Genomic DNA, 57,057 nt, shown 5'->3' with positions numbered 1-57,057 from the left:
TCCCTTAACAAGGACGCGCCTGCCCCGGCTCACACAAGCCGGGGCAGGCGCGTCCTTACCCTCAGAAAAACTAGTGCTCCTGCACCCGGTCGATCTCTGCCAGGGTCAGCTTTCCGGTCAGCCCAGGCAGGCAGCTAACCCACCCGACCCTCAACATAGCTGGCGCATTCTCTAACAATTTGTTGGGCAACTTCAAAGGCTTCCGCAACATCCTGAGCATCAGCAGTAGGGCGGCTCTCAGAGGGGTATTCAGTGCTGTTACGCACCTGTCTCATCCACTCAAAATCACCGAGTGCAGGAGAGTCTAAAAAACACTGAGCCGCGATGCCCGTATTCCGATGTGCTCCTCTCACAGCCCTAATTCTTAAACCTTCAATCGTTAATACCGCTACAAGAGCTTTACGCGCAGCATCATACGTAGCAGTAAAGGCCATTCCTGTATCCCCAGTAGTGGCTAGAAGCTGTGCGGTCTTAATGTGTGTTTGAGCAGTAGCAATCACCGTCAGGGCGTGATTGGGGTTAGGCCCAATTTCTTCTAGCTGACGCATAGCCAGCATTTCTTGAATCCGCTGCGGGAACTGATTCATAGAATCCACCTATACGATTTGCCGCAGGGGGCGTGACTTTACAGTTGACACAAAAACAGACGGGGAAGGGCTCTCCCATTCTTCTTGTGAGATACGAGAAATGTTGAGAGGGATAGCTAAGTTTCTCCCAAACTTTTCATTGATTATAGCTAGCTGCCGTCGGCTGATATCTCCCACAATTAGAACATCAAGATCCTGTGGGAAGTTACCAGGTTCTCCCTCTCTACGAGATGCCCATGACCCGTATATATAAGCATGGTGAACTCCCTGAGTATCTGTGAGTAAATCACGTAGGGTAGGTTCTGGACCATAAGTGGAACGGATAATTTCTGCCATTGGCAGGTAGAGAGGGTGCTCAGGGTTAGCTTTTACCAGGCGGTTGCGACCCTCAGTACGTTCTTGAAGAATCGTATTTTCTACGAGTTTTGATACTTCTCGGTGGACTGTTGGGGCGCTACCCCCGGTGCGGCGGGATAACTCTGCAAGAGTGAATTCTTGATCAGGGGTGAGCATGGTTTCAGCCAAAATTGCCCCCACTGTATCAGAGCGGACGAAGGGGGTAAGAGCAGAAGGAAGAGTCTTCATATAAATGAATTATATATCTCATTTATAGGAATACCAGAGTGCCCGCCCCGGCTCACACAAGCCGGGGCGGGCGCGTCCTTACCCTCAGAAAAACTAGTGCTCCTGCACCCGGTCGACCTCTGCCAGGGTCAGCTTTCCGGTCTCACGAGCAGTCAGCGCACACAGGCAAGCCAGAAGGGCACGCGCCAGCCCCAGCTGAGCAGGTCTTCTTCGGGTAGGGCCGCAAAGGGCAGGAAGACCGCTGTTGCGAGCAGGGAACCGAACTGGGTGCCGTGCAGGGTCCAGGAGGTGGTGAAGGCGCGCTGGTGGTCGTGGGCGTGCTCCAGCGACATTGAGATAGCGGACGCCTGCTCACCCGACGCTGATAACCCCTGGAAGACCCGGCACAGTACCAGCAGGGCGGGAGCAAGCAGCACCATCATGGATTTAAGGATGCCCGGCTCGGCTACACCTGCCCGGCGTGTGTGCGTACGGTAGTACCCTGAGCGTATGCGCGGGTGCCCCGGCTGGTCAAAGCCGGGGCTGAGATGTTTCCCATTGTGGTTTCCGGCCTGTGACGATATTGGAGTCCCCCTACTAACGGGCTGGATTCCACCCTTGTGCTAGGAGCTGGTCTTCAACAAGTGAGGTGGTGGTAACCGCAAATTGTTTAGTGATGTGGTTATTGTCAAGGTAGACCTTGACGTTTCCAATTACAGCCTGGCAGAGCCCTTCAGGACAGTAAGCGTTGGTAAGGTCAACCTGATAAACATTGGTGAGTTCTTTTAACTCGGCCAATGCTGGGTTCGTATCGGCTAGGTGTTCTTTTGAGGGGGAGACGCAGTCGGGACGAGCAGCTTCAGCACAGGTGAACATATCGTTGAGGAAGCGAGGATTGTCGCGTAGAGCGATAACTTCGGTCCCTTGGTTCTCGAACCGGTGCGCTAGAGCATTGAGACCTTCAACAGGAACCTCGCTGCTACTGTTAGCCCAGGTACGGGTTGATATGAGGGCTACATACTCTGGCTCAATAATCTCCATGGCATCAAGTACACGAGAGTTGAATTCTTTACACGATGGAGTTTGGGCAGGGTCGCCTGTTGACCAGCTCTGATTAGGTACAGATAGCCTGCACCCGGGCCGAAAGATAGCCATGAGGTTCATGCCATAGGAGGTAGCTAACTCTTGATAGATGGGTGTTGAGAAGTTTGCGTGAGAGTCACCTGCAACAACGAGGATAGGAGCATCATAGGATCCAGCAGTAAGGGAGTAGGAGCAGTAACTATCTTCATCCATGGTCTCAATCTGGCTGTATTCTAGCCCGGGATAGGTGTTGCAGCTATGCTCTAAAATTTCCCAATGATTTTCGTCGAGGTACATAGGGATAGCAGGGTCTGAGTATGTCTGAGTTGTCCCCGCTGCCAAGGCTCCAGGAAAGCGCGCAGTCCCAGCGAGAGCGGAATCTGCCTGCCACTGTTGGATTTTTAAGTTAAGCCATACTTGGGTGCTGGCGACAGTTCCCCCTGCTAATAGCAGCACAGTACCTATCACGATTGCGGGTCGGGCCCAAGAGCTTTGGAGTTTCTTGTGGTTACCAGACCAGGGTGTTTTGCTGTACCTTGCGTGGCACAGGGCACGGCAGCTGGGTTTCTTTTCCCAGGCTCGTAGAGGCTTTTCAACAAGGTTGTGCAGGAGCCACGCTACCGCGATAGATGAGAGAATAACCAGGGCTCCGTCAAGCCAACCCGCTTTAGGCTCTCCGATAGCGGTGGTGTAGAGGATGAGAATGGGCCAGTGCACCAGATAGAGGCAGTAAGAGATTGCCCCCATCTTCTGTAGAGGTTTAGCTGAAAGAAGACGGTCTACACCTAGACGGGAGCCGGTCTGCCCCGCGGCAATAACGAAGGCGCCCGATAGCAGGGGCCAGAGGGCCAGATAACCGGGGAAGGCACGCTCAACAGGCAGGAGCCAGCCACAGGTCATTAGGCCGATAACGCCAACCCAACCCATGGGTACCTTCAACCAGGACGGCACTCGCCAGGCCAGCACGAGCATAGCGAGCAGGGTACCCGCAGCAAACTCCCAAAGGCGGGTGCGGGTGTCGAAGTAGGCAAAGGACTGGTTGGTGGAGGTCTCGATGATAGAGAAGGTAAGAGAGGTGACAAAAACCGTGCCGAAGACGAGCAGAGCCGTGGGCAGCACCTTTAGGCGCAGGTAGCCCACAAGAAAAGCCACGAAGGCAAACAGCAGGGGCCAGAGAATAAAGATTTGGCCCTGCATGGAGAGAGACCAGAAATGCTGGAAGGGGGTTTTAAGGGTGGCATCTTGGGCGTAGTAGTCCACTGAGGTGAAGGCCAGGCGCCAGTTGAGGAAGTAAAAGAGGGCTGCTTTAGCATCGGCCAGCAGGGACGCCCAGCGGGAGGGGGCAATGATGAAGTAGGCGGCTATCAGGGTAGCCAGAATGACGGTTGCAGCCGCCGGCAGTAGGCGCTGGAAGACGTGGAGCCAGTAGCTGACGACCTTGAGGGGCTTGCCCTCCTGAATCTTACGTAAGGACGACAGCGAGAGCAGGAAGGCTGAGATGAAGAGGAAGACATCGACACCGCCAGAGACTTTACCGAACCAGACGTGATACATGACCACGAGAAGGACTGCCAGGGAACGGAGCCCCTGCACTTCTGGCCTGAATTTGGGTTGCTCAATGAAGCTGCCCAAGGGCTTGTGTCTGTGGCGAGTTCGGTTCATCTATGCTGCTTCTCTGTGGTGCGGTTGCTACCCGGTGGCTGGGCAACTTGGGCAGTCTACCACAGGCACCGGTTAGGTCTCCGAGAGCTTACGAGGCGGGGCAGGTAAGGTCTGCTTTCACAAGATGACTAGCGGGAAGGCAGTAATCGGCAGGCTCGGGAACAACTACTACCCGGCTAACGTCGTCGACTCCGTACCAGGTACTGATTGCATTGATGACCCACTCGATTTGAGGGGACCCTGCGGGGTGGAGGTCTACGGCCTCACTGACAAGTGCGATACGCACCGGGACAAACTCGATAGGCTCATCGGCGCCCTTCTCAGCACGCTGTTGGGCGATTAATTCGCTGCGAAGCTGCAAATGCTCTGCGCGCAGGTTGAGGGCCGTGGCGGTGGTGGCAGTGTAGGAAATAGCAGGCAAAAGCATAAGAAGCGCGAGGACGCCAGCTCCCAGCAGGGCAGGAACTTTAGCTTTGTGAGGGCTTACGAGGCGCACTAGGGCAAGCAAACCTAGCAGGCTAGTGATAGCCATAGCGAACGCAGGGTTGGTGAAGGTGCGCAGGGCGATGGTGGGGCTACCTGTTTTTGCAATAACGGTGTGGGCAAGGAAGTAGATGGCAAAGACTGCTAAAGCCAGCCCCATGAGTTGTAGGGGGTGCAGGGACACCCTCCAGGTAGGGGCGCTCAGGGCGTAGAGGGAAAGTGCCGAGATAGCAATGAGCAGATATCCCCAGTCAGAGGAGTGCCCGAAGAAGAGGGAGAGGTCGGAGGGTAGATTTTTGAGGATCCCAGTGAGAGATATTTCTGTCCCATAATATTCCCTGCGGGCCATAGTTCCAGGTGAGAAATAGATGAGGGCAAAGCCCAGAAGGGATCCCAGCCAGAGAGCCCCTCCTACGAGACGTAAAGTTGCTTTGCGCCTAAGAAGGCCAGCGACCAGCAGAAGGAAACCAGCGATACCGGTGCAAATAGTCAGCGGCTCCGTGAACATACCTGCCCAGGTTGCAGCTAGGGCCAGGGCAAGAGCCCCTCGGGTGGTGATTTTTCGTTCTGCAAGAAAGAAAGCTAGACAAAAGGTTAGAGCGGTAAAGGTAAGCCCACCCAGGTAGACAGTACTCGATGTTAGCCACAGGTAGGAGTCAAACATACTGGGTGAAAGCACAAGTCCACCAGCAACAATAAGGGTAGCTAAGCTGTGCGAAACAACTATGGGCGACTGCTCAAAACTTACCAAACGCCTCATCATGTATGCCACTGCCGCTACGAGGGTAAGGAACATGAGAGCAGGGACGAGTTGTATAGCGCTTTGACCTAGAAGAGCGTAGGTGAAGGCGAAGAGGGAGGCCTGCCCGATACGCCCATTATGAGTGAGGTAGTGGTCTACGACGTAGGTAAAAGGGTTCCCCTGGTGAGCGTAGACGTTGAAGTAGCTAAAATCGTCCGCAATGATGCTGGCACGGGCCGCGAAATAAAGGAAAGTACCGGCAACCAGGGTAGCGAGAACGGCGAGAGCCACGATGGGTAGAAAGTTTCGACGCATAGGCTCGGTCTGCTGAGAAATGAGAGTTTTATGCATTGCCAGTTTTCCTAAAGATAATGAACTTGTAGGCAAAGAAGTTCCACCCGGTAGTAATGACAAGAGCCACCATACGTGCTAGGTAGACGCCCAAGAAGGCCGCCGTGAAGTGCACGAAGACAAGAGTAAAAATGTAATTGACAGCGAGAAGTGCAGCAAAGGAGACCGTCTGATACCCCACGGACTTGACCCGGACGTCCTTATTTTCAAAAGCGAAGAACTTTTGAAGCAGGAAAGAGAAAGCCACACCCAGCCAGTAGCTGGCAGTAACGGCAGCGGCGTCGCTGGCAGAAAAAACCCTAACTGCCACAAAGATCACGGCAAGTTCAAACAGCACACCGGTTCCGCCCACAAGGATATAGCGGACCAGGGTTTTATTGCGTTGTATGAAATCTAGCATGGACTAGCCAATAAGGTTTCGTGATGAGGTGCGGTCAATAACGTAGAGGGGGCGCCCCTGGGCTTGGACATAGATGTGAGACAGGTAGATAGCCAATATTCCTTGCGCTACCAAAAGTACGCCAACGAGGAAGGCTACGAGTATTCCGACCATGGCGGAACCGGTGATGTCCCAGCCAAGAGGATCCCCCATCAGGAACTGTTGCACAATAATCGTCAGCCCCGCGACAAGAGCTAGCAGGGTGATAAAGAGCCCCAGATAACCGAAAGCAAAAAGAGGCTTAATACTCATCGTGGTGAAACTGTTGAGGGCCAGACCCACGAGCTTACGCATGCTGTAGGTAGCTTCGCCTGCCAGACGGTCAGGAGCTTCAAACTCTATGTAATCGCGTTTAAAGCCCAGCCAGTCTATGAGGCCTCGAGTTATGCGATTTCGTTCGCTAAAGCGCAGAAACTCGTCTACAACAACTCGATCTAGCAGTCTGAAGTCTGTAGACCGGGGCACCGTCTGACTCTCCGAAATCGAGTTGAGGATTCGGTAAAAGAACCTTGATCCTTGGGTCTTGAAGAAGCCACCAGCATCGTTCGAGCGCACACCTACCACAACCTGGGCGCCAGCTTCCCAACGGGATAGGAAATCACTGATATAGGCAGGTGGGTGTTGGCCGTCCGCGTCCATAATAAGCACAGCCTGCCCGAGGGCAACTTCAATACCTGCCGTTGTAGCGATTTCTTTACCAAAGTTCCGCGACAGATTAACTACTCGTGTCGTAGCACTCCCCTGGGCAAGCTCCTGGAGCTTCTCAAGGGTGTTATCTGTGCTGCCATCGTTCACATAGATAATCTCGTAGGGGTCAGCCCCCATGGAGCGCTCAGCAAGACGCTCCGTAACAGCAGCTAATGCTGGAAGTAGAAGTGTCTCGTGAAACGTTTGAATTCCCGCGCTTTCGTTATACGCGGGCACGACGATTGAGAGCACAGGGGCAGCGGGTGAACGATGTGAGGAGTGTGGCACAAAACCATCATACGGCATACCTTAGAACGCCTTCTGGAGTGGCAAGACGGATAAGCTAGAGATACTTTCCTTATCGTCATAGAAGATAGAGATTCCGTGAGCGAAGAACCTACCGAAGCTGTGATTAGTCGCGGCCAGTCGCTTTTTATTACGGCTTCATCCATTATTAGCGCGGGTACTACTTTCTTGGTGACCTGGCTAGCTGCCCGGTCTTTAACGGTCGAAGACAACAAAGATTTTTTGGTTTTCTGGTCTCTTACTTCTTTGGTCTTCGCCACCCTCCTTGGAGTGCAGCAAGAGTCTGCACGTCTGATTGGTTCTGACCAGCTCAGTCAGCAGAAGAAGGCTACCCGTGCCCCCGGGGAAAGCACCTATAACCCTCTTGTGGTAGCGACCTGGGTGGGGGTTACCTGCGCTATTATCTTTGCTGCTCTTACACCGGTGTGGCTCGGCACAGTTTTGCCAGCAGGAGACTGGAGAACCGTACTTCTCATTACGCTAGTAACGGCCGTCTATGCCTGCCATGTCTACTGCATTGGGGCGATGGCTGGCACCCGGGCCTGGACGGAGTACGCCCTGCTAATTTCAACCGGTGGTATTTTCTGTTTCTTGTGCACCCTGCTCGCATCTGCGCTGGGGGCAGGTCTACTGGCCTTCCAGCTTTCCTTTCTGGCAACCGCTTTTCTCTGGCTGGTCTTCGTAGTTTTCTCCCCCAGGGTGCGGGGTGCCACCCGCTTACGATTGGTAGGACGCCCTGGGGCGGCTTATCGTGGCATGATGCTGGCGGTGGGCACCGCTGTCGCTATAGCTGCTATGTCTACGGGCTTCCCTATCTTCTTGGAGGCGACAAGCTCCACTGCTACGCCTGAGTCTGCCGCGCTTCTAGCTGCAATTATTTTGGGTATCTCGATTACCCGTGCTCCTATCATGCTTCCCTTGCAGGCTTTTCAGGGTGTTGCTGTCTCTTATTTCCTGGCCCACTCTCAGCGTCCTACCGCTGCCCTGCTTAAACCGGTGGGAGCTTTACTGGCCCTTGGCCTGGCAGGTGCGGGGGCCGCTTATCTTCTCGGGCCCTGGCTGTTCGATGAAATTTATGAGAAGTATACTGGGCAGCTCGACGGGGCTTTCCTGGCCGCTCTTACCTTTGCTGCAGCCCTACTGGCGGTCACAACGCTGTCAGGAACAGCTACCCTCGCGATGGGGGCCCACCGTATTTATCTTGCTGGCTGGGTGCTCACTGTTCTGGTGGCTTTTGGCTGTCTTTTGCTGCCGCTGGGGCTTGAGGCCAGGACTATCGTGGCACTGGTGGTTAGCCCAATAATTGGTGCGGCTGTGCATCTGATCGGTATGGAGGCACGAACCCGGTCAGGGGCGTCCACACCGGCTGTATAGGGTAGACCGCAGAGGGGCAGCTAGCGCTGCCCCTCTGGGTTTAAGTCCTTGGTTTAGGAACGTTTGAAGTAGGTGAAGTACTCGTGCACGGGGCGGATCAGGCCGGACGCCCGCGCAAACTGGACACCTCGCCACAGGAGGTGGGGCGGTAGCGCTAGAACGGCAGGAACCCCGAGTGCTTTCGCCAGCTGACGGCGGCCACTGGTAACTGCTGTGATATGGTCACCGCGGGCCCCAGCCCCCTTACTGATATTGGTGGTATGCACCCGGTACTGGATTTCATTCCCCTGCAACATCGCTACAGGCCCTAGCGCTGCCAAACGCAGAAAGAGGTCATAGTCTTCGAACTGAGTGAGATCCTGACGGTACTCTTTTGCCTGGTGGTAGGCTGCAGCCCGGAACACCACCGATGAATGCGGGATAGGGTTGAACAGCAACATGCTACGCCGAACATCGTCACCGGTTGGAGCTTTGAGTTCACCCGTAACTCGGCCATTTTCGTCAATGAGGTCTCCCCCAGTACCCACAAGAACACATTCAGGGTGGGCAGCTAGGTAGTCTAACTGACGGCGGAACTTTGTAGGAGTGATGAGGTCATCCCCGTCAACATTGGCGATAAGAGCTGCTTGGGCGGCATCGCAGCCTGCCCGCATCGCGTTACTGACACCAATATACCGATCAAAGCGCAGGACGGTCAGGCGCGGGTCTGCGAGCCAGGGGTAGGATTTTTCGTCAGCGGCGCGGCCTTCGGAGTCAAGAGTAATCGTAGGGCCGTTAAGCACCAGAATTACTTCGAGATCAACGTCGTAGCTAGCCAGCACCGAATGTACCGTGCTTTCAAGCCACTTATTCAAAGCCCCACTTCGTATAACAACAGATAGCTCAGGCAAAGATGTCATTTCTAAGCTCCTGACCCGTTAGTGAATGTACGCAAAACCTGCTCATAGGCCTTACCCTGGCTAGCCCAGCCCCACTGCTGGAGGTCTTCTACGGGGTATGCCTGCGGGCCCTGGGCGAGCTCAGCACGTACGGCTACTGCCAGCTGGGCTACACCCTGCTGCTCAACAATGTGAACCCGAACCCCGGCGTCCTTAAGAACCCGGGCGCTCGATACATCGTAGGTGACGATTGCTGCCTGTGAAACGTAAGCATCGATGATGGTGGTTTGGAACCCTTCGGCCGCCACGGTGGGGTTGACCAGGGTAGCTCCGCGAAGCTCACGAGCTACGGTTGTATGATCAACAAAACCCTTGAAATCTACTGCGTTAGAAATACCCAGCTCAGCGGCATAGGCTTTAGCCTTCTCTAAGTCGGCCCCAGCCCCCAGTACTACACCGGTAATCTCAGCATCTTCTGCATGGAGTTGCTGGACAGTTTCGAGAAAGGCCCGCCAGCCCTTCACCTCAACTACACGGGCTAAAAAGACAAGCTTTTTCCGCTGGAAGACAACATCTTCAGGGGCAGCCATAGGCAGGGGGGAAACGTTATAAAAAACCTCAGCATCTACACCTGAAAGCTTTTTAACAAAATCACAGGAGGGCTGAGAAACACCCAAAACCTTAGAAGCTGCACGGAGTGTCAGCACACCTAATGTACGGTCTACCAGATGACTTGCTAGGCGAATAACAGCCTTCTCCGAGACCACAAAGCCCGAACCGTGCTCGGTATGGACTACGGGAATCTTCATCATTCGGCCTAAAGCAACCCCAAACCAGCTCATGCTAAAGAAGCGGGTATGAACCGAGATGACATCGATATTCTCGCGCTTCAGCACCTTAGCGAGGCGGGTAAGACCCACTAGAGATGGGAAACCGAGGATGCCGTCGACGGTGAGGTATTCCTTGAGCCGATAAACCTTGATACCGTTTTCAACGCTTACACCGGGTGTATCTGAGAGGGTCACAATAGTGACCTTATGCCCTAGCCTGTGCAGCTCAGCTGACAGGGCAGAAACATGCTGTTCAAGGCCACCCACCTTAGGGGGGTAGTTATTGATAACGAAGGCGATATTCATAGTTTCTATTTGCCCTCTTCTTCTGGGCGGCTTTCAGTAGGCATGGGGTGACGGGGGCGTTCAGCGCTGCCTTGCTCTAACTGGGCTCTGAGCATCGCCACTTCTTCAGCCAAGGTTCTGGTATCTTCCCCCAGCCGTGAAAGGTCTAGAGTCAGGTGCAGGCAAATACCAATCAGCATGATAATTGCCAGCATGAAAAGCAGGTTGACAGGCACGATGACGCCTGTCAGGTCAGCAAGTGTGCTCAGCAGGTGAGGGAAGAGCGCCAGCACAATAATTGCCGCAGATACGAGCAGCCACAGGGCAGCGTACTTTTCCTTCATCTTCTGGTTACGCACCTGGGCGAAGACCATGACGAAGATGAGAACCGACAGGATTAGAAAGAAGACATTTGACGGCATGCTTAGCCCTCCCCGGCTGTTTTCTTACGCGTCATGGAGATACCGAAGGCGAAAAAGGATCGCACCAGGTAAATGGCTGATTTTAGGGGCCCTGATGAGGGAGTGCCGCCCTGTCGTTCTCGCATTTCTACCGGTACCTGAATAACCTTGCAGCCAGAACGAATGGCCATCACGGTTGAGTCGATGGTATCGCCTAGGTACTCAGCAGGGAAAAATTCACAGTACTGCTGGATGCCCCGGCGGTTTACCGCACGGAAGCCACTGGTGACATCGGTAAATTTCTCGCCCGAAATGCGGGTGAAGAGGAAGGAGAGCAGACCCATAGCCCATTTGCGGGGGCCTCGCACCTTGTAGGTATCGGAGGCAGCAAAGCGGGAACCAATGACGATATCGGCCCGGTTCAGGCCTTCAATGAGGGTGTCGATAAACTCAGGTGGGTGCTGGCCGTCCGAATCCATCTGCAGAGCAATGTCGTAGTCCATACGGCGGGCATACCGGTACCCGGTTCGCATGGCAGCACCAACCCCCATGTTGTAGGGCAGGTCAATGACGAAAGCACCGGCCTGGCGGGCCACTTGGGCCGTGCTATCTGTGGAGCCGTCATTGATGACGACCAGGTCAACCCAGGGAGCCTTAGCCCGAAGGTCAGCAATCGTCGCTCCGATAGCCTCTTCCTCGTTCCAGGCGGGCATAATCACCAGGACGCGCGGGCGCTCCTGCGGTGCAGAATCACTGTTCATCTGGGGGTTGGCTTTCCTGTCTCGTGCAGCTATCGGCCGATAGGTAACATGCGTATGGCCCAGTCTATCAGTTTGGGATAGCCCGCTTTAGGGCGCCGAGCAGGCCGTAATCTCGTAGAGAACGGCGTTGCCTTCACGGTGAACTTCGGTCAGCACACCAGATTCAGTTAGCCCCTCAAAGCCCGCGTACCAGCTACTGTGGTCATGCCCGCTGACTTCTGCGCGACCGAAGTCAAGATAGTAATCCGCATTGAGGTTATCCAGGGCGCGGCAGACCTGGGGGTCCGCGAGAGCCTGATTCAGGTGATCCTGCACGTACTTCACATCATCATCTGCTGAATAGATAGTGTGGTAGGCGGTCACAGGGCGGTCTGATATTGCATAGGCCAGAGCAGCGCCGGTGAAAGGCTGCACTACAACGGTCTCGCCTTCAGGCACATATTCATCGAGCACCTCAAGCATGTCGAACTCATCGGTGTTCAAGAGGTCAGATTCAGAGTCAGGGGCATACTCGTAGTAGTTGGCCTCAACCTGGTTCTGCAAAGCGGTGCTGGTTTGGCCAAACCCAACTACAGCAAACATGGCTACAGCACCGACTACTAGCATGCGGCGGGCGCTCTCCCACTGGGTTCGCTGCCACCACTGGCTAGCAACCAGTTTTTCCGCTACCCAGTGCACAGCCAGGGCCAGCATAGGAATACTCATGACGGGCAAGAGCGCGGCCAAACGGAAAGAGTCGTGGTACCAGAGACCTACGACTTCATAGCGTCCGTCCTCCCACGCCAGGGAGCGGGCAGCTACATAGAAGTACACCACCACAGCCCAAGCACCAAGCACCCAGAGGGAGTAAACATTGGCACGGCGGGTGAACGTATACAGGCCAATGACAAAAACAATGGCCAGGAACCACTGAGGCTTAAAGCCCATCGCGGCAAAGGCAAAGGGTTCCCCTAGAGCCTGCCCCTGGGTGAGGACGGGGCCCCACACTTCACCTGCTGCCTGGGGCGGACGGACCGCGCCCCACAGAATATTCATCACGATGAAAATCAGCGCAACGCCTAGGGCTGTGGCTCCCGCTGCACCCCAGTAGGCACGGTGCTTAAAGCTAGTAACAAAGTTAAGAATGACGCGGCCGAGCAGCAGGGGAATAATCATTACCAGAAGCGACATAATCGCGTTGGGGTGGGCAATCGCAATAGCCAAAGCCACCCAGACCCCTAGGACCACCGACTGCAGGGTTGAGATACGGCGAACCGCGACCATGCGGAATAGCTGCGCTACCAGACCGATACCGGCAGGCATCAGGGCAATACCTAGCAGGTTCGGGTACAGCACACCGAAATCAAGCAACAGAATAGGGTAGGAAGTAAAGGCACCTGCAAAAGCTCCCACCACCACGACGCCTGCGGTGTTCAGCTTAAAAATTTGGCGCACCATAAACACTGTGCTGAGAGGCCAGATGATCGCCGAAGCCACTACAGCCATAGTGTTAGTTGCCACCGGTATATCAGCGCCGGAGCCCATCGTAATGAGCGAAACGATAGCGTGCCAAGCTCCGGGGTAAAAGGTAGACTCCCCTTCAACCGTTGTCATTGCACCCAGGGTGAGGGGCGAGGCGCTACCTGTATCTTCAATGAAACGCACTGCGTTGAGATGGAAGCTGTTATCCCAGGTCTGAGAAATCCATTCAGGCTGACCAATAGCATTCGTAACGTTGCGCCACAGCAGGAGGGCACCCACAAGGAAGCTGCCCCAGTACACCATCTGATCTTTCGACCACCAGGCGCTAGCCACTACAGAACGTTGAGGAGGAAGCCACCTCCCCTGATGTGAACGAGCTGGAGCAGACCCAAGCCCAGCCCAGCGTCCTACTAGAACCACAAGCAGAATAACGGCAGCAAGCACTACAGCCGAGGCAAACGGAACCCATAAAGCCCAGCGAATACCGAGCATAGGGGTCACGGTTGCACCCAGCATAATAGCTGCCACAGAAAGCGCCGGAGCTAAACCACAAGCCTCAAACCCACGCAAGCGGGCAACCGCCGCAATGAGCAGGCCCGGAACAAAAAGATAGATCAGCCCAACCAGTAGAGGCATTGCAATCTCGAACCAGCTCATCGTTCTCCTTGTTTGTGGCCACAGCGGGGATAAAGCGTCCTCCCCAAGTCTAGTAGTAAAGCCCGGCAAGGAAGTGCTGAAACCTTTAAACAAAGGTCACAGGCGCTAGATACAGTGATTCTGCACGCCAGGCTAAGACTCAGGCGCTCGGCGCCCAGTGGCGGGCCGGGCGAAACCCACTACACTGGAAGGTAAATGGTACAGGTCACACAGGCCTGGTTTTACATAGTACAAGGAGTCAACGATGACCTATACCGTGGGTAACTATATTCTCGACCGTCTGGCTGAGCTGGGCGTAGACAAGGTTTTCGGTGTGCCCGGGGACTTTAACCTCTTCTTCCTCGACGACGTTTTGGCGCACGAGAAGCTGGATTGGGTGGGCAACGCTAATGAGCTCAACGCCGGCTATGCGGCGGACGGCTATGCCCGCGTTAAGGGGCTAGGCGCCCTGGTAACTACCTATGGGGTGGGCGAGCTGTCAGCCATTAACGCGACCGCTGGTTCCTATGCCGAGAACGTACCCGTGATTCACATTGTGGGTGCCCCCAGCCTCTCAGCTCAGAATTCCCATCTGCGCATGCATCACACCCTGGGCGATGGCGATTTCAAGCACTTTATGCGTATGGCGTCCGAGGTGTCTGCTGCGGTTGCGGCCCTGCACCCGGCGACCGCTGCCACCGACATTGACCGCGTGATTCGCACCGCCGTCATCCACCGCAAGCCCGGCTACCTGATGCTGCCGGTTGATGTGTCCACCATGCCGGCCACTCCCCCGTCACGTCCGCTCGATGTGGATAGCCACGTCTCCTCACCCGATATTGAGGCCCTCTTCAAGGATGCCATCACTGACTTCATGCGCGGCAAGAGCGTGACGGTGCTGGCAGATATCATGGCTGAGCGTCTGGGGGCGGTGCAGGACGTCCGCGCCCTGGTGACCGAGACCAAGTTCCCTTTTGCATCCCTCATGTGGGGCAAGGCCGTACTGAACGAAACCAAGCCCAACTTTGCAGGTATCTACGTGGGTGGCCTGTCGGCTGAACATACCCGTGCGGTAGTGGAAGATGCCGAGGTTTTGGTCTGCGCTGGCGTGGAATTTACAGATACCACAACCGGCATATACTCACATCAGATAGACTTTGGGCGGGTTATTAACATCGGTACAGAGAGCACCAGCGTCGCCGGTCGCCACTATGCCCCGCTCACCATGGCCAGCGCCCTGAACATCGTTAAAGAGGTGTCCCTAGAGCTTGGTCTGAAGGGCACTCCCTTTGAGGCTCCCACCAGCGAGGAACCTCTGCCCGATATCACCGATGAGGCTCTCACGCAGGATGTGCTGTGGCGGGTGCTCTCATCAAACCTGGACGAGAAGAACACCGTTGTGGTCGATATGGGTACCTCTTTCTTCGGCATGGCAACCCGTAAGTTCCCGCGCGATTCCCGGTTTATCGGCATGCCTCTGTGGGGTTCTATCGGCTACTCCATTCCGGCCCTGCTGGGTGCGGCTATGGCCGATACCGATTCCCGCGGTGTGCTGATGGTGGGTGACGGCTCAGCCCAGCTAACGATTCAGGAGATTGGCACCATTATCCGCGAGGGCGTGAACCCGGTGGTCTTCTTGATTAACAATGACGGCTACACCATCGAGCGCTCGATTCACGGTGTGGAGGCTGAGTACAACGACATCACCGCCTACGACTGGTCGAAGATTCCAGCGGCCTTCGGTGGCACAGACTCTAACACCGTCACGCTACGCGCTGCTACGGTTCGTGAGTTTGACGAGGCCTGCCGGGTGGCTAAGGAGAACCGTGACAAGCTGGTTTTCGTTGAGGTAGTCACCGCACCTATGGATATGCCTGAGCTGCTTGAGAAGTTCGGCGCCCAGGCGGCCCAGCTCAATAAGAAGAAGTAGTACAAGAGCCCGCAAGGACGCGCCCGCCCCGCCTTCACCGACGAAGGCGGGGCGGGCGCGTCCGGCTTTAACTCACGCCTAGTTACAGCAGGCTTGCCACGCTGAACACAACGGCAGCACCGGCGAAGCCCACAACGCCAATGAGGGTTTCCATCACCGTCCAGGTTTTAAGGGTGGTCTTTTCGTCCATATTGAAGAAGCGGCTAACTAACCAGAAACCTGAGTCGTTGAAGTGAGAGAGCACCACAGAGCCTGCGGCGACCGAAACCACAAGGGCCGCAAGCTGAATAGAGTTGAAGTCTGCGGCCAGTACACCGGGGGTGATGAGACCTGCGGCGGTGGTCAGGGCTACGGTCGCTGACCCCTGGGCAACGCGCAGAATTGCGGCAATGAGGAAGCCCGCAACAATGAGGGGAACACCCAGGTCACCCAGCACATCGGCGAGAGCATCGCCGATTCCTGAGGATCGTAGCACGCCACCGAACATACCACCGGCACCGGTAATCAGGATGACGGAGCAGACCGCGGGAAGTGCGCCGTCCATAGTCTGCTGGATGCCCAGGGCATGATCCTTGCGCTTGAAGCCGAGCAGGTACATGGCAACCAGGGAAGTGATGAGTAGAGCGACAGGTGTTTCACCGAGCAGACGCAGGGTCTGGAACCAGGTTTCATCTGCTGCACGTTCGGGAAGCACTCCACCCTTAGCCAGGGTGTTAAGACCGGTGTTGAGGAAGATGAGGGCCATGGGGAGCAGCAGTACGAAGAGCACGGTGCCGAAGGAGGGCGGGTTGAGGGGTGCGTCCTGGGTTTCTTCGTGACCCATGAGAGAGGGAACCGGCAGGTCAATGCGCTTACCGATGAACTTTGAGAAGAGGTAAACGGCAAGGTACCAGGTGGGCACCGCGATGATGAGGGAGACGAGCAGTAGAGTACCGACGTTAGCTTCGAAGAAAGATGCGGCTGAGACGGGGCCGGGGTGGGGCGGAACGAAGACGTGCATAACGGAGAATGCACCTACAGCGGGAATACCGTAGAGCAGGAGGGAGCCGCCAACCCAGCGGGCGACGGAGAAAACGATGGGGAGCATCACGACCAGGCCGGCATCAAAGAAGATGGGGAAGCCAAAGAGCATAGATGCCACACCGAGGGCGATGGGGGCGCGGTCTTCACCGAAGACCGAGATGAGTTTGTGGGCAAGTACCTGGGCACCGCCGGAGTACTGGATGAGGGCACCGAGCATGGCGCCCAGACCAACGAGCAGGGCTACAGACGCCAGGGTTGAGCCGAAGCCGCTGAGCATGACGGGCACAACGCTGGCGATGGGGATTCCGGCGGTGACCGCGGTGAGCAGGCTAACGATAATGAGGGCAGGGAAAGCGTGGAGTTTGAACTTAATGATGAGCAGGAGCAGGAGCAGGATCGCGCCGGCGGCGATGGCAAGGAGTGGCCCAGCGGTGAGGGTCTGGACCCAGTCTTCGGGAAGGGGCATAGTGGTGTGCTTTCGTGTGGGGCTTATAGGGTAGGACGCAGGGCGGCCAGTGCCGCGGTTGCAACCTGTTCCGGGGTGCCAGAAATATCAACGAGCACCCCGGCTTCGTCCGATTCGAGGGGTTCGAGGGTGGCGAATTGGGAGTCGAGTAGGGAGGTTGGCATGAAGTGGCCTTTGCGGTGCTTCATGCGCTCTGCGATAGTTTCACGCACCCCTGTCAGGTGTACAAAGAGGACGCCGGGGGCGGCTTCGCGCAGCACGTCACGGTAGGTGCGTTTGAGGGCGGAGCAGGTGACGACAGTGTGCTCGCCGCGGGCGTCCGCGTCCTTGATCCAGGTGGCGATGCGGGCAAGCCAGGGGGCACGATCCTCGTCGGTAAGGGGAATCCCGGCGCTCATTTTCTGGATGTTTTCAGCAGGGTGCAGGTCGTCGCCTTCGACGAAGGCCCAGCCGAGTTGATCGCGCAGGGCGTGGGCGATGCTGGTTTTGCCGGTACCGCTCACACCCATCACGACAATGTGATGTGTGTTTTCCTTTGTCATGTCTATTATTGTGCACCCATTTAGTCCGTATGCCGAATAGACGGGGCACTCAAGGCATACGACTTCTACCCTTTGTTACAACCTGCGCGCGTAACACTGTCACAGTTCTACTCATAGGGGCAATATGTGAGAAAGGCTAGGGTTTGGTGCACCGGAAGTCCTAGGCTGAAGACCAAGCGCTCCCGGCGCTGTAGTCCCCAAGCAGCCGCACAAAGGAAAACCGACCATGACCACCCAGGTAAATATCAGCGAAAAGACCGCCACCGAACTGTTCTGCGAGGCTTTCGGCGCCCAGGCAGCCGGCGTTGCCATCATCACCGCTGAGGGCTCCGACGGGCTGCCGGGTGGCCTGACTATCTCGTCCCTGTCATCGGTTTCCGCTGAGCCTCCCATCGTCTCTTTCTCTTTCAAGGACCGCACCGGTTCGGCTGCCCGCATCATCGATGCTGACTCCTTCCTGATTCACCTGATTGGTGCCGATAACATCGAGATCGCCAAGCTCTTTTCGGTCAGCAAGGCCGATAAGTTTGGTGATACCTCCACCTGGGACCGTCTGCCTACCGGTGAGCCCCTGCTGCATGGGGTGAGCCGGGTGCTGCGCGTCCGTCCGCTGGGAACCCTCGATGCGGGCCCCGCCGTGGTCTTTACCGCTGAGGTCAGCGACTTCATCCGCCACGATGCCAACGCAGCCCCCACCGTTTACCACGCCCGCCGCTTCCACGGCCTGGGCGACCACTCGGCCCTGTAATCTAGTGCCCCGGCAGACCCGGGGTTTTAGACTGGTGCTATGACACTCCCTGCATCTCTTCCCTGGATTGAAAAGCTTATTGCCGCGCAGTCCATCAGCCAGACCAGCAACCGCCCCGTACTTGATCTGCTGGCGGCTGAGTTTGGGGCTCACGGCCTGACCCCGCACTACACCTACAGCGAGGACGGCGAGCGCGCCAACCTCTTCGTGACCGTGCCCGCCGCAGGCGGTGGTACGGACGGTGGCGTGGTGCTGTCGGGGCACACGGACGTGGTGCCGGTTGAGGGGCAGGCGTGGACTGTCACCGACCCCTTCACCCCCCTGGTGAAGGACGGCAAGCTCTATGGGCGCGGGGCCTCGGATATGAAGTCTTTTATTGGCTCTGCCATGTGGTTACTGCCCCAGCTGCTTGAGGCTAAGCTGGCGAAGCCCGTTCATTTTGCTTTTTCCTATGATGAGGAAATTGGCTGCGTGGGTGCACCTGCCATGATTGAGGACTTCCGGGCGCGCGGTATTGCCCCTGATTTTGCGGTCATTGGTGAACCGTCCATGATGCAGGTGATTTCTGCCCATAAGGGTGCTCACCGCGGGCGGGTGACCTTCAAGGGTATCGCTAAGCATGCCTCCTTGGGCCCACACGGGGTCAACGCTCTGGCGCCGGCGGCGGAGTTTATTACTTTCTTTGAGCAGCTGGCCGGTACCTGGCGGGCTGAGGGTCCCTTCGATGAGGGCTTTGTGGTGCCCTATTCCACCGGCGGGGTGAATTTTGCCCGCGGTGGTATTCAGTACAACATTGTGGGTGAGCACGTGGTACTGGAGTATGACTTCCGCACGGTTCCCCAGATGACGACCAGCGAGGTGATTGCCCAGATTGAGGCGAAGATTGCCGGTGATCTTCTTCCTGCCCTGAAGGCGCGGGCGGCGGACGCTGAGGCCCTGGCTGGCGCTACCCCCGGCGAGTTTGTGAACGCCGTGGGTATTACCCATGAGCTACTGGCTGCCGTCCCTGCCCTGGGTACTGCTGACGGTGCTGAGATTATTGCCCTGGCTAACGAGTGGGCGGGGCGCCCCGGTTCTGTGGAGGCCCAGAAGGTCACCTACGGTACTGAGGCTGGCCAGTTCGCCCGCTACGGCGGGGTGCAGGCGGTAGTGTGCGGCCCCGGCGATATCGCCCAGGCCCACACCCCCAATGAGTGGATTGAACTGGCCCAGATTGAGGCCTGCGACCGCTTCATGCTCAAGGTGCTGGAGTGGGCTAGCCAGGAACAGGAGAATACGATGACACCCCAGGACGCAGGTGCGCGACCCCGTCGACGTATTCGGGTTTTTCCGGAATGGGGAGTGGATTTCCCCCTGTGGGGTGCTCCCAGTGAGCTAGAGCAAGCCGGAGAGTACCCCTACCCTTATGACCCGGACGATTTACCCCAGGTTCCGTCTGACCTGGTGGAAGAGCTTGCAGCCTGGTCACAGGCGTGGGCGACCCGGGCAGCTGAAGAGATGGGTGAGATTCCGCCCCGTTCCCTCACCCAGCAGGAGCGCCACCAGGAAGAGCTGGAGTGGAAGAACCATGGTAAGGCCCTGGCAGAGAGCCTGCGGGCAGTTTTAGGGGATGGCTTCGAGATTATCTACGAGGGCTAGCCAGGAATAGGGCCGGGTATCTAGACTAGGCCCTATGAGCGCCCCATATCACTTTATTCCCTACCCGGCGGCGCCGGGCCTACACCCGGCCCTGGCCGGTATTCTGACGGTTCCCGTCAGCCTTGAGCGGGCGGGTGAGCCGTCCCTGCTGGTCTATCTTCAGGGAGAGGTGGAGCACCTGCCCCAGCCGCCCGGCCGGGGGAAGATTACCGTCACCTACCGCCCCGACACCGTGGCGGGGGGTACGGATAAGAGCCCTCTATCACGCCGGGCGCGGAGAGCATGCGGACGTCGGCACCTGGCAGATCACCGCCTCGTCGGCTCCCCTACTCGGCGGGGAAGGGATCCCCGTCCTCATCGAAACCAGCCCGGGCACCTTTCAGCCTGCCATTACGGGTGACGAACTCACCGAGGAGCTGGAGCTCCTCACTGGCTTTTGCCGGGGCGTCCGCTCCCTGATTGACCGGGAACTGGGTAACCAACCCTACCCGGCGACCTGGCCCCGACTCACGCCCGGGGTGGTAACCCGCTGCAGCAACCTGCCCTATCTCATCTCTGCCACCCAGGCGGTATCAGAGGTCGATGTAACTCTAGCCCTGCCCGCCTCTCCGCTGCGCTGGTGGGGGTTCGTACCCGTCCACCCCTCCGATGACAAGGTGCGGGGCCTGGCAGCAACCGCCAGCAGGGCGCGGCCTGAGGGCCTGTGGTATGCAGGGTTCTACATGGACTACTCCCCGGCACAACAAGGCTACAAGCCCGCCACCTTGCGTCGTGTGGCCAGCACCGATACCGATTGCTGGGCACTGAAACTGAGGTGGCTCAACGGCATGACCCTGTATGTTCAGCGCAGCGGCAACTGGGATATCATCTATGGCTCCCCACTGGCGGGGGCCCAGAAAAACCTCCCCTTCACCAGCGGCAAGTACGAGGTGGCGGACGTCCGCGCCGCCTCTTCCCTAGAACCCCTGGTGCGGGCGATTCACCGGGATCTCTACGAGGAGCCGGGATTACCCCCGGTGACCCAGTGGCGTATCGGGCCGCGTTCACAGACCGTACACCTGGACCTTGCTAATGACTGGGGAGAATTCTTCCCCCTCTGGTACGCAGACGGGAAAGGTCTGGCCGAGGATCTTGAGCTGGCCCCGTCCACCCGGCAGCTGCTGGGTAATTGGGCCAGTCTCTGGGAAGACCTGGACATGGACCCGGAAGACCTCACCAGCCCCACAACCCGAGCCTGGCGGCAGCTGGGGGAGAGACTGCGCGATACCCTCACCAGCGAACTGGGTGCGGGCTACACTGTCAAGCTCCATCTGGTAAGCCGTACCCTGCCCTGGAGCGAACTACAAGACCGCGCCTAGAGCCGGGCGGTGCAGACTTTTTGGGCTGGGTGCAGAGAAAACCCTGCACCCAGCCCAAGAAGTCTGCACAGTACCGAGTGGACTACTCCCAAAAAGCCCGCTTCTGCACGACCGGGATTTCACCGGTGGGCACGTAAGTGGCGGCGGCGGACGCGGCGGTCGCCTCGGTGTCCTCGCTCTGGGGTAGCACCTCAGCTGACTTGGAGCGGTACATGTGCTTGTTAGCCCACAGACCGAACCCAAGTACAGCCACAGCCAGTACAACACCGGCCACCTGGAAGAGTGAGAACTGGCCGTCGTAGTAGAGCTTGAAGAAAGATCCACCCATCAGGCCACCTGCGATAGGGGCGCAGACCGGCACCCAGGCGTAGTACCAGCGGGAGCTTCCCTTGCCGTGAATAGGCAGCAGGGCGTGCATGAGGCGGGGGCCAAAGTCGCGGGCAGGATTGAGGGCAAAGCCGGTCTGGCCACCCAGACCAATCACGAGCACGGTGACCAAGAAACCAAAGGCCAGGGGCTTGAGCACGTGATTTAGGTTGAGTGCCAGCTCTGAACCCTCAAGGATGGGGGTGAAGTTCACCCCCACGTAGAGGGCTGAGAAGACCAGCAAGAAGGTGCCGATAATTTCGGAGAGGGCGTTGGTGAAATAGTTGTGAATGGCGGGCACGGTGGCAAAAACACCGAGCTTGATTTTACGGTCTGCGGTGGCTTTCCAGTGGGGCAGGTAGTTGAGAAAGACGAAGCCCGCGCCCACCATGGCCCCAGCGACCTGGGCGAGAATGTAGCCGGGCACCATGGCCCAGTCGAACTCCCCGTAGGCGGCCAGGCCGATAGAGACAGCGGGGTTGAGGTGGCCGCCGGAGTAGGCGTGGGAGGCGTAGACGCCGAAGGTGACGGCAAAGCCCCAACCGAAGGCGATGGTAAAGAAGTTGTCGCCGTGGCCCTTGGAACGGCGTAGTTCGACGGTGGCAATGACGCCGCAGCCGATGGTCACCATAATCATGGTGCCCAGGAATTCGGCCAGGTAGGGGCTGATAGTGTTCACGTGTTTCTCCGCAAGTGTCGGGGGCCAGTATGCCCCGGCAGGTGCCGGACCCTTCAGCCCATAGTTTGCTTCACTTGGGTTTAAGTGTGAATGATTGGGTTTTTGGCGGCAAGGCTTAGGGGTAAAAGTGCCCTAACACTTAAGCGGTTTATCGCCCTCTTTTCCAAGAGCTGTGACCAAGCCCCCACCGGCGCGTTCACCCACTAAGACAAGGAGGCCACCGGGCGGGCGTCCGCGGGGATTCTAGGGGCGGACGCACCCACCCCACTAGCGCCCGAAAAGGCGGCGGAGCTGCCCGGGCAGGGTATGACGATGCTGCCAGGTGGCAAGGGCACCCCAGCCCAGGACAGCACCCAGGGTGTTGTTGAAAATGTCTTCGGCATCGAAGGTGCGGATAGCGCAGTCATAGTAGCCCCAGATACCGGTCAGCTGGGTCAGCTCAATCGCAAGTGAGGTGCCAAAAGCCGCGAAGAGAACGGCACGGAAGCTAGCTCCCCACCGCCAGCGGGCCAGCACCCCAAAGGGTACAAAGAGCAGCACGTTCAGCAGCATCTGCAGCACGTAGATAGAGAAGATGGCACCGAGTAGGCCGTCGTTGGCTGCAATAGCGAATTCGATACTCCAACCCAGGAAGAAGCGGGGGTAGGTGCTACCCCAGCCATCGGGGCAGACGAAGGAATCATTATCGGGCAGGGGCAGGAAGGTGTAGGCGATAACCCCGGTAGCGTAGAGCACCAGGACGCCCGTGGCGGCAATGCGGCGCAGGAGCCTAAGGGCGGGCAGGTGGCGGCCAAACCACCAAAGGGCGGGCACCACAAAAACCATGAGCAAGGCCCAGAGGGAAAGGGCCTGCTGGAGCACAGGAATCGAGAAGTAGAAGTAGTACCGCATAGTCTTGGAGATTGACAGGACTCTGAATGATTGAGTGTACCGACTCTAACTGGGTCTTTACAGAGAAAGAGGGAAAACTACACCCGAGGCCCTAGATGAGGGCACCTAAGGCCAGGCCCGCCAGGGCGGCAAGGGTTGAGACCAGCAACTGGCCGAGAGCAAGGACTCCGGTGGCCAGCTTACCGGGGGCTCGTAGGGTTTCAAGCAGGGCGGTGGAGAAGGTGGTGTAGCCACCCAAGAAGCCCACTCCCAGAATGAGGGTGAGATTTTCTGTAATTACAAAAGTTTCCGCACCGGGAATAGGCGTGATATGGGCAGCGAGAAGACCGGTGAGGCCGCCCAAGAGAAAGGATCCCGTGACATTAATAAAGAATGTCCCTAAAGGCATAGATACTTGCCAGAGCTTTAAAACAAGGGTTTTGACCCAGCTATCGACCCAGAGGCGCAGGGCGGCGCCTGCGCCGCCAGCGAGAAAGACTAAAAGGTAGACCATGCCCTATTCCCCCGCCCCTTGAGCTGGCCTACCGGCGCGGGGCAGGCGTCCGCTCATTCCCCACCGAGCAGCTAACCGCCACCCCGCCCAGGCCAGCAGGTAACCACCAACCAGCGAGAGCAGGGCATACCCGGCGGCCGTCCACCAGTGACCGGCCAAGGTGAGCTGGGCTAGCGCCAGGGCAAAAGTGGAATAGGTGGTAAAGCCACCTAAAAAGCCGGTGCCCACCAGCACACGGAGCTGCTCAGAACCAGCCGAAAGAACCCCACCCGGTGCGGCAGCAAGCAGGTAACCAGTCAAGAAAGCCAGCAGAAAAGCACCAGCCCAGTTCACCAGTAGCACCGTCACAGGCAAGGATAATCCAGAGACGGGGAAAGCAGTGAGCAGCAGGGCCCGCACAAGAGCACCGGCCCCTCCACCCAAAAAGACAAGCCAGGTAGTACGAAAGGTAGGGGTCACTCCCCCAGCCTACGCCGATGCTAGGGGTAGGCGCACCGTGAACTCGGTACGGCCGGGGCGAGAGACCACATCAATCGACCCACCGTGAGCCTCCACTATGGCCTTAGTGATGGGCAACACCAGACTCGTTGTACCGTCGGAGCCGGAACAGGCAGCGTCCGCCCGCGTAAAGCGGTCAAAAATCTTGCCCTTGAACTCGGGGGCGATACCCGGGCCGTTGTCGCTGATACTCATCATGGTCTCACGTCCGCTGGCAGAAATCGACAGGGAGGACGTCACCGTGGTGCCCTCGTCCGTGTGCTTGCGGGCGTTAGACAGCAGATTTAGCAGCACCTGCTGCAGCTGGGAACGATCACCGCGCACCTCCACCACATCCTCAGGCAGGTTGAGCTGCCAGATATGGTAGGAAGCTGCCACCTGCGGGTCCATGACGTTCTCTACCAGCAGTTCGGTCAGATCCACCTGGGTCATCTCAGGTTCACGTCCCTCATCCAGGCGGGCCAGAAGAAGGAGAAGAGCGCACCTTTATCTGCTCAGCCACCGAACCCTCATCCAGGCGGGCCAGAAGAAGGAGGTCTTCCACCAGGCACAACATACGCTCAGTTTGCGAGTTCACACACTCTAGCGAGGTCTTGCCCTGGTCAGTGAGGGTTTCGGTCCAGCGAATCATATCGGCATACCCCTTGATAGCCGCCAGAGGGGTGTGTAGGTGGGGAGCAGTGAGCTGGATTTCTTCGCCGCCGCGGGTGACCTCGCGGGTGTCCTGGTTAAGCACCAGGTCACCGACCACGAGTTCGGCGTCATTGGTGGCGGCAACACCAGAGCGCTGCACCAGGCGGTGCAGGCGAATCATGACTTCTTCCATGGACGCGCGCGATGGCCAGGGCTGTCGGGCCTTCTCCCGCTGATTTTACGCCCCAGCCGATCATTTTGAGGGCTACACTGACCAGCTCTTCGAGCATGCGTTCATCGTCAACCACGAGGGCGCGGATGGGTGACCCGTCGGGGTGTTCGAGGGTTGGGGGGTCTTTGCGATATCGGTTGCTGTGCTGCCCATACTTCTAAAGGGAGCTAAAAGCGGGTGTTCTGGGAAGCTCCAACCGCTATTTGAAGGGTTTGGGTGTTGTTTTCACAGGTGGTTCTTATCCGGGTGTGAGCCGGGGCAAGGTATACGTAGATGTACTCGTAGCAACAGGCGAGAGGCTGGTTGATAGTGTGATAATGGCACGGAGATGTAATGTTTCACAAAGACCTGGGTTTATGAGCAACGCGGGTTTATTTCCTTAGCTTCATCGGGTAGAGTTTCGGTGAGACTGTCAATTGTTTATTTTTGAAGAAACTTTATGACGGGTTGCCTAGAGGCTTTCTAAGTTTGAGTTGAATGAACCACCTCGCAACTCGTTAGACGGGCTCGCGTTGATGGTTGTGGTTCCCCTCAGCGCGAGCCTCTCTATAGCAAAGGGTCTTGTTCCGCAGATGCGGAGCAAGACCCTTTCTTTTTACCTTCTAGGGGCGCTACGGATCTAGCGGACGGATGACCGGCGGTGCTGCACCAGGTCGATAGCAGCACCCATCAGGGCGGCAATCAGGGTGGGAACGAACCAGCCCAGGTCGTAGGCATGGGCGGGTGCCCAGCCAATGAGGGGCTCAATCCAGGCAGACCCGAGGCCCTGGGCGTTGAGGGTCATGAGCAGGGCCCAGATGACAGAGACCAACAAGGCCAGACGGTGGGTCAGGTTCATCCAGGGAGCACGCAGGGCAGCTTCAAGCAGGGTGAGGACGACCAGGGTCAGGGCCGGCGGGTAGAGGGTAGTGATAATGGGAATGGCAAAGCTCATCAAGCCTTCCAAGCCAAAGGAGGCCAGCACAAAGGCGATGAGGGTGAAGATGATAGCCCAGGTGCGGTAGGACACCGAAGGTAGCAGCTTGTTAAAGAAAGAGCTGGTTGCACCGATCAGACCCACCGAGGTGGTGAGGCAGGCCAGCAGCACGATAAGGCCAAAGACAAGGGCACCGGGGCCACCCATGGTCTGGGCCGTGGCGTCGGTAAGCAGGGATGCGCCGTCCTTATAGCCCTGGCCGTTTGCAATATGCTCACCGATGTAGCCCAGGCCTAGGTAGACCGCACCCAGCAGAACGCCCGCGATACCGCCTGCCAGGGCGACACTGCGGAGCATTTCGTTGCGGCTGGTGATGCCCTTTTCGCGCAGGGAGGCAATCACAATAATGCCGAAGGCTAGACCAGCCAGGGAGTCCATGGTCATGTAGCCGTTGACGAAGCCGGTAGCAAAGGCACCGCTGGCGTAGTCTTCGGTGGGCGCCGCTGAGGGGGTGCGCAGGGTTATAAAGCTCATGACCACCAGCACGCCCAGCAGAATGACCAGGGCGGGGGTCAGGTACCTACCGAGGGTGTCGACGATGCCGGTGGGGTTCATGGCCAGCAGGTAGGAGATGCCGAAAAAGACGGCGGAGAAGACCAGGGTGGGAACCATACCGTCAAAGGATAGGTAGGGCTCCACAGCCATGGCGTAGCTGACGGTTCCGGTGCGAGGCAGGGCGTAGAGGGCGCCGATGGAAAGGTAGACCAGGGGCGGGAAGAGTAGGGCGAAGATTCTTCCACCGCGAGAGGCCAGGTCTTGCAGGTCGCGGCCGGTGACGGCGAGCGCGATAACGGCCAGAATTGGCATCAGGACGCCGGTGACCAGGAAGCCTGTGATGGCGGGGGTGAAGTTTTCACCGGCTTCTGCACCAAGCATGGCGGGGAAGATGAGGTTGCCTGCGCCGAAGAACATGGAGAACAGCATGAGGGCTGTGACCACGATGCTGATGAGCGGTGATGATTTAGTGGGTGCTGAGTTCATGGGTTCGGGTAATTCTCTATTTGTATGAAAGGGTTTAGTTTACTCCTCTTTATTGGGCAGGTTGCGGGTGGGTGAGCCCGCGGTCGGCGGTGGGTCGGTAGACTGGTAAGGATATTCGCGCGTTTTATACCTGAGGCGAAAGGGGGTCACGTTGCGCATTTCACGTATTTATAACAACAATGTTGCGCTGGCCCAGGCCTACACGGGCGAGCAGATGGTGGTCATCGGTCGCGGCTTAGCGTTTGGTAAGCGTAAGGGTGACATGGTTGACCCCACCCTCATTGAGCAGACCTTCGTGCCGGAGCACGGCACCCCCGATGAGCATTTGGCGGGTTCACTGGCGAAGATTCCCTCTGAGATTCTGGGTTTGGCGACCGAGCTTGAGTTTTTGGTCAAGGCCGAGGGTATTAACATTTCTCATTCCTTTATTGTTCCGGTGGCTGACCATATTAGCTATGCGGTGGTTCGGGCTCGCGAGGGGCTGGCGGTGGATTACCCGCTGGCTTTTGAGGTGTCTCAGCTCTACCCGCAGGAGGTCCGATTTGGCCACCGGGCCCTGGAGCTGGTTAAGGAGCGTCTGGGGGTTGAGCTGCCTGAGATTGAGGCAATTCCCCTCGCCATGCACCTGGTGAATTCACAGTTCGCTTCGGAAGACATGGGCGGCACCTACCGCATGACCGAGGTCTTTGCCCAGATTTTTGAGGTGATTGGGGTCAGCTTTGGCGGCCCGGTGGACCGGTCGCTGATGAGTGCTGCCCGCTTCGTCACGCATCTGCGCTATCTCTTTGTGCGTGCTGGCACTGCCCAGACCGCGGACGCCGGCACGAGCGTCCCCCTGCTCCTTGAAAGCCTAAAGGACGCCCACCCCCGCGCCTTTGCTGCGGCGGTGAAGGTGAAGCTGGTGCTTGAGATGCACCTGGAGCAGAACCTGACCGATGATGAGCTGACCTATCTAACGATTCATATCGCCCGCCTGGCCCGGGACCAGTACGGCACCTCCTAACGGCGTCCGCCCTATTCTTTCTCTCTTCACCCCGAGATAATCCCTAGGGTCATGAGAGAAAGAGTAGGCTGCAGAAGCCGCGCGCCACCCCAGACCCCCAAAATACTTTACAGAGAAAGTTTTTAGGAGTAGATTAAAAACATCGCAACAACAACACCACCTCGAAAGGTCACCACCATGCAGTTCGGTATCTTCTCCGTCGGCGACGTCACCATGGACCCCACCACCGGCAAGACCCCCAGCGAATACGAGCGCCAAAAGGCCATCGTTGAAATTGCCAAGAAGGCAGACGAAGTAGGCCTCGACGTCTTTGCCGTCGGCCAGCACCACAACCCGCCCTTCATCGCATCCTCACCGACCACCACCCTGGCCTACATCGCAGCCCAGACCAAGAACATCCTGCTGTCAACCTCCACCACCCTGATCACCACCACCGACCCCGTGCGCATCGCCGAAGACTACGGCACCCTGCAGCACCTGACCGACGGCCGCATGGACCTCATGATGGGCCGCGGCAACACCGGCCCCGTCTACCCCTGGTTCGGCAAGGACATCCGCCAGGGCGTCAACCTGGCCATCGAGAACTACGCCCTACTGCGCAAGCTCTGGAGCGAACAGGTGGTCAACTGGCAGGGCAACTTCCGCACCCCGCTCAACTCCTTCACCGCCACCCCGCAGCCCCTGGACGGCACCGCCCCCTTCGTCTGGCACGGCTCGATTCGCACCCCCGAGATCGCCGAGCAGGCCGCCTACTACGGTGACGGTTTCTTCCACAACAACATCTTCTGGAACAAGGAGCACACCCAGCAGATGATCAACCTCTACCGCGAGCGCTACGAGCACTACGGCCACGGCACCGCCGAGCAGGCCATCGTGGGCCTGGGCGGGCAGGTCTTCATGAGCAAGAACTCCCAGGACGCCGTTACCAAGTTCCGACCCTACTTCGACAACGCCCCGGTCTACGGCGGCGGCCCCTCTCTGGAAGATTTTGCTGACCAGACCCCGCTGACCGTGGGCTCACCCCAGCAGGTCATTGAGAAGACCCTGTCCTTCCGCGACTACGCCGGTGACTACCAGCGTCAGCTCTTCCTGATAGACCACGCAGGCCTGCCCCTCAAGGAGGTTCTGAACCAGATTGACATGCTGGGTGAGCAGGTTGTGCCCGTATTGCGCGAGGAGTTCGCTAAGCTACGCCCTGCCGGTGTGCCCGAGGCCCCCGTCCACCCCCGCTACGCTGCCCACCTGGCTGAGCAGGGTAAGTAGGGAGGAAGAGACATGAGTACCCCCTCCATCGTTGTTGTTACGGCAGGTTTGGGCGAGCCGTCCACCACTGCCCTACTGGGCGAGAACCTCAGCGAGGCCACGACCCAGGCCCTAGCCGCTGCTGGAGTTGAGGCGAGCTTCACCCAGATTTCGCTCCGCTCCCTAGCTACCGATATCACCAACCACTACCTGACCGGGTTCCCCATGGGCAAGCTGGCGACCGCCCTGGATCAGGTGCGGGAGGCTAACGCCCTGATTGTAGTCACCCCGGTCTTCAAGGCCAGCTATTCGGGGCTCTTCAAAAGCTTCTGGGATCTCGTCGAGGACGGCTCCCTGGCAGGTAAGCCCGTACTGATTGCTGCCACCGGCGGCACCGCCCGCCACTCCCTCATGCTGGAGACGGCCATGCGTCCGCTCTTTAGCTACCTCAAGGCAACCGTAGCCCCCTCGGGTGTCTTTGCCGCAACCGACGACTTCGGTTCCGATAGGAACCTGGCTCCGCGCGTAGCCAAGGCAGCTACCGAGTTTGCCCAGCTGGTACTCTGGACGCTCGGGCCAGCAGCCACCGCAGGGCAGGCAGCCCAGCAGGCTGGTGAAAGCGAGGCCAAGCAGCAGGCAGTTCAGGACGCCAACGCCGGCTCCTTCTTCGGCATTCTTGAGAAAGAGCGAGGCGGCCAGGCACCCGCGGCAGCCTATAAGGCCCCGGGACTAGAAGACCTAACGGTCATACCTTTTGAGGAATTACTTAAACGGAATACACCGGGCGCCTAAAGCGCACCCTACGGGTACAGCACTGGCGGGGAGGGTAGAAGCCCTCCCCGCCATTCTTTAAGGTGTCTAAATTTTTTCATTTTCGTCCCGCAACTAAAACAGCGTCCTAGCTGGTGAGCGCCAGAGCACCCGTTAACCCGTCTTAATATTTCCCACATATATTCCATACAGGTGACACTGCGCGTTAGGCTGGCACCAGATAGAGATTTTCTGCGAAAGTCTCCTGAACCATACCTACTCACCCAGTGGAGAGGGGAGGAGGTTCTATGGGACCAGACCCCACACCGGCTCGCTTCACCAAAGAACAGGAAACTCTTCTGGCAGCCATCATAGACTCACCACAGACTGATTCCACCGACGCCCACCCCGGTCTACACCCGCGAAGTGCAGCGCGCAGTCTTCGAGGGGCTGGACTCTACCACCGCCCGGGCCCTAGCCCACTTTTCCCGCGGTGTGCTCGGCAAGGTTGCCCACACCGAGCGACGGCGGGTAAGAGCCTAGAAGATACACGAGGGGCGGACGCTTGTAAGCGTCCGCCCCTCGTCTTTGCTCTGCCGGTGGGCAGAGAAAAAAATTTTAGATTTTTACTGTTGGTCGGTAGAACCGGGCTTCTGGGCCTTGGGAATGACCCCAACCCGCTGTGCCTTATGCAGCTGCTCGCGGTTGGCCAGTACCACCAGGGCCAGGGCGTTGAGGGCCAGACCGATGATGAAGATAATCCAGCCAATCACCATCAGGGCGGTACCGCTGAGAATTGCACCAACAATCAGGGCAGCAACCGAAACCAGGTAGGCGGGGGAGAGAAGAAAACGGGTATCCATGGGGTCCTCTCGGTGGTTCTAGCGGACGTGCTGGCGCGGGGCGCGGGAGCGGAAGATGCGCTCATCGCTGGCGGCAGCGCTGGGGGCTGCGGCTGAGACCAGGGGCTGGGACTCGGTAATGGCCTCGGGCTCGTAGAGGTAGGGGTCATCGGGCGCACCCTCTTCTTCATACTCTACCTGGGCGTCGGCGTCCGCACCGGCGATCATAGCGGGCAGGGGCCCGCCCTTGAGGTGCTGTACCACCACCAGGGTGGCGAAGACGTTCAGGCCCATACCGGCCAGCAGTACGGCCCAACCCAGCACTGATACCCAGGTGGAACTCGCACCCACCATTAAAGCGCCTGCAAAAAGGGCTAAGAGGGAGGTGAGGTATGCCGGGGAGAGGTCTTTGGTGTCCATTAGTCCTGATTCTGTGAGAAAATCTAATATTCTAATTTCAGAATATATTGCCTGCGTGCCCGCCCACTCTGAGAAGCCCTCGTCAGCCTAGGGCACGCATAGGCCTATAGCGGAATAAGCACTTACCCATAGTAGGTGATGATTCTGCAAATTTCTTGAGTATCACCTAGCCGGTGCCTCGAATCACTCCCGCTCGCGGGTGTCCGCACCCCCAACTACAGGCAGCTGGCGGGTTGCGATTCGCAGGGCCTCGTGGTTCAGCTCCTTTTGGGCCGGGGTAATGCGCATCTCGGTGGTCTCAAAGAGCTGCCCTGCCTTCTCGCGATCCAACTTGTGCTCGCCGCTGATGAAGGACTTAGGCAGTGATATGGTGAGTGCCCCAGGGGCCCTGATCTATGGACTCCTGGGCCTCAGGTGCTATTTTCCGGCAGAGCGACCAGAAGGCTAGAAGTTGGAGGTGGCGTCCACCCCGGCCTGCTTAAGACGGTCGGTGAGGGCAGAGAAGTCAATCATGGAACCAATCAACACTAATTTTGAACAGTGTTCAAATTGTTACTTCTCCCTACACAGCTCACACCACCCAAGGGAACCGCAAAACTTAAAAGGGACCTCGCGTTATGCGGTCCCTTTTAAGTTTTGCGGTCCCCTTGCAGAAGGCGCTAGGAGCCGCAGCCCCCAGCGCCACAGGCACAGTTGCCGCCGCAGCCACCACCGGACGCCGCACCCTCCAGTGCGACCTGGGCATAGGCGTCCGCGTCCTCCACCCCGGCAGCACGCAGGTGCTCCACATACTCAGCTACCAGGTCGCGGTCGCCCGCATCGGCAATGGTGAGGCCAGCGCCCACAATGAGCTTGAGGTCCTCAAAAATCAGGCGGGGCTGGGCGGAGTCTACGGTCAGTACCAGCGAGTCCAGGGCACCGACCGCCAGGGGTTGCAGGGAGCGCAGGGTCATTTCACGGCTCTCCCCCAGATGCAGGCTCTTTGCGGGTGCGACCAGGCGGGCTGCAGCCAGCACCCGCAGGGCCTCCATGGGGGCCAGGGCGGGCAGACCCACAAAGTCCACGTCGATGCGCTCCACCGCAGGGTCGGCGGCCAGGTCAGCTAAGGTAGCTGCCAGGGCATCGGCATCAAGCGGGGCTGCGACCTCTACGAGGGCGGACGCCACCTGCCGCGCGGGTGCGCCCAGCAGGTTGGTGGCGGTGATGGTTGAGCCGAAGTGGGTGGCGCGTAGTTCTATTGCCAGGTCCATGAGGGCGAAAGTGGCAGCAGGGCTGGCGGTCAGCACGTCGTAAAGGTCGGCAGGTGAGGCAGTTTCGCCTACGCGCAGGCGGGCGGCAAGATCTGAAAAGTTAAGGGTCATGAGTTCAAATCTACTCCTCTTCGAGGGAACAGCGCCCGCTGCCAGCTGTTGCTGGGAGCGAAAGTAGGTCACAATGAGGGGGTGGCTTTATCCCGTGAGAAGATTCTTGACACCGCTTTTGATGTGCTGCGCCAGTTTGGCTTAGCCGACCTTTCGATGCGTCGGTTGGCTACCGAGCTGGGAGTGGCCCCCGGCGCACTCTACTATCACGTCAAGAATAAGCAGGAGCTTCTAGCCTCGCTGGCCTCCCGCATACTGGCAACAGTAGAAAGACCCAGCACCCCAACCACCCCCGATACTCTGCTCATTACCGGGGAAAATACCTACCGGAAACTTATTCCGGTTAAGGAATGTTCCGAAGTCATCCGCCTAGCCCTGGCCCTGCACCCCGCGACCCTCACCCCCGATAGACTAGCACTGCTCGACACCCTTGAAACTGACTTTGGAGCCGCCACCGGCACCCCGCAACCGGCCCAGGCCGCCGAAATCTTCATGCATACCTGCCTGAGCCTCATCGAGCAAGAGCAGACCAGGGCCCTGCTCGCCGGCAGCACCCCGCCAGCCGAGCCACCGGCGTCCTACACCTCCGCCCTCACCGCCGTCATTAAGGGCTTTACTGCCTAAGCCCCACCAGCTTCTACCCGAACGAAAAGATAAGACCGTGACCCTCCGTGTTGAGCCCGCCTGGGCTACCCTGCCAGACCACCGCGCCGAAGTTGAGGCAGCCCGCGCTGCCTTTGTTGAGAAGTACGGAGTGGAGCCCGATGGTGTATGGTCAGCGCCCGGGCGTCTCAATCTACTGGGTGAGTACATCGACTTTCTCGGTGGGTCCTGCATGCCTATGCCCCTGCCCTACCGCACATATGTGGCGGGCAGGCTGCGCACCGACGGGGTACTGCGAGCGACCTCCCTGCAAATGCCGGGGGACGACCGCACCGTCGTCATCCGCGAAATCACCCCGGGCACATTCAAGGGCTGGTTCACCTATGTGGCAGGGGTAGCCTGGGCCATGAACCGGGAGGGTGGCAAAGATATCGCCCTGCCCCATAATTTTGGGGCTGACCTGCTGATTACCTCCCAGGTGCCGGTGGGTGGGGGCCTATCGTCCTCTGCCGCCCTGGAGTGCTCCACAGCCCTGGCCCTGCTGGATCTTTCCTGCCCCCTGCGCCAGGGGTGCGACTGCACCGAGGCTCTACCCTCTGACCTCTCCCCCGCTAACGACGCCCTGCGTGCCCGCCTGGCCCAGGTCTGTATTCGCGCCGAGAACGAGGTAGCAGGGGCCCGTACCGGCGGCCTTGACCAGACTGCTTCGCTACGTTCGGCACCAGGCAAGGCCCTGGTGGTGGACTTCCGCGATTTCTCCATCAATCCTCTGACCGTTGATGTGGCGAGCGCTGACCTAGGCTGGCTGGTCATCAACACCAATACCCCCCACGAGCTGGCGGGAGGTGAATTTGCTGCCCGCCGCGAGGCGAACGAGGCGGTGACCGAGGCGATGGGGCTGGATTATCTGCGCAATGCCCTGCCCGAGGATCTAGCCTGTGCCGGTATGAGTGAGCGCGAGGTTAAGCAGTGCCGCCTGGATCTGGTAGATCAGACCGTCAACCGCGCCCTGGTTGCCCTGGAGGGGACCGGCCAGCCCCGCACCTTCCCGCGCGGCTGGGTGCGCCACACCCTGCACGATATGACCCTGGTGGAGCGGGCAGCCTACCTGCTGGGTCGGAAGGACGCCGGCGAGCAGGTTAACTGGAGCGAGCTGGGCAGGCTCTTTACCGAGAGCTTTGTGTCGATGCGCGATGAGCTGCGGGTGTCTCGCCCCGAGATTGATCTGGCGGTTGATACCTGCCTGGCGGCCGGAGCTCTGGGTGCCCGTATTGTGGGTGGCGGTTTTGGCGGGGCCGTAATGGCCCTGTTGCCGCTGCACCTGGTGGAATCGGCGGGGGAGCGGGTGGCTCTAGCCTATGCCCAGCAGGGCTATGCTGACCCCGAGTTCCTGCCCATGGTGGCGGGCTTCCCAGCAAATCGGGACCTTTAGGAAACGTGCATCACAGGCCTGCGGTGCAGGTTCTTCTCGGCCCACCGCCGAGGCTTTATTCAGAATTTTCTCAGCCTACTGGGTTTCTTTTTGCGGCACTAGCGCATAAACTTATCAATAAGGGAAGCTCACGAACTATCCCTGCACTCCAAGCTCGCGCAGGCGAGAAACGAAAGGAGCCCACCATGGCTGCAGAAGACAAGATTGAAAACGGCCTCGACAACCTCGCTGGCAAGGCCAAGGAGGCCGGTGGCAAGCTGACCGGCGATGACCGTCTCGAAGCTGAGGGCAAGACCGACCAGATTCAGGCCCAGGCTAAGGACAAGCTCGACGAAGCCAAGCAGACCATCTCAGACGGTGTTGATAAGGCTAAGGACGCCATCAACGGTATCAAGGATTCCTTCAAGAAGGACTAGTCTCACCCTTTTCAGGCGCTAAGCTGCTAGTGGGCACCCATTTCGGGGCCCCTCGCACCGTAAAAGAAAGGTGAACCCCATGGGTCTCGATTTCAACAGCGCCATTAACGACGGCATCGACAAGGCTCAGGACGCCATCAATGAGAAGGCTGGCAAGGAAGTTGTCAGCGAAGAAAACGCTGAGAAGGCTAAGGAAGCCGCTTCTGGCGCCGCCACCAAGCTCACTGAGAAGTTCGGTAAGTAAAACCTTCTTATTAGGTTTACCGCTATCGCCGGGTGCTCACGATGTATCGTGGGCGCCCGGCGATAACTGTATCTACCCAACTCACATAGGCCTTGCCGTAAAAAGTGGGAATACCAGACCTCTCGCTGCGTTGTACCGGGTACCCTACCGTTTTTGAATAAGGAGTTTTCTATGCCGAGCGTATCTTCTACCCACACCGCTGCCGAGCAGTTCGTCGCCGAAGGCGGCGTCGCAATTTATTGGCGCCCGGGCTGCCCCTTCTGCCAGCGCCTGGATGCCGGTCTCGGCGAGGTGGGCGAGCGGGCTATCTGGGTCAATATTTGGGATGACGCGGACGCCGAGGCTTACGTAAAGAGCGTCAATGACGGTAACGCTGTGGTGCCGACCGTCCGCACCGCAGAGCGGTCTTTTGTCGCCTCAGCGGCAAGCGCCCCACAGACCGTAGCTGAGCTCATTGAGACATCGGGCAAGTAAGGAATTAAGCCTTATTTTAATGTTAGATTCATGCGGACCTGAGAGAATATGATCATGATGTTTTCTATGAAAAAGACTGTTCTTGTATCTTCCGGCGCGGTACTGGCCCTGACCCTTGCAGCCTGCGGGTCAGGTAGTGCCGAGACGAGCGCCCCGCAAACTTCTGTAGCAACAAGCAGTGCAGCTGCTGGCAGCCAGGCGACTGCATCCGCAAGCCCCTCCCCCACTACTATTGAAGGCCCTGCCGAAACCGGGGCCCTGATCGCCGCTATTGAGCAGGGTCTAGTTGCCCGCCCAGGCGGCACCGTGGTGCAGGTGGATGAAGAGGATGAAACCCAAGATAGTTTCGACCTTGCCGTGGTGGTCGACGGAGTCAAGCATGAGTTCACCCTCTTTGCAGACGGGTCTGTGGCTGATGAGAGAACCAGTGAGGATGCCGAGGATGTAGCTCGGGCCGCTGCTGCCCAGGTTCTGGCTGCGGACGCCGTCCGCACCGCCGCTGAGGGGCGCGGCGGCCAGGTTGCCACCGACCTTGATATTGATGACCAGAACGGTGCCCTGATGTGGGAGGTTGATTTTGAGGACGCCCGCGGCAACGACCTGGGGTCGGTTAAAGTTGATGCCCTTACGGGTGAAGTAGTACCTGTCGGGTAGTTTTTTGAAATTACATGTTTTCTACACCCTGCGGATAGGAGTTATCCACAGGTGGGGATAAAACTGGGGAAATCTCTTACACCCGTGTAATTACAGGCGGCTGTTAAAGCTTTTTGGTGCCGTACACAGGTTTTTAACATCTGTGGAATTACACCCTTGTAGTTATTAACAGCTGTGGATAAGTCCTGTGGACAAAGAGTGAGGGCCCACCGTAACGGTGGGCCCTCACTCTTTTTGCACTGTTTTATGGCCTACGCGGGTAACTTGGCAGCCGGTCAAGAACAGCAGCAACCAGGGCGCCGGTCACCAGGCCGCCGAGGTGGGCTTCCCAAGAGATACCCGGCATGAAGAAGCCGAAAGCGAAGTTGATCGCCACCAGAATCACGATGCTACTGGTGCTCTGCTGGCGGGCCCGGGAGAGAGCGAAGAAAGCTCCAAAGAGGCCAAAGACGCCGCCAGATGCCCCCAGGGTACTCACCTCCATACCGCCCAGCACAGAGGCCAGCAAGTGCACGGCCACAGACCCGCCAATGATTGAGAGCAGGTAGGTTGCAAGGAACTTCCTCTTCCCCATCAGAGGCTCCAGGGCCTGCCCGAAGAGGTAGAGGGTGAACATGTTAAGCAGCAGGTGGCTGATGTTATCAGGGGAATGTAAGAAGCCCGAGGTCAGCATGCGGTACCACTGTCCCGTGTACTCCACGTAGAGGGGGTTGTAGATACCGAATACTGTGACCTGCGGGAAGATAAACTGCAGAATCAACACCATAACATTTATACCAATAATGGCATATGTAGTAGTGGGGCGGGCTTTAGCGTAGCGAACCCGCGGGGCTGAACGCTGCGATTCTGCCAGGCAGTCCACACACATCATGCCCACCTCAAGCGGCACCTGGCACTGCCCGCAGGCTAGCCGCCCGCAGCGTCCGCACCGCACATAGGTCACCTGGTCAGGGTGGCGAGGGCACACCGGAGTCTCATCACTGGAATAGCCGTACCTACCGACCTGCTCGCTCACGGGCTCGTCCTTTCACCTGCGGCGTTAGCCGCTCACGAAAATTTTCTGGGGGTAGAGCAAAGGCCCACCCAGGGCGGGCGGGCCTTTACCTCAGTAGCTTCTAAAGCTTAGAGCTGCTCAATGTCGATGGAGGAGATAACGACGTCCTCGACGGGGCGGTCCATAGCGCCGGTTGCTACACCTTCGATGGCGTCAACGACCTTCTTGGAGTCCTCATCTGCGACCTCACCGAAGATGGTGTGGCGGCCGTTGAGCCAGGGGGTCTCAACGGTGGTGATGAAGAACTGGGAGCCGTTGGTGCCGGGGCCTGCGTTAGCCATAGCCAGCAGGTAGGGCTTGTTGAAGCTCAGTTCGGGGTGGATTTCGTCCTTGAACTGGTAGCCGGGGCCGCCAATACCCTGACCGAGGGGGTCGCCACCCTGGATCATGAAGTCGCGGATAATGCGGTGGAAGATGACATCCTTGTAAAGGGGGCCTTCCTGCACTTCGCCGGTGCGGGGGTGGCGCCATTCCTGGGTGCCATCTGACAGGCCGATGAAGTTCTTGACGGTCAGCGGTGCGTGGTTACCGAAGAGGTTAACGACGATGTCACCGTGGTTGGTGTGAATAGTTGCTTTTGCAGTTGCAGTCATGCCCCTATTCTCGCACGGGCAGGTGGGCAGCCGCTAGATATGACCTGAGCTTTTGCGGTGAGTGAAAGGGGCGGACGCCGGCTGGCGGCCTATACCTGCCCCGCCTGTCTCAGCACGAAGTCCTGCATTCCTGGCACTGTAAAGGCCAGCTGGCCTACACCCGGCGAGTACACCAGGCCTTTTTCGATGAGGGATTTACGCACCACGCTGGTTCCGTTAGCTGTCTTATCCAGGGTCTCTGCGATTTCTCCGGTGCGGGCGGCCTGACCTTTCATCACGCGGGCCATAGCAACCAGGTAGTCCTGTTCTGCATCGGTGGTCCGCTGCCAGCGGGTGAGGTAAAAACCGCTATCTAGTTCGCTTCGCCCTACAGCAAGGCCAGCAAGCACATCGTCGTCGGTAATGGTCTGTTGGGCAGCAGAGTTCCAGATAGCCTGCCCGTACTGCTGAATGAAGTAGGGGTAGCCCTGCGAGGCTACGGTTGCTTTTTCGAGGGCGCTTGCTACGATGTGACCGCCGGGCCTGCGGATAGGTTCGATGAAAGCCCGCCGGGTCGCATCCGGGGTAAGAGCACCTATTTCGCGGTAGCTAAAGAGGCGTTCAGCGTAGGTTTTGATTTCCCCTAGACGGGTGGGAACTGAGGGTAGACCAGCCCCGATGATGTAAAAAGGTAGTTCCCTTTGTCCCGCCTCATGCTGGGTGGTCAGGAGCATATCGAGCAGTTCACTGTCGAGGTCTTGGATTTCGTCAATGAAAAAACCGATAGCTTTAGGCTGGGGAAGTTCTTTGAGGGCTTCTGCCAGGTTCAAGATTGCTTCGGGGAAGTCTATATCGAGGACGCCGGTGGTGAAGGCGGGTTCGTCAGTCTTGGGTTTGAGCACTAGGCGGGCTTGGGCAAAGCCCAGCGTCAGTGATAGTTCTGCAATAGAGGCGATTGCTCGCTGTATTGCACTTCCAGTGTGCCCTTGGGTGGCTACTCTGGTCTGCTGGGCAAGATCTCGTGCGAGTTTGATACGAAGCTGTTTTTGGGCAGAGGAAGTAAGGCTCCCTTCGAGTCTGAGGGTGAGCCAACCGGAGCGTTCTGCATGGGTTTCTAGTCTGCGAAGCAGGACGGTTTTACCGACTCCGCTTAGACCGTAGAGCATAAGCCCTCTATCGGTCAGGCGCATTTTGCTGCGGGCTACGAGCCTGTCGAAGTCGATGATTTCTTGGTCTCGACCTGTGAGTTCAGGCGGTGTGAGCCCTGCTCCGGGGGTGAAGGGATTGAGGTCTTGATTCATCGTTTGCTGCTTTCTAAATCTTTCTAAGGCGTTCTAAAAAATATTTTAGAACGCCTTAGAAAGATTTAGAACCGCATATCCCACGAGTGTGACTCTCCGTCCCGAACGTCCGTTCAAACACCACCCGCTCGGGAATTCACGTCGCATTCGCGCAGGCGCGCCCCGGCGTCCGCGCACTCTTCAGAAGCCCTTAACTTTAGCGAGCAGAGAAACACGAGGATTTTTGCGCCGTCTCAAAGCACTTTTACGGTTTTAGAAAGTAAGCTGATACTAAATGTAAGTTGCTTGCCACCGCGCTCTACTCGAACTCACGGGTTAGGTGAGGGGCAGCCCCACACATGGAGGAAACACCCATGGCACTGTGCAAGAAGAGCAAGGCTAAGAAAGCTCAGAAGCAGGCAGAGAAGTTCTTCTCAAAGGCCGCTAAGAACACCGGCAAGAAGGCTGACAAGCTGACCGCCCTGGCCGAGAAGAAGGCTGCTCGCGCCGAGAAGCTGACTGGCAAGAAGGTTTCAGCGTTGCAGAAGGCTGCTGAGAAGCAGGGTAAGAACATCTCAAAGGCGACCCAGTCTGTTGCTAAGGACAGCTCCAAGAAGCTGGAGAAGGTCCAGTCCACCCTGGCCGATAAGATTCAGCACACCATCGACGACGTCACCCCCGCCGTTGAAAACGCTGTAGCAACCGCCCGCGTTAAGGCCGCTGACGTTGCCACCACCGTTGCAGACAAGCTCTCTGACGCTGAGGTTCCCACCCAGGTTGAGACCGTTGCCGCTAAGGTTACCGGCGACAAGAAGGCCCTGAAGAAGGCTCAGAAGGCCGCCGTTAAGGCTGCTAAGGGCTACGCCAAGGAGCAGAAGAAGGCCGCTAAGGGCGGCAACAAGGGCCTGCTGGTCTTCGGCCTGATCGTTGCTGGCGCTATTGCCGGTGCGGCTGCCTTCAAGGCTTCTCGCCCCGTTGAGGACCCCTGGAAGACCCCCGCCGCCTAGTCCTCACAAACCGCTAGCCCGCGTCCTTAGCTCGCTCACCGCGAGCGCGGACGCCCGGCCCCGGCTCCCCCTTCAGGGAGGCCGGGGCCTTTGCTGTAGGGGGGGCTTATTCTGAGGTTCCTGATGCGTAGATGTCCCAACAGCCCTCGAAGTAGTAGGCCGAGGTGGTGGCGTCCATCAGGTCAAGGGTAAAGGTGCTACCAATCGCCGTTCCCTGCACACCCTCGACCATGGCCTGGCGGGCGGCGTCCGTATCTCCCGTGTAGCCCTCAAAGCGGGCGGTCACAAAGTAGTCGGTCGAGTCCCGGTATTTGTTGATGCTCACGACTTCTAACCCCTCGGTATGCGCCGCAAATGCCTGAGCAACCGGGGTGGCAGAGCGTGACCAGACATGTGTCTCGCTCAACGGGCCGAAGACGAAAACCTGTATCGTCTCGGCATCAATCTGGGTTTCCTCCACGTGCGAGACGCTCTCAAGGTCTGGCCAGTCCAGGGGCTCCCAGCTAGCCATGTCGGCAAGGAGGGCCTGCTGGTCTGAGCCTTTATCCCCGTAGAGGTAGTATGTGACCTCAGCCCAGGGCGCCTCGGTTTCGTATTCGTCAGCCCCGCGTGCGGAAACGCGCACCGACCCCATACGCTCGTCGGACGCCCGCGTGAGGATTTCCTGCCAGGTCTCGGCTGAGAGGGTGATGGGGATTTCCTCGTGGCTGTCGATGCTGATGGAGCCACCGCTCGGCAGGTGAATATAGGTGGAGTGGGTGGATTCTCGCTGGAAGATTCCGCTGGTGCCACCGAGCTGCGGAACTATCTGGGCTAGGTGCTCGGCGAGCGCACCCGACTCTATGCTGCCGGCATCAGTAACGCTGAGCCAGCACCGTAGGAACAGCCAGCACACCCAGCAGAATCAGAATATTACGCCGGGTCTAGGACCTGTTGTCGGTTTCAGGGCTGCGAGCACCGGGCACCGTGGCAGGCACGGCTTCAGCCGACGAAGGTGGGGCGGACGCAGTAGCCTTGATCTGCTGCATCTGCTGGGTGTGGCGCTCGCGATCCTTCATCTCTTTGGGACGAAGGAAGATGAGCCCCACCGCGATGGAAATAATGAAGATGGCGAGCATGACGAAGAAGAGGGGCCAGATCCCGGTCAGGTAAATAACGGGCACTGCCAGGGCTGTGACCAGGCCACCGCCGAAGAAGGGCTCAAAGACCAGCTGTTTGTAGCCAAAGGCCTCGAAGGCGGGAGACTCGCCCTTGGGGTCAACCACGCGCATCAGAATCAGGCCGGTGGCGGTCACGCCCATAGACTGCCCAAAGTCGCCGATGCCACGCTCGAACCAGTAGCGGCCAATCAGGCGCGGGGCCAGCCAGAGGAAGATAGCCACGTTGAAGCCGATACCGGCCACCGCCAGAATGGCAAAGACAGCAAGGTTCTCACCCACAGCCTGCAGGGACAGGTTAGCGATAGCGGCGACAATGAGGAAGTCCAGGGCCCAGCCCTGAATACGCAGCATCATCTGGTGGTCGATGATAGAGGCAGCTCCTACCGCCTTGGCTGCCATCTGCACAATGACGCCGCCCAGCAGGGCCATGGGGAAGAGCGGCACGTAAGCGAAGATTTCAAGCGGGGTGTTGTCATCCAGCATGACGGAGGCATAGGTCTGCTGCTCAATCCAACGCAGGCCTTCTAGAATCAGCCAGCCAATCAGCACGGCCAGAGCCATAATCGCCATATGTAGGGAGAGCGGTTCGACGGACGCCGGGCGGGAGGTCATGGTGCCGGCCGAGTAGTGCTCGTCCTCGCGGAAGAGGCCTTTCTGCTCGGCAATCGACATCTTGGCATCGCCCTTGAGAATTTCAGTTTTGCCGGTGCGCACGCCCCAGTTGATGAGGGCAATACCGATGACGATACCGCCCACGATACCGACGGTTGCCAGGCCGACAGCCAGGTCAGCACCTTCGCTGAAGCCCAGATCCTCCATGACGCCTCGCATACCGGCAGCGGTACCGTGCCCACCTTCAAAGGCGATTTCGATCAGGGCACCGGTCATGGGCGAGGCTGCAAAGACGGGGACGAGCACCAGGGCGGCAAGGAGCAGGCCCACGACGTACTGGCCCGATCCTAGAGCCACGCCCAGGGAGAGTTGGGGGCCGGCGAGCTGCACGGCTCGCTTGGGGGTGGGGAGTTCCTGGCCCAGGAACATGGTGGCGAAGATGACGCTAATGAGCAGGCCGGGGAGGGCACCCCAGGTGGTGAGCATGGCATCGGTAAAGAGGCCGTTTTCGCCCCAGGGGCCGGAGAACCGGCCGAGCACCTGGGGCCCGAGCAGGAGCAGCAGGACGCCTGCCACGATGGAGCTGGGCAAAAAGAGGGTTTGTACCCAGCCGACTTTGACTCGAATAATCTTGCCGATGAGAAGGGCTACGCCGAGTATCAGGAGGGCGAAGCCAACTGCTTGTGGTGACATGGTTTTGCCTTTGTTCTCGCTGGTGCGTCCTTGCACCTGCAATCACAGCGATTGCAATACTACTTACTTTTAGAGTGTCCAGTTTACCCACACGGGGTTGCACATGGCTATTTATGACAGGGGCAGACGGACGCAAGCGTGCGCCATATCGCTGAGGGTGCATACAAAAAGGAACCCCAGTCTTTCGACTGGGGTTCCTCACCAAATTTAATTCGGCGATGACCTACTCTCCCACACCGTCGCCAGTGCAGTACCATCGGCGCTAAGAGCCTTAACTTCCGGGTTCGGGATGGGACCGGGTGTTTCCCTCTTGCTATAATCACCGAAGAGTGGAGGCGAGGGGACTCGAACCCCTAACCCCCTGCTTGCAAAGCAGGTGCGCTACCAATTGCGCCACGCCCCCGTGGTGTTATGCTTCTACCTTACTACAGGTTTTTTGCACGCGCAAACCAATTCTACCAAATACGCGGTTAGCTCCGCCACAGATTTTAGATAAAAACCTGAAAAACAGGCCATTCACCCCGGTTTATCCAAGGTGGTGCAGGTACATATCAGGGTCATCGAGCATGTTGCGCCAGTGGGCGGTCATATCGAGTTCAGCCCAGGCCAGTCTCTGGATCCCCCACTCCCCTATTTCCCACACCAGCTCGTTGCGGCGTACAACGAGCGCAGCAAGGAGTGGACTATGGGTGCAGAGCACAACCTGCCCGCCCCGCTCAAGAAAGGCGAGGACGCGGGCACACAGCTCAAGCTGTCCCGAGAAAGATAGGCCCGATTCTGGTTCATCAAGAATCCAGAGGCCATAGTCATCAAAAGACTCTTCAAGCAAACGCTGGGTACCCTCCCCGTGGGAGAGGCGCAGAATATCGGTTGCCTGCTTTGATTTGAGGCTGGCCAGGTGTTCTAGGTGGGCCAGCATTCCTTCAGCCCGCAGGAAGAGCCCTGCCCGGCGTCCTGCCGCACCTCGCACTACCTGCAGATCGGCCCCAAAAGCGGAGGCCTGTTCAAAGGTTGGGCGGGCAACCCGGTTATCTCCGCCACCAAGCGGCAGGCCGTAGGCTTCGGCGATGGATTCAACCAGGGACGACTTGCCAGCCCCGTTTTCTCCCACGATAACCGTGAGCCGCCCAAAGGTGAGCCCGGCGAGCGCCGCCCGAGTAACCGCAAGGTTATAGGGCCAGGCATGAGCTCGGACGTCCGTGAGCGGCTCAAAGTTGCCACGGGCGGTGATACTGCGCAGGGGAAGATCGTTGAGCACCATATAAGGAACCCTACCGGCTCAGCAGGAGGGGGCACAAGGAACCAAAACCCCGTTCGTCCGCCCTTAAAACCAGTAGGGGCCGGTGGTTTCAGGCGAAACCACCAGCCCCCGCCGTCTATGCACAGAACCCTTTAGCCTGCAGCTCCCAGGAAGTTGAAGCCGGTGTAGGCGTAGATGAAGTCCTTGGCGATCCAGAGAATACCGCTCACAACAGCCAGAGTAAGCACCGCAAACAGCACGTAGGCGGCAACGCGCGCTACCGGGGCAGGGTCGGTGTAAACGGTACCCTCAGGGGTTTCTACAGCAGTGCCACTCATCAGGCGCACACCCAGGGCGTAGAGAATCGGCAGACCAGCACCAAAGCCCAGACCGGCCAGGAAGACGGGGTAAATCTTGTGGAAGATATCAACAATCAACATTTAGGAACCAGCCTTCACGGTGGGAATCGACTCGGTGTGCACCTCGCGGGTAGTGACAGCCTCACCCGAGTGCATATCAATGTGGCTGACGGCGCTCTTGCGGGAGTGAGCCCACATCCAGAAGCAGAAGCCCACCAGAATCAGGAAGACGGTTGCCTCGCCCATCCAGGCGCTGCCAGTCAAAGAGTTGATACCGTTACCCACGAACCAGGTCAGTGCGCCGACGGAGCCAGCGGCGGGCAAGGTGATAATCCAGGCGATAACCATACGGCGGGCGGTTGACCAGCTCACCTTGGCGCGACGGCCAACGCCGGAGCCGATGATGGACCCGGTTGCCACGTGAGTGGTAGACAGGGCCATACCAAAGTGGGATGAGGTCAGGATGATAGCTGCCGAGGAGCCGTCAGCAGCAAAGCCCTGGGGGCCTTCAATATCGACAATACCCTTACCCATGGTCTTGATGATGCGCCAGCCACCCAGGTAGGTGCCCAGGGCGATAGCCAGGGCGCAGACTAGGCGCACCCAGAAGGGAATATCCGCTTCGGGGTTGATTTCGTTGGCGGCCACCAGGGCTAGGAAGATAACACCCATAGTCTTCTGAGCGTCGTTGGTACCGTGAGCCAGAGACATGAGGGAAGCTGCTGAGATTTGGCCGAAGCGGAAGTTCTTCTTCTTTTGTTCGGCGGGGACGGGCTTGGTCAGCGCGTAGATAAGGGCGGCACCGACACCGGCAACCACGCCCGCAATCAGCGGGGCCATCAGGGCGGGGACGATGATCTTCATCAGCACGCCGCTCCAGAGCACGCCATTGGTGCCCAGGGACGCCAGGGTTGCACCGATCAGGCCGCCGAAGAGGGCATGAGAGGAGCTGGAGGGCAGACCCAGCAGCCAGGTGAAGACGTTCCAGAGGATGGCGCCCACCAAGCCGGTAAAGACAATGAGCATGAGGCTGGGGCCTCCGCCGGCAGTTTCAAGGTCAATGAGACCGGAGCCAACAGTTTTGGCTACCTCGATGGAGAGGAAGGCACCGACGAGGTTAAGGACGGCGGAAAGGGCGACAGCCGCCTTGGGCTTGAGGGCGCCGGTGGCAATAGAAGAGGCCATAGCGTTGGCGGTGTCATGGAAGCCGTTGGTGAAGTCGAAGGCTAGTGCGGTGAGCACTACGATCACCAGAATGATGAGTTCTGTAGTCACGGTTTCTATTCTTATGCTTTTCTGGTTATTTCAAGGCCATAACAGACTAGAGTCGCTTGTGCTGTTAGTCATTGGTAGCTTTATTTCCAGGCCAGCAAACTAAAGGGAAAACTTTTATCGACGACAGCAAAAAAGAACCCCAGTCTTTCGACTGGGGTTCCTTATCACATTTAATTCGGCGATGACCTACTCTCCCACACCGTCGCCAGTGCAGTACCATCGGCGCTAAGAGCCTTAACTTCCGGGTTCGGGATGGGACCGGGTGTTTCCCTCTTGCTATAATCACCGAAGAGTGGAGGCGAGGGGACTCGAACCCCTAACCCCCTGCTTGCAAAGCAGGTGCGCTACCAATTGCGCCACGCCCCCATCGGGTGCTACCTATGAAATTTTATCTGTAGCTTCTTCCCAAGTTTTTTTATTCTCCTGAGAATCCTTGGCTTTCTTTGCCGCTATCGCTGTTGCTAATGCAGCGAGCGTGATTGCCATAAATTTCTTCATGTCAACCTTTCGACCAAGGTGAGTGGGCGTACCAGGAATTGAACCTGGGACCTCTACATTATCAGTGTAGCGCTCTAACCGTCTGAGCTATACGCCCTTGGTGTTCATCAGAACGAGATATAACTTTACACAGATTTTGACACCTTGCCAAATCGAAAGAGAGTGTTCTGAGACACAGTGCCTCGCAGGGGTTCAAAAAACCCCGTGGCTCCCTGAAAACTAGGGTGCCACGGGGCTAGATGAGAGTTTTACTCGGTGTTTATTCGTCGGTGAGGGTCACGCCCACGCCGCCGACCAGCTTGGCTGCCACGTTGTAGAGCATGGCTGCAAGAGTGCCGAGCAGGGTGAAGAGCACGACGTTCACTACGGAGATGATGGTGCTGTAGAGAGCTACCTGCCCCAGTGAGAGGTACTGAGAGATGTCTACGGCATCGCCTGTGGTACCCAGCAGGGTCAGCAGGTCGTTGAGGCTCTGGAAGGCGCCGGTGGCCTGCATGACCAGCCAAAGAATGACAGCTGCAACCACAGTTGCGATACCGATAGCTACTGAGAGCAGGAAGACGAGCTTGGCGACGGAGAAAGTATCTACCTTGGCAACAACCAGGCGGGCACGACGAATTTTGGAGCGGGGCGCGGGGCGCACCAGCGGTTTGCGCTGGGTACCTGCGGACGCTGCACGCTGGGGGCCTGCCTTACCTTGGGCAGCGCGCGGGGTGCCGACTCGCGGCGCTGGCCGCGGTGCGGTTCCGGTGCTTTTAGTGCTCACTCTTACCTCCAAGTGCGTCTGCGGTGTCGGCTACTGCCGGGGTGGTCTTGTTTTCTAAAGGTACTTCATCTGCCGGCTTTTCGGTGCTTTCGGCGCCGTTTTCGTCGATGTCGTCTGCCTCATCGATATTGCGTTCGTAGTTACGGGCGACTTCGAGAATCTCGTCGTTCTTGCCGGGCTTGGCGAAGATGACGCCCATGGTGTCGCGGCCCTTGGCGGGCACTTCGGAGACCGAGGTGCGCACAACCTTGCCGGACTGCATGACCACCATAACCTCATCCTCTTCGCCCACAATCAGGCCACCAACGAGGTCGCCGCGGTCTTCTGCCAGCTTGGCGACTTTGATGCCGAGGCCGCCACGGCCCTGCACACGATACTGGTCAACCTGGGTACGCTTGGCGTAGCCGCCAGCGGTAACCACAAAGACGAAGGAGTCATCGGTGACGACGTTGGCTGAGAGCAGCTCGTCGCCGTCGCGGAACTTCATGCCGGTCACACCGGAGGTTGCACGGCCCATGGGGCGCAGAGCCTCGTCAGAGGCGGTGAAGCGCAGGGACTGGCCCTGGCGGGAGATCAGCAGCAGGTCGTCCTCGGCGCTGGCCAGCTGGGCTGAAACCAGCTCGTCGCCGTCACGCAGGTTGATGGCGATGACGCCGGCGGCACGGTTGGTGTCGTAGTCCGACAGGGCGGTTTTCTTCACCAGACCGTTCTTAGTGGCCAGAATCAGGTAGGGGGCGTCCTCGTAGGACTTGAGCTCCATAACCTTGGCGATGGTCTCCTCGGGCTGGAAGGCTAACAGATTGGCCACGTGCTGGCCCTTAGCGTCGCGGCCGGCTTCCATAAGCTCGTAGGCCTTGGTGCGGTAGACGCGGCCTAGGTTGGTGAAGAAGAGAATCCAGGAGTGGGTGGAGGTGACGAAGAAGTGCTGAACGACGTCGTCCCCGCGCAGGGAGGCACCCTTGATACCCTTGCCGCCGCGGTGCTGGGAGCGGTACTGGTCGCTGCGGGTGCGTTTGACGTAGCCGCCGCGGGTAATGGTGACGACCATCTCTTCCTCGGGGATGAGGTCTTCCATGGACATGTCGCCGTCGTAGCCCATGAGGATCTTGGTGCGGCGCTCATCGCCGAAGCGGGCGACGATTTCGGCCAGTTCTTCGGAGATAATGGCACGCTGGCGGTCCTCAGAGGCGATAATCGCGTTGTACTCGTCGATCATGCGCATGAGCTCGTCGTGGCGGTCCTGAATCTTCTGGCGTTCCAGGGCGGCCAGTCGGCGCAGCTGCATGTTCAGAATCGCCTGGGCCTGAGCCTCGTCAATGTCGAGGAAGTCCATCAGGCCGGTGCGGGCGTCATCTGCGGTAGGGGAGCGGCGGATCAAGGCAATGACCTCATCGAGGGCATCGAGGGCCTTGAGCAGGCCGCGCAGGATATGCGCTTCTTCCTCAGCCTGACGCAGGCGGTAGCGGGTGCGGCGCACGATGACTTCGAGCTGGTGGTTGACCCAGTGGCGGATGAAGGCGTCTAGGGAGAGGGTGCGGGGTACGCCGTCCACAATCGCCAGCATGTTGGCTGAGAAGTTTTCCTGCAGCTGGGTGTGCTTGTAGAGGTTGTTCAGCACCACCTTGGGCACGGCGTCGCGTTTGAGGACGATGACCAGGCGCTGGCCGGTGCGGCCGGAGGTTTCGTCGCGCAGGTCGGCGATACCGGTGATTTTGCCGTCCTTGACCAGTTCAGCAATCTTGATGGCCAGGTTATCGGGGTTGGCCTGGTAGGGCAGTTCAGTGACGACCAGGCAGGTACGGCCCTGAATTTCCTCGACATTGACCACAGCACGCATGGTGATGGAGCCGCGACCGGTACGGTAAGCCTGTTCGATCCCCTTGTGACCCAGGATAGTTGCGCCGGTGGGGAAGTCAGGGCCCTTGATGCGGGCGATCAGGGCTTCGAGCAGCTCTTCATTGGAGGCCTCGGGGTTCTGCAGGAACCACTGCACGCCGTCGGCCACCTCGCGCAGGTTGTGCGGCGGGATGTTGGTGGCCATACCGACCGCGATACCCGATGAGCCATTAACCAGCAGGTTGGGTATACGGGAGGGCAGGACGACCGGCTCCTGGTTTTTGCCGTCATAGTTGGGCTGGAAATCGACGGCGTCCTCGGTGATATCTCGCACCATTTCGAGGGCCAGGGGAGCCATCTTGGTTTCAGTATAACGAGGTGCTGCGGCACCGTCGTTACCCGGGGAGCCGAAGTTACCCTGACCGAGGGCCAGGGGATAGCGCATGACCCAATCCTGGATCAGGCGGACCAGGGTGTCGTAGATAGCGGCGTCGCCGTGGGGGTGGTACTGACCCATGACTTCACCGACCACGCGGGCGCACTTGTTGAAGGAGCGCTCGGGGCGGTAGCCGCCGTCGTACATGGCGTAGATGACACGGCGGTGCACGGGCTTCAGACCGTCACGCACATCGGGCAGGGCGCGGCCGATAATGACGGCCATGGCGTAATCCAGGTAGGAGCGCTCCATCTCAGAGCGCAGGTCGACAACCTCAACGTTACCGCCGGCCTGCGCCGGGGTTGCGTCGGTTGCAACGATGTCGCCCTCGACGGGCTGGGGTGAGCTGGTGGTGTTCTCGTCGCTCATAAGTTCCTCGTTTTTCGTCCTTGATTTTTATATTCCATATTGGCTATATATCGCTTAACTCACGCTAAAAAGCCTTAGATATCAAGGAAGCGGATGTCCTTTGCGTTTTGCTGGATGAATTCTCGGCGGGCCTCGACGTCCTCACCCATCAACACGGAGAAGATCTGGTCTGCCGCTGCGGCATCTTCCATCTTGACCTGCAGCAGAGTGCGGCGCTCGGGGTCCATGGTGGTATCCCAGAGCTCGGTGTAGTCCATCTCACCCAGGCCCTTGTAGCGCTGGATGCCGTTGTCCTTGGGGATGCGCTGGTTCTTGGCGTAGCCAGCTTCCAGGGCAGCGTCGCGCTCGGCGTCCGAGAAGACGTAGTCGTGCGGGGCGTTGGACCACTTGATGCGGTAGAGCGGGGGCTGGGCCAGGTAGACATAGCCGGCTTCGATGAGCGGACGCATGTAGCGGAAGAGCAGGGTCAGCAGCAGAGTGGTGATGTGCTGGCCGTCCACATCCGCATCGGCCATCAGGACAACCTTGTGGTAGCGGGCCTTCTCGATGTCGAAGTCTTCACCGATGCCGGTACCGAAGGCGGTAATCAGTGACTGAATTTCAGCGTTGGACAGGGCGCGGTCGAGGCGAGCGCGCTCGACGTTCAGCACCTTACCGCGCAGGGGCAGGATGGCCTGGGTTTCGGGGTTGCGGCCGCGCACGGCTGAGCCGCCCGCAGAGTCACCCTCTACCAGGTAAATCTCGGAAATCGAGGGGTCCTTGGAGGAGCAGTCCTTGAGCTTGCCGGGCATAGATCCGGTTTCAAGCAGGCCCTTGCGGCGGGTGGTTTCGCGGGCCTTACGGGCAGCGAGACGGGCCTGGGCTGCGGTGATAGCGCGGCGGACGATTTCCTTGCCAGTGCCGGGGTTGCGCTCCAGCCAGTCACCCAGCTGGTCCATGGTCTCGCGCTGAACGAAAGCCTTGGCTTCGGAGTTACCCAGTTTGGTCTTGGTCTGCCCCTCAAACTGGGGCTCGGAAATCTTGACGGAAACCACGGCAGTCAGGCCTTCGCGCACGTCCTCACCGGTGAGGTTGTCGTCCTTCTCGCGCAGCAGCTTGTTGTCGCGGGCGAAGCGGTTGATTAGGGTGGTTAGAGCGGTACGGAAGCCTTCTTCGTGGGTGCCGCCCTCGTGGGTGTTGATGGTGTTGGCGTAGGTGTGCACCGATTCCTTGTAGGCGGTGGTCCATTGCATGGCCACTTCCAGGCTCATCATGCGGTCGGTGTCTTCGGTTTCGAAGGCGATGATGTCATCGTGCACGGTGGTGAGCTTCTTGGAGGTGTTCAGGAAGTTCACGTAGTCAAAGAGGCCGTCCTTGTACATGTAGGTGACGGTCTTGTAGCCGTTGGCGTCGGCGCCTACCTGGTTGAGGGGCAGCTTCTCGGGCTTCTCTTCGCCGGTGACTTCATCACCCTCGTGCAGCTCGCGTTCGTCGGTGAGCTGGATGGTCAGGCCCTTGTTCAGGAAGGCCATCTGCTGGAATCGGGCGCGCAGGGTCTCGAAGTCGAACTCAACGGTTTCGAAGATTTCGGGGTCGGGGTAGAAGGTCTGGGTGGTGCCGGTTTCGTCGGTGGCCTCCCCGCGGGTGAGGGGCTTGACGGTGTGGCCGCCGTTGGCGTAGCTGATATGCCACTTGTAGCCCTGGCGGCGTACCTCGGTTTCGACCTTGGTCGAGAGCGCGTTAACAACGGAGATACCCACGCCGTGCAGGCCGCCGGAGACCGCGTAGCCGCCGCCGCCAAACTTACCGCCGGCGTGCAGGATGGTCATGACGACCTCGACGGTAGGCTTCTTTTCGGTGGGGTGCTCATCGACGGGAATGCCTCGCCCATTGTCGGCAACTCGAACTGCGCCGTCCTTCTGAATGACGACCTCGATTAGGTCGGCGTGCCCTGCCAGGGCCTCATCGACGGAGTTGTCAACGACTTCGTAGACCAGGTGGTGCAGGCCGCGTTCGCCGGTTGAACCGATGTACATACCGGGGCGCTTGCGCACGGCTTCAAGGCCTTCGAGGACCGTGATGTCGGCGGCGCCGTATTCGTGGGAGGTTTCTTCAGTTGCCACAGGTAGTTAGGCTCCTTGCATGGTCGGTCTCGCACCGGCGGCCGTTCAGCGCGGACGCCCGCGCTCAAGGCGGCGGGGTGGGGCTACTGTACGGGTGGGCAGGCGCGCGTGTTCTGCTCTCAATTCTACCGCACAGGGCTATTTTTGAACCTGTTTTGTGGTGTTTTAGAGGGGCATATACTGCCAGAAGATACCTAGAGCGCTGCTAGAGCGACCGGAACCCCGATGCTGTGGGTTCTCACAGGGTCAGGGGTTCAGGGGCGCAGAAGCGATTTTTGTAATTTGCGGTATGGGCTTCTCTACCCGTAGGTGTCGCGGGGGCCGCGCCCGCCGGGGGCAACCCGCCGTCCTTTTTTCCACGAGGGGGCTGCTGGCCCAAAGGCGCGTACGTCCTTGACGACATCGTCACCCAGCTCCCCGTTGAAGCGGCGCATAATGTCGTACTTCATCTGGCGAATCTGCACAGCCCAGGCGGTGGACTCGCAGCGGACGGTCATCACCCCGTCCTCAAAGCTCTCAGGGGTGGCTTTCGAGGCAATTTGGGGGCCGACCAGTTTATCCCAGCGGGCCATGACCGATGAAACCGCCAGGGGGGTAGTCCAGCCCCGTTCCATAATGACGCGGTCGAGCAGGCCACCGAGGCTCTGCGGGTCGCGGGCGCTGGGACCAGCTCCGGTGTAGCCACCCAGCTGGCCGCTTGCTTCTGTTGAGGTATAGCGGCGGACTTTAGTGCCGGGTTCAGCATTCATCACCCGCCCAAAGTCTTTGATGATTTTTCGCCCGGCTGCGCCCTGCACCCGGTGTTCGCCGCGGGCTTCTTTGGCAGCTCGGATGCGGCTGAGCAGGGCATGGGGGGCATCTACAGCCTCCGCACCGTATTCCGTTTGAGATATATCGTCCCACATAGCAATCTATTCCTTTTCTGGAATATTGCCTAGCGGTGAAGGTTCTACCCAGGCTCGTCCGGGTTCCACCCGCACCAAGGTGATGTGGCCCAGTTCCTCAGGAATATCGCTGGCTACAGCGCAGGTCACCAGCACCTGTTCAGCACCGGCAACAATAGCACCCAGCTTATGGCGGCGGGCGGTATCGAGCTCAGCAAAGACGTCATCAAGAATCAAGATGGGGGAGGCGCCGGGGGCATCGTTATCTGCCAGGTGTACATACCAGGAGGCCAGCTTCAGAGCCAGGGCATACGACCAGCTTTCCCCGTGGGATGCAAAACCCTTGACCGGAATGCCACCGAGTTCCAGGGCAAGATCATCGCGGTGGGGTCCCACCAGGGTCACACCGCGCTCCAGCTCCTCCCGCTGCTTATCGGCAAACCCGCGCAGCATAGCCTCCCGCAAATCATCTACCCCCATCAGGGCAGCGGTCGGCAGAAGATTAGCTGAAATTGGCGGGAAAACAGTGGAGTCGTACACTAGACTCACGCTCTTGGAGCCGTCCGTGAGCTCGGTATAGGCCCTCTGCAGTTGCGGCAGAAGTAGGGCAAGGGTGCGCAGCCGGGCCTGCAAGAGGTGGGCACCGGCGTCCGCCAGCTGCTTGTTCCAGACCTCCAGGGTGTAGGTATCCTCAGCCCCGGTGCTGCCCCGCGAGCGCATGGACTTGAGCAGGGAGTTGCGCTGGCGCAAAACCCGCTCATAGTCCGCCCGGTAGCCGGCAACAGAGGGGCGCAGAGATACCGCTAAATCATCAAGAAAACGCCGCCGCCCGGCGGGGTCCCCCTTCACCAGCTGCAAATCCTCAGGTGAGAAGAGCACGGTGCGGGTGACGCCCAGGGCTTCACGGGCGCGGACGGGCGCCGCCCGGTTGATACGCACCCGGTTGCTTTTACCGGGGGCTAGTTCAAACTCAAGGACAGTCTGCTGGTTGCCACGGACTGTGCGGGTGCGGATGTAGGCGCGGTCAGCGCCCACACGTACCAGCGGGCCGTCCTGACTAACCCGGTGAGAAGCCAGCTGCGCGGTGTAGTCAATGGCTTCAACGATGTTGGTTTTGCCCACCCCGTTTGGCCCGAGAAAGACGGTGGCGCCGGGGCTGAGGGGGAGAGTCAGGAGCTGGTAGGTGCGGTAGTCCATCAACGAAAGGTGGTCGATGTACAGCGCGCCCTCCTTGAGATAGCGGTTTGACCTGCGGTTTTACTGGTTCTGCAGGCGGATAGGCATGAGCAGGTAGCGGTAGTTCTTCTCGTCCTCAGCTTGCCAGTCGTCCTGCTCAGAGAGCACAACGGGTTTGCGGGGGTCGGTGAAGGAGAAACGCACGAACTTGTTAGCTGCGAAGGTGTGCAGACCCTCAGAGAGGTAGCTGGGGTTGAAGGCTACGGTGATGTCCTCGCCGTGCAGGTGGGCCTGCAGCACCTCGGTTGCCTGGGCGTCCTCACCGGTGCCGGCGTCCAGGGTGACCTGCCCCTGGCTGAAGGCCAGGCGGACGGGGGTATTGCGCTCAGCGACCAGGGAGACACGGCGGACGGCTTCCATCAGGTCTGAGGTACGGACGATTGCGTGTACGGGGGTGACTTCGGGGAAGAGGGAACGAATCTTGGGGTACTCGCCGTCGACCAGCAGGCTGGTGGTGCGGCGGGAGTCAGATTCAAAGCCGATGAGCTCGTGGGTATCTGAGAGGGCGATAGAGAGTTCTCCTGCACCACCCAGGGTCTTGGCGACCTCAGAAAGGGTCTTGGCCTTGACCAACGCAGCGGTTGAGATAGAAGCATCTGCGGGGTTCCAGGTCAGCTCGCGCATGGCCAGACGGTAGCGATCGGTTGCGAGCAGGGTGATCTGGTCACCCTCGATTTCCATGCGTACACCGGTCAGAATCGGCAGGGTGTCGTCCTTGGACGCTGCCACCGACACCTGGGTAACAGCCTTGGCGAACTCAGAGCCCTCAACGGTACCTGATACTGCGGGGAGGGCAGGCAGTTCGGGGTAGTCAGCTACAGGCATGGACGAGAGGTTGAAGTTAGAAGAACCGCAGGAGAGGTGAACCTTGCCCTCACGCAGCTCAAAGAGCACGTCAGACTTAGGCAGCGAACGGCAGATGTCGGCAAGCAGACGGCCAGATACCAGGGCTTCGCCCTCTTCAGCGATATCGGCTGCGATATTGAGCTTGGCTGAGGTTTCGTAGTCGAAGCTGGCAATAGATACTTCACCAGCTGCTGCCTTGATGAGCAAACCAGAGAGTACCGGCACAGGCGGACGAGGGGAGAGGGAACGGGCAGTCCAGCTGACGGCCTCGGCCAAAGTATCGCGTTCGACAGTAAATTTCACTGGAGCACCTTCCAAAGCTTTAAACATGAGAAGCCCTTAAACGGGCATAGTTCAGGTGTCCAGTCTACCGGACTACCTTGGCACTAAGGCTGTTTTTCTGTAATTACAAGCCGTGACCCTGAACCAAAGAACCCTCACGAAAATCTGTAATTACAAGAGCCCAGCCCAGCCCGGCAGCACAAGCACAGATTTTTTGTTATTTGACGTTTTTTCTTTAAGAATCGTAGTGTTAATAACCCTTGTGAAAACTGTGGAAAACCCCGTCTGAGCCCGGAATCTCAACTAAGCGCTTGTGGGGCGCCTGTGTAGAAAACCCGTCTCCACTGTGAGTGAATAGTGAATGGATATTTATGCAATCATCGAACTGCACAGGCTTTGCATATTCATGCACTTAACATCCACAGTAAAACCCCATAAGTCTCAAAGTTATCCACACCCCTGTGACTAGTCCTTTTAGGGTTAGGATGCGTCGCGAGACCCCTGCTTAATACGGTTAGTAAGCTCTGTGACCTGGTTAAAGATAGGGCGACGCTCCGCCATGAGATTACGAATCTTGCGATCTGCGTACATCACGGTGGTATGGTCACGGTCGCCCAGCTCCTGCCCAATACGGGGCAGCGACATATCGGTGAGCTCTCGCAAGAGATACATGGCAATCTGACGCGCGTTCACCAGAGTACGGCTACGGGACTTCGACCGCAGATCATCAATCGTCACGTCAAAGTATTCCGCCGTTGCCTGTAGCACCTGCGATGCCGTGATTTCCTGGGCACCGTCGTCCAGCAACAGGTCCTTGAGCACCTGCTCCGCCAGCTGCATATCCACCGGCTGCCCCTGCAAGGAGGCAAAAGCGGTCACACGAATCAACGCGCCCTCCAGCTCACGAATGTTGGTGGAGATGTGCGAGGCAATATATTCCATCACGTCATCGGGCACATCAAGACCCTCGTTCTGGGCCTTCTTACTCAGAATCGCGATACGGGTTTCGAGCTCCGGCGGCTGAACATCGGTAATCAAACCCCACTCAAAACGCGAGCGCATACGCTCGGCAAAACCGGTCAGCTGCTTGGGCGGCAGGTCAGAGGTAATGACCACCTGCTTTTGGTGGTTGTGCAGGGCGTTGAAGGTATGGAAGAACTCTTCCTGGGTGCTATCTTTCCCAGCCAGGAACTGAATATCGTCGATCAGGAGCATGTCGACATTGCGGTAAATCTGCTTAAAGGTAATACCGTTGTTGTCGCGAATGGAGTTGATGAAATCGTTGGTGAACTCCTCAGAATTCACGTAGCGCACCCGCAAACCGGGGTAGAGGCTCTTAGCATAGTGGCCAATAGCGTGCAGCAGGTGGGTCTTACCCAGACCCGAGCCGCCGTAGATAAAGAGGGGGTTGTAGGCAGACGCCGGGGTTTCGGACACCGCGAAGGCAGCCGCGTGGGCAAAACGGTTGGACTGGCCAATCACAAAGCTATCGAAGGTGTACTTGGGGTTCAGACGCGCGGTGGAGTCCCAGGTCTTTACATCCCCCGGCTCCGAGGGGGCCTCGATCAGCTCGCCTGCCTCAACAGGCTCTTCAAGGGGCTCTATCTCGTGGTTGACCTGGGCAAACTCGGGAGCTGCCGGTGCCTGCCCAAAAGCGGGAGTGACGTCCGGAGGCCGGTGGGCAGCTTCGTCGAAACCGGCACGGGAAGCCTGCTCCCGCTCAGTGGGCGCAGGGAAAGACGGAGCAGCAGGACGCTCCGCTGCGGGCAGCGCCACCTTCTCGGGAGAATTCTCGAGGCTGGTATCAATAATGAAAGCCTCAGTCACCCCCTGGCCAAAGGTCGCGGTAATAGCCTCCTGCAGGGTCTTCTTCAGCTCGTGCTGAAAAATATCGCGGGTAAACTCGCTCGGCACCGCAATCAACAGCACATTACCCATAAAAGCGTGCGGCTGAGCCAGGCCAATATGCGCACGATGACGCTGAGCCACCGAGGTATCTGCCCGCAGCAAAGTCACCAGGTGCATCCACTTCTTCTGAAGCTCCGGGTCCATATAATCGCCCACTGGCTCTCCTATAATCTCAGGTCACGCAAAAAACTTACCCACAGCTTAGCCGCGGGTCCCA

The 57,057-nt window shown here is 58.6% G+C and carries 55 protein-coding genes, 3 tRNA genes, 2 rRNA genes and 2 pseudogenes; 15 read left to right on the top strand and 47 right to left on the bottom strand.

Going from position 1 to position 57,057, the window contains the following annotated elements; translation table 11 throughout:
• Positions 1-134 precede the first annotated feature (134 nt).
• The 7 genes and pseudogenes from QM007_RS00360 to QM007_RS00330 form a co-directional block, all read right to left on the bottom strand.
• Positions 135-587 carry a HEPN domain-containing protein gene (locus tag QM007_RS00360; RefSeq protein WP_283490054.1) on the bottom strand — a complete coding sequence of 151 codons (453 nt, stop codon included), beginning with the start codon at positions 585-587 and terminating at the stop codon, positions 135-137.
• A gap of 9 nt (positions 588-596) precedes the next feature.
• Positions 597-1,112 (bottom strand): hypothetical protein, encoded by a 516-nt coding sequence (locus QM007_RS00355; protein ID WP_283490053.1) that lies wholly within the window; start codon positions 1,110-1,112, stop codon positions 597-599.
• Between the two features lie 218 nt (positions 1,113-1,330).
• Positions 1,331-1,585 (bottom strand): annotated as a pseudogene (locus QM007_RS00350) (MFS transporter); the annotation flags it as partial.
• 163 nt (positions 1,586-1,748) lie between these two features.
• Positions 1,749-3,866 (bottom strand): acyltransferase family protein, encoded by a 2,118-nt coding sequence (locus QM007_RS00345; protein ID WP_283490052.1) that lies wholly within the window; start codon positions 3,864-3,866, stop codon positions 1,749-1,751.
• A gap of 118 nt (positions 3,867-3,984) precedes the next feature.
• The gene (locus QM007_RS00340) at positions 3,985-5,436 is read right to left on the bottom strand and encodes a DUF6056 family protein (protein WP_283490051.1); all 1,452 of its coding nucleotides are present in this window, start codon (positions 5,434-5,436) and stop codon (positions 3,985-3,987) included.
• Between the two features lie 28 nt (positions 5,437-5,464).
• Positions 5,465-5,872, bottom strand: a complete 408-nt coding sequence (locus tag QM007_RS00335; RefSeq protein WP_283490050.1) for a GtrA family protein — start codon at positions 5,870-5,872, stop codon at positions 5,465-5,467.
• 3 nt (positions 5,873-5,875) lie between these two features.
• Positions 5,876-6,886 carry a glycosyltransferase family 2 protein gene (locus tag QM007_RS00330; protein ID WP_283490049.1) on the bottom strand — a complete coding sequence of 337 codons (1,011 nt, stop codon included), beginning with the start codon at positions 6,884-6,886 and terminating at the stop codon, positions 5,876-5,878.
• A 96-nt stretch (positions 6,887-6,982) separates the two neighbouring features.
• On the opposite strand from QM007_RS00330, the gene QM007_RS00325 reads away from it, so the two are divergent.
• Entirely contained in the window at positions 6,983-8,278 is a 1,296-nt protein-coding gene (locus tag QM007_RS00325; RefSeq protein WP_283490048.1) for a hypothetical protein, read from the top strand.
• Positions 8,279-8,331: 53 nt separating this feature from the next.
• On the opposite strand, the gene QM007_RS00320 is transcribed toward QM007_RS00325, so the two are convergent.
• From QM007_RS00320 to QM007_RS00300, 5 genes are all read right to left on the bottom strand, one after another.
• Positions 8,332-9,177 (bottom strand): glycosyltransferase family 2 protein, encoded by an 846-nt coding sequence (locus QM007_RS00320; protein ID WP_283490047.1) that lies wholly within the window; start codon positions 9,175-9,177, stop codon positions 8,332-8,334.
• 2 nt (positions 9,178-9,179) lie between these two features.
• Complete coding sequence (locus QM007_RS00315; protein ID WP_283490046.1) at positions 9,180-10,292, bottom strand: glycosyltransferase family 4 protein; 1,113 nt, start codon at positions 10,290-10,292, stop codon at positions 9,180-9,182.
• A 5-nt stretch (positions 10,293-10,297) separates the two neighbouring features.
• Entirely contained in the window at positions 10,298-10,693 is a 396-nt protein-coding gene (locus tag QM007_RS00310; RefSeq protein ID WP_283490045.1) for a DUF2304 domain-containing protein, read from the bottom strand.
• 2 nt (positions 10,694-10,695) lie between these two features.
• Positions 10,696-11,433, bottom strand: coding sequence for a glycosyltransferase family 2 protein (locus QM007_RS00305; protein WP_283490044.1), 738 nt, complete (start codon positions 11,431-11,433; stop codon positions 10,696-10,698).
• A gap of 87 nt (positions 11,434-11,520) precedes the next feature.
• Positions 11,521-13,551, bottom strand: a complete 2,031-nt coding sequence (locus QM007_RS00300) for a DUF6541 family protein (RefSeq protein WP_283490043.1) — start codon at positions 13,549-13,551, stop codon at positions 11,521-11,523.
• Between the two features lie 244 nt (positions 13,552-13,795).
• On the opposite strand from QM007_RS00300, the gene QM007_RS00295 reads away from it, so the two are divergent.
• The gene (locus tag QM007_RS00295; RefSeq protein WP_283490042.1) at positions 13,796-15,460 is read left to right on the top strand and encodes an alpha-keto acid decarboxylase family protein; all 1,665 of its coding nucleotides are present in this window, start codon (positions 13,796-13,798) and stop codon (positions 15,458-15,460) included.
• Between the two features lie 82 nt (positions 15,461-15,542).
• Here QM007_RS00295 and QM007_RS00290 read toward each other — a convergent pair whose 3' ends face one another.
• A complete protein-coding gene (locus tag QM007_RS00290; protein ID WP_283490041.1) occupies positions 15,543-16,949 on the bottom strand; it encodes a GntP family permease in 1,407 nt (468 codons plus the stop codon).
• Between the two features lie 23 nt (positions 16,950-16,972).
• Positions 16,973-17,491, bottom strand: a complete 519-nt coding sequence (locus tag QM007_RS00285) for a gluconokinase (RefSeq protein WP_283490040.1) — start codon at positions 17,489-17,491, stop codon at positions 16,973-16,975.
• 226 nt (positions 17,492-17,717) lie between these two features.
• Here QM007_RS00285 and QM007_RS00280 point away from each other — a divergent pair, with 226 nt between their 5' ends.
• The 3 genes from QM007_RS00280 (at position 17,718) to QM007_RS00270 (ending at position 21,235) form a co-directional block, all read left to right on the top strand.
• Positions 17,718-18,239 carry a flavin reductase family protein gene (locus tag QM007_RS00280; RefSeq protein ID WP_283490039.1) on the top strand — a complete coding sequence of 174 codons (522 nt, stop codon included), beginning with the start codon at positions 17,718-17,720 and terminating at the stop codon, positions 18,237-18,239.
• Positions 18,240-18,278: 39 nt separating this feature from the next.
• Positions 18,279-19,877, top strand: a complete 1,599-nt coding sequence (locus tag QM007_RS00275; RefSeq protein WP_283490038.1) for an acetylornithine deacetylase — start codon at positions 18,279-18,281, stop codon at positions 19,875-19,877.
• Positions 19,878-20,011: 134 nt separating this feature from the next.
• Positions 20,012-21,235, top strand: coding sequence for a hypothetical protein (locus QM007_RS00270; protein ID WP_283490037.1), 1,224 nt, complete (start codon positions 20,012-20,014; stop codon positions 21,233-21,235).
• An 82-nt stretch (positions 21,236-21,317) separates the two neighbouring features.
• Here QM007_RS00270 and QM007_RS00265 read toward each other — a convergent pair whose 3' ends face one another.
• From QM007_RS00265 to brnQ, 8 genes and pseudogenes are all read right to left on the bottom strand, one after another.
• Positions 21,318-22,280: an MIP/aquaporin family protein gene (locus tag QM007_RS00265; protein WP_283490036.1), complete on the bottom strand. Its 963-nt coding sequence runs from the start codon at positions 22,278-22,280 to the stop codon at positions 21,318-21,320.
• Between the two features lie 267 nt (positions 22,281-22,547).
• Positions 22,548-23,171 (bottom strand): VanZ family protein, encoded by a 624-nt coding sequence (locus QM007_RS00260; protein ID WP_283490035.1) that lies wholly within the window; start codon positions 23,169-23,171, stop codon positions 22,548-22,550.
• A gap of 91 nt (positions 23,172-23,262) precedes the next feature.
• Positions 23,263-23,664 (bottom strand): fluoride efflux transporter FluC, encoded by a 402-nt coding sequence (locus tag QM007_RS00255; protein WP_283490034.1) that lies wholly within the window; start codon positions 23,662-23,664, stop codon positions 23,263-23,265.
• Positions 23,665-23,667: 3 nt separating this feature from the next.
• On the bottom strand, positions 23,668-24,123 hold the full coding sequence (locus QM007_RS00250; protein ID WP_283490033.1) for a fluoride efflux transporter FluC: 456 nt from the start codon (positions 24,121-24,123) through the stop codon (positions 23,668-23,670).
• Between the two features lie 9 nt (positions 24,124-24,132).
• On the bottom strand, positions 24,133-24,594 hold the full coding sequence (locus QM007_RS00245) for a sensor histidine kinase (RefSeq protein ID WP_502949062.1): 462 nt from the start codon (positions 24,592-24,594) through the stop codon (positions 24,133-24,135).
• A 16-nt stretch (positions 24,595-24,610) separates the two neighbouring features.
• Complete coding sequence (locus QM007_RS11055; RefSeq protein WP_502949085.1) at positions 24,611-24,793, bottom strand: hypothetical protein; 183 nt, start codon at positions 24,791-24,793, stop codon at positions 24,611-24,613.
• 45 nt (positions 24,794-24,838) lie between these two features.
• Positions 24,839-25,180, bottom strand: a pseudogene (locus QM007_RS00240) (response regulator transcription factor); the annotation flags it as partial.
• A gap of 466 nt (positions 25,181-25,646) precedes the next feature.
• Positions 25,647-26,984: a branched-chain amino acid transport system II carrier protein gene (gene brnQ, locus QM007_RS00235; RefSeq protein ID WP_283490032.1), complete on the bottom strand. Its 1,338-nt coding sequence runs from the start codon at positions 26,982-26,984 to the stop codon at positions 25,647-25,649.
• 151 nt (positions 26,985-27,135) lie between these two features.
• Between brnQ and QM007_RS00230 the strand changes: the two genes are divergently transcribed.
• From QM007_RS00230 to QM007_RS00220, 3 genes are all read left to right on the top strand, one after another.
• On the top strand, positions 27,136-27,987 hold the full coding sequence (locus tag QM007_RS00230) for a PRD domain-containing protein (RefSeq protein ID WP_283490031.1): 852 nt from the start codon (positions 27,136-27,138) through the stop codon (positions 27,985-27,987).
• A 177-nt stretch (positions 27,988-28,164) separates the two neighbouring features.
• Complete coding sequence (locus tag QM007_RS00225) at positions 28,165-29,250, top strand: LLM class flavin-dependent oxidoreductase (RefSeq protein ID WP_283490030.1); 1,086 nt, start codon at positions 28,165-28,167, stop codon at positions 29,248-29,250.
• 12 nt (positions 29,251-29,262) lie between these two features.
• On the top strand, positions 29,263-30,021 hold the full coding sequence (locus tag QM007_RS00220) for a CE1759 family FMN reductase (RefSeq protein ID WP_283490029.1): 759 nt from the start codon (positions 29,263-29,265) through the stop codon (positions 30,019-30,021).
• Positions 30,022-30,605: 584 nt separating this feature from the next.
• Here QM007_RS00220 and QM007_RS00215 read toward each other — a convergent pair.
• The 4 genes from QM007_RS00215 to QM007_RS00200 all read right to left on the bottom strand — a co-directional run bounded on the left by QM007_RS00215 (position 30,606) and on the right by QM007_RS00200 (position 32,602).
• Positions 30,606-30,842 (bottom strand): hypothetical protein, encoded by a 237-nt coding sequence (locus QM007_RS00215; RefSeq protein ID WP_283490028.1) that lies wholly within the window; start codon positions 30,840-30,842, stop codon positions 30,606-30,608.
• 18 nt (positions 30,843-30,860) lie between these two features.
• Positions 30,861-31,241 carry a hypothetical protein gene (locus QM007_RS00210; RefSeq protein WP_283490027.1) on the bottom strand — a complete coding sequence of 127 codons (381 nt, stop codon included), beginning with the start codon at positions 31,239-31,241 and terminating at the stop codon, positions 30,861-30,863.
• A gap of 183 nt (positions 31,242-31,424) precedes the next feature.
• Positions 31,425-31,571 (bottom strand): hypothetical protein, encoded by a 147-nt coding sequence (locus tag QM007_RS00205; RefSeq protein WP_283490026.1) that lies wholly within the window; start codon positions 31,569-31,571, stop codon positions 31,425-31,427.
• A 329-nt stretch (positions 31,572-31,900) separates the two neighbouring features.
• Entirely contained in the window at positions 31,901-32,602 is a 702-nt protein-coding gene (locus QM007_RS00200) for a biotin synthase BioB (RefSeq protein WP_283490025.1), read from the bottom strand.
• A gap of 81 nt (positions 32,603-32,683) precedes the next feature.
• On the opposite strand from QM007_RS00200, the gene QM007_RS00195 reads away from it, so the two are divergent.
• The 6 genes from QM007_RS00195 (at position 32,684) to QM007_RS00170 (ending at position 36,425) form a co-directional block, all read left to right on the top strand.
• Entirely contained in the window at positions 32,684-33,226 is a 543-nt protein-coding gene (locus tag QM007_RS00195) for a TetR/AcrR family transcriptional regulator (protein ID WP_283490024.1), read from the top strand.
• 37 nt (positions 33,227-33,263) lie between these two features.
• Positions 33,264-34,637: a galactokinase gene (locus QM007_RS00190; protein WP_283490023.1), complete on the top strand. Its 1,374-nt coding sequence runs from the start codon at positions 33,264-33,266 to the stop codon at positions 34,635-34,637.
• A 185-nt stretch (positions 34,638-34,822) separates the two neighbouring features.
• The gene (locus tag QM007_RS00185; RefSeq protein ID WP_283490022.1) at positions 34,823-35,053 is read left to right on the top strand and encodes a CsbD family protein; all 231 of its coding nucleotides are present in this window, start codon (positions 34,823-34,825) and stop codon (positions 35,051-35,053) included.
• Positions 35,054-35,132: 79 nt separating this feature from the next.
• Complete coding sequence (locus QM007_RS00180; RefSeq protein ID WP_283490021.1) at positions 35,133-35,297, top strand: ribosome recycling factor; 165 nt, start codon at positions 35,133-35,135, stop codon at positions 35,295-35,297.
• A gap of 171 nt (positions 35,298-35,468) precedes the next feature.
• Positions 35,469-35,771: a glutaredoxin domain-containing protein gene (locus QM007_RS00175; RefSeq protein WP_283490020.1), complete on the top strand. Its 303-nt coding sequence runs from the start codon at positions 35,469-35,471 to the stop codon at positions 35,769-35,771.
• A gap of 54 nt (positions 35,772-35,825) precedes the next feature.
• Complete coding sequence (locus QM007_RS00170) at positions 35,826-36,425, top strand: PepSY domain-containing protein (protein ID WP_283490019.1); 600 nt, start codon at positions 35,826-35,828, stop codon at positions 36,423-36,425.
• Positions 36,426-36,669: 244 nt separating this feature from the next.
• Here QM007_RS00170 and QM007_RS00165 read toward each other — a convergent pair whose 3' ends face one another.
• The 3 genes from QM007_RS00165 to QM007_RS00155 all read right to left on the bottom strand — a co-directional run bounded on the left by QM007_RS00165 (position 36,670) and on the right by QM007_RS00155 (position 39,352).
• Positions 36,670-37,440 (bottom strand): rhomboid family intramembrane serine protease, encoded by a 771-nt coding sequence (locus QM007_RS00165; protein WP_283490018.1) that lies wholly within the window; start codon positions 37,438-37,440, stop codon positions 36,670-36,672.
• A 107-nt stretch (positions 37,441-37,547) separates the two neighbouring features.
• Positions 37,548-38,072 (bottom strand): peptidylprolyl isomerase, encoded by a 525-nt coding sequence (locus QM007_RS00160; protein ID WP_237201101.1) that lies wholly within the window; start codon positions 38,070-38,072, stop codon positions 37,548-37,550.
• An 89-nt stretch (positions 38,073-38,161) separates the two neighbouring features.
• The gene (locus QM007_RS00155) at positions 38,162-39,352 is read right to left on the bottom strand and encodes an ATP-binding protein (protein ID WP_283490017.1); all 1,191 of its coding nucleotides are present in this window, start codon (positions 39,350-39,352) and stop codon (positions 38,162-38,164) included.
• Positions 39,353-39,705: 353 nt separating this feature from the next.
• Here QM007_RS00155 and QM007_RS00150 point away from each other — a divergent pair, with 353 nt between their 5' ends.
• Entirely contained in the window at positions 39,706-40,338 is a 633-nt protein-coding gene (locus tag QM007_RS00150) for a hypothetical protein (RefSeq protein WP_283490016.1), read from the top strand.
• Between the two features lie 106 nt (positions 40,339-40,444).
• Here the strand turns inward: QM007_RS00150 and QM007_RS00145 are convergent, their stop codons facing one another.
• The 18 genes from QM007_RS00145 to dnaA all read right to left on the bottom strand — a co-directional run bounded on the left by QM007_RS00145 (position 40,445) and on the right by dnaA (position 56,984).
• Complete coding sequence (locus QM007_RS00145; RefSeq protein WP_283490015.1) at positions 40,445-41,233, bottom strand: hypothetical protein; 789 nt, start codon at positions 41,231-41,233, stop codon at positions 40,445-40,447.
• 28 nt (positions 41,234-41,261) lie between these two features.
• Positions 41,262-42,803 carry a sodium/glutamate symporter gene (locus QM007_RS00140; RefSeq protein ID WP_283490014.1) on the bottom strand — a complete coding sequence of 514 codons (1,542 nt, stop codon included), beginning with the start codon at positions 42,801-42,803 and terminating at the stop codon, positions 41,262-41,264.
• 210 nt (positions 42,804-43,013) lie between these two features.
• Positions 43,014-43,130 (bottom strand): 5S ribosomal RNA (rrf, locus tag QM007_RS00135).
• A 3-nt stretch (positions 43,131-43,133) separates the two neighbouring features.
• Positions 43,134-43,206: transfer RNA gene (locus QM007_RS00130), tRNA-Ala, on the bottom strand.
• A 123-nt stretch (positions 43,207-43,329) separates the two neighbouring features.
• Positions 43,330-44,064 carry an ATP-binding cassette domain-containing protein gene (locus QM007_RS00125; protein ID WP_283490013.1) on the bottom strand — a complete coding sequence of 245 codons (735 nt, stop codon included), beginning with the start codon at positions 44,062-44,064 and terminating at the stop codon, positions 43,330-43,332.
• A 131-nt stretch (positions 44,065-44,195) separates the two neighbouring features.
• The gene (locus QM007_RS00120) at positions 44,196-44,483 is read right to left on the bottom strand and encodes a hypothetical protein (RefSeq protein WP_283490012.1); all 288 of its coding nucleotides are present in this window, start codon (positions 44,481-44,483) and stop codon (positions 44,196-44,198) included.
• Positions 44,484-45,677, bottom strand: a complete 1,194-nt coding sequence (locus QM007_RS00115) for an inorganic phosphate transporter (RefSeq protein ID WP_283490011.1) — start codon at positions 45,675-45,677, stop codon at positions 44,484-44,486.
• Between the two features lie 173 nt (positions 45,678-45,850).
• A 5S ribosomal RNA gene (gene rrf, locus QM007_RS00110) occupies positions 45,851-45,967 on the bottom strand.
• A gap of 3 nt (positions 45,968-45,970) precedes the next feature.
• Positions 45,971-46,043: transfer RNA gene (locus QM007_RS00105), tRNA-Ala, on the bottom strand.
• Positions 46,044-46,055: 12 nt separating this feature from the next.
• Positions 46,056-46,175: a DLW-39 family protein gene (locus tag QM007_RS00100; protein WP_237205123.1), complete on the bottom strand. Its 120-nt coding sequence runs from the start codon at positions 46,173-46,175 to the stop codon at positions 46,056-46,058.
• A 23-nt stretch (positions 46,176-46,198) separates the two neighbouring features.
• Positions 46,199-46,272, bottom strand: a tRNA-Ile gene (locus tag QM007_RS00095).
• Positions 46,273-46,434: 162 nt separating this feature from the next.
• On the bottom strand, positions 46,435-46,941 hold the full coding sequence (locus QM007_RS00090) for a DUF3566 domain-containing protein (RefSeq protein ID WP_283490010.1): 507 nt from the start codon (positions 46,939-46,941) through the stop codon (positions 46,435-46,437).
• The gene (gyrA, locus tag QM007_RS00085; protein WP_283490009.1) at positions 46,931-49,582 is read right to left on the bottom strand and encodes a DNA gyrase subunit A; all 2,652 of its coding nucleotides are present in this window, start codon (positions 49,580-49,582) and stop codon (positions 46,931-46,933) included. The genes QM007_RS00090 and gyrA overlap by 11 nt, the downstream gene beginning before the upstream one ends.
• 74 nt (positions 49,583-49,656) lie before the next feature.
• Positions 49,657-51,684: a DNA topoisomerase (ATP-hydrolyzing) subunit B gene (gene gyrB, locus QM007_RS00080; RefSeq protein ID WP_283490008.1), complete on the bottom strand. Its 2,028-nt coding sequence runs from the start codon at positions 51,682-51,684 to the stop codon at positions 49,657-49,659.
• 299 nt (positions 51,685-51,983) lie between these two features.
• Entirely contained in the window at positions 51,984-52,589 is a 606-nt protein-coding gene (locus QM007_RS00075; RefSeq protein ID WP_283490007.1) for a DciA family protein, read from the bottom strand.
• A 6-nt stretch (positions 52,590-52,595) separates the two neighbouring features.
• Positions 52,596-53,789 (bottom strand): DNA replication/repair protein RecF, encoded by a 1,194-nt coding sequence (recF, locus tag QM007_RS00070; RefSeq protein WP_283491031.1) that lies wholly within the window; start codon positions 53,787-53,789, stop codon positions 52,596-52,598.
• 36 nt (positions 53,790-53,825) lie between these two features.
• Positions 53,826-54,953 (bottom strand): DNA polymerase III subunit beta, encoded by a 1,128-nt coding sequence (gene dnaN / locus QM007_RS00065; RefSeq protein ID WP_283490006.1) that lies wholly within the window; start codon positions 54,951-54,953, stop codon positions 53,826-53,828.
• 459 nt (positions 54,954-55,412) lie between these two features.
• Entirely contained in the window at positions 55,413-56,984 is a 1,572-nt protein-coding gene (dnaA, locus tag QM007_RS00060) for a chromosomal replication initiator protein DnaA (protein WP_502949108.1), read from the bottom strand.
• Positions 56,985-57,057 lie beyond the last annotated feature (73 nt).

Origin of the sequence: Rothia sp. SD9660Na, from assembly GCF_030064065.1 — a bacterium.
Lineage (GTDB): Bacteria > Actinomycetota > Actinomycetes > Actinomycetales > Micrococcaceae > Rothia.
The sequence above is the reverse complement of the archived record's forward strand: the minus strand, read 5'-3'. Positions and strand labels throughout refer to the sequence as shown.

Bases quoted from the DNA above. Each gene is read 5' to 3' on its own strand.
- QM007_RS00220 (WP_283490029.1), top strand. From the start codon at position 29,263: ATGAGTACCCCCTCCATCGTTGTTGTTACGGCAGGTTTGGGCGAGCCG.
- QM007_RS00340 (WP_283490051.1), bottom strand. From the start codon at position 5,436: ATGCGTCGAAACTTTCTACCCATCGTGGCTCTCGCCGTTCTCGCTACC.
- QM007_RS00255 (WP_283490034.1), bottom strand. From the start codon at position 23,664: ATGGTCTACCTTTTAGTCTTTCTCGCTGGCGGCGCAGGCGCCGCCCTG.
- QM007_RS00290 (WP_283490041.1), bottom strand. From the start codon at position 16,949: ATGCCCCTTCCCGAAGACTGGGTCCAGACCCTCACCGCTGGGCCACTC.
- gyrA (WP_283490009.1), bottom strand. From the start codon at position 49,582: ATGAGCGACGAGAACACCACCAGCTCACCCCAGCCCGTCGAGGGCGAC.
- QM007_RS00075 (WP_283490007.1), bottom strand. From the start codon at position 52,589: ATGTGGGACGATATATCTCAAACGGAATACGGTGCGGAGGCTGTAGAT.
- brnQ (WP_283490032.1), bottom strand. From the start codon at position 26,984: ATGAACTCAGCACCCACTAAATCATCACCGCTCATCAGCATCGTGGTC.
- QM007_RS00140 (WP_283490014.1), bottom strand. From the start codon at position 42,803: ATGTCACCACAAGCAGTTGGCTTCGCCCTCCTGATACTCGGCGTAGCC.
- QM007_RS00310 (WP_283490045.1), bottom strand. From the start codon at position 10,693: ATGCCGTCAAATGTCTTCTTTCTAATCCTGTCGGTTCTCATCTTCGTC.
- QM007_RS00225 (WP_283490030.1), top strand. From the start codon at position 28,165: ATGCAGTTCGGTATCTTCTCCGTCGGCGACGTCACCATGGACCCCACC.
- QM007_RS00305 (WP_283490044.1), bottom strand. From the start codon at position 11,433: ATGAACAGTGATTCTGCACCGCAGGAGCGCCCGCGCGTCCTGGTGATT.
- QM007_RS00210 (WP_283490027.1), bottom strand. From the start codon at position 31,241: ATGGACACCAAAGACCTCTCCCCGGCATACCTCACCTCCCTCTTAGCC.
- QM007_RS00100 (WP_237205123.1), bottom strand. From the start codon at position 46,175: ATGAAGAAATTTATGGCAATCACGCTCGCTGCATTAGCAACAGCGATA.
- QM007_RS00260 (WP_283490035.1), bottom strand. From the start codon at position 23,171: ATGCGGTACTACTTCTACTTCTCGATTCCTGTGCTCCAGCAGGCCCTT.
- QM007_RS00335 (WP_283490050.1), bottom strand. From the start codon at position 5,872: ATGCTAGATTTCATACAACGCAATAAAACCCTGGTCCGCTATATCCTT.
- QM007_RS00180 (WP_283490021.1), top strand. From the start codon at position 35,133: ATGGGTCTCGATTTCAACAGCGCCATTAACGACGGCATCGACAAGGCT.
- QM007_RS00360 (WP_283490054.1), bottom strand. From the start codon at position 587: ATGAATCAGTTCCCGCAGCGGATTCAAGAAATGCTGGCTATGCGTCAG.
- QM007_RS11055 (WP_502949085.1), bottom strand. From the start codon at position 24,793: ATGATTCGCTGGACCGAAACCCTCACTGACCAGGGCAAGACCTCGCTA.
- QM007_RS00285 (WP_283490040.1), bottom strand. From the start codon at position 17,491: ATGACAAAGGAAAACACACATCACATTGTCGTGATGGGTGTGAGCGGT.
- QM007_RS00315 (WP_283490046.1), bottom strand. From the start codon at position 10,292: ATGAATATCGCCTTCGTTATCAATAACTACCCCCCTAAGGTGGGTGGC.
- QM007_RS00150 (WP_283490016.1), top strand. From the start codon at position 39,706: ATGGCACTGTGCAAGAAGAGCAAGGCTAAGAAAGCTCAGAAGCAGGCA.
- QM007_RS00245 (WP_502949062.1), bottom strand. From the start codon at position 24,594: ATGACCCAGGTGGATCTGACCGAACTGCTGGTAGAGAACGTCATGGAC.
- QM007_RS00170 (WP_283490019.1), top strand. From the start codon at position 35,826: ATGATGTTTTCTATGAAAAAGACTGTTCTTGTATCTTCCGGCGCGGTA.
- QM007_RS00215 (WP_283490028.1), bottom strand. From the start codon at position 30,842: ATGGATACCCGTTTTCTTCTCTCCCCCGCCTACCTGGTTTCGGTTGCT.
- QM007_RS00155 (WP_283490017.1), bottom strand. From the start codon at position 39,352: ATGAATCAAGACCTCAATCCCTTCACCCCCGGAGCAGGGCTCACACCG.
- QM007_RS00125 (WP_283490013.1), bottom strand. From the start codon at position 44,064: ATGGTGCTCAACGATCTTCCCCTGCGCAGTATCACCGCCCGTGGCAAC.
- QM007_RS00300 (WP_283490043.1), bottom strand. From the start codon at position 13,551: ATGAGCTGGTTCGAGATTGCAATGCCTCTACTGGTTGGGCTGATCTAT.
- QM007_RS00175 (WP_283490020.1), top strand. From the start codon at position 35,469: ATGCCGAGCGTATCTTCTACCCACACCGCTGCCGAGCAGTTCGTCGCC.
- QM007_RS00280 (WP_283490039.1), top strand. From the start codon at position 17,718: ATGACCACCCAGGTAAATATCAGCGAAAAGACCGCCACCGAACTGTTC.
- QM007_RS00275 (WP_283490038.1), top strand. From the start codon at position 18,279: ATGACACTCCCTGCATCTCTTCCCTGGATTGAAAAGCTTATTGCCGCG.
- QM007_RS00185 (WP_283490022.1), top strand. From the start codon at position 34,823: ATGGCTGCAGAAGACAAGATTGAAAACGGCCTCGACAACCTCGCTGGC.
- QM007_RS00295 (WP_283490042.1), top strand. From the start codon at position 13,796: ATGACCTATACCGTGGGTAACTATATTCTCGACCGTCTGGCTGAGCTG.
- QM007_RS00200 (WP_283490025.1), bottom strand. From the start codon at position 32,602: ATGACCCTTAACTTTTCAGATCTTGCCGCCCGCCTGCGCGTAGGCGAA.
- QM007_RS00120 (WP_283490012.1), bottom strand. From the start codon at position 44,483: ATGTTGATTGTTGATATCTTCCACAAGATTTACCCCGTCTTCCTGGCC.
- QM007_RS00160 (WP_237201101.1), bottom strand. From the start codon at position 38,072: ATGACTGCAACTGCAAAAGCAACTATTCACACCAACCACGGTGACATC.
- QM007_RS00320 (WP_283490047.1), bottom strand. From the start codon at position 9,177: ATGACATCTTTGCCTGAGCTATCTGTTGTTATACGAAGTGGGGCTTTG.
- dnaA (WP_502949108.1), bottom strand. From the start codon at position 56,984: ATGGACCCGGAGCTTCAGAAGAAGTGGATGCACCTGGTGACTTTGCTG.